General features: G+C 52.7%; 32 protein-coding genes. 5 read left to right on the top strand and 27 right to left on the bottom strand.

Going from position 1 to position 43960, the window contains the following annotated elements:
• Positions 1-68: 68 nt before the first annotated feature.
• The gene (locus U8U68_RS16340) at positions 69-3173 is read right to left on the bottom strand and encodes a UvrD-helicase domain-containing protein (protein WP_322202691.1); all 3105 of its coding nucleotides are present in this window, start codon (positions 3171-3173) and stop codon (positions 69-71) included.
• A 1022-nt stretch (positions 3174-4195) separates the two neighbouring features.
• Between U8U68_RS16340 and U8U68_RS16335 the strand changes: the two genes are divergently transcribed.
• Positions 4196-4414, top strand: coding sequence for a hypothetical protein (locus tag U8U68_RS16335; protein ID WP_322202690.1), 219 nt, complete (start codon positions 4196-4198; stop codon positions 4412-4414).
• A 458-nt stretch (positions 4415-4872) separates the two neighbouring features.
• On the opposite strand, the gene U8U68_RS16330 is transcribed toward U8U68_RS16335, so the two are convergent.
• Complete coding sequence (locus U8U68_RS16330) at positions 4873-5409, bottom strand: phage minor capsid protein (protein WP_322202688.1); 537 nt, start codon at positions 5407-5409, stop codon at positions 4873-4875.
• Between the two features lie 75 nt (positions 5410-5484).
• Between U8U68_RS16330 and U8U68_RS22470 the strand changes: the two genes are divergently transcribed.
• Together U8U68_RS22470 and U8U68_RS16325 are read left to right on the top strand one after the other, a co-directional pair.
• Positions 5485-5703, top strand: a complete 219-nt coding sequence (locus tag U8U68_RS22470) for a DUF5067 domain-containing protein (protein ID WP_367575842.1) — start codon at positions 5485-5487, stop codon at positions 5701-5703.
• Positions 5704-6198: 495 nt separating this feature from the next.
• Positions 6199-6807: a hypothetical protein gene (locus U8U68_RS16325; protein ID WP_322202686.1), complete on the top strand. Its 609-nt coding sequence runs from the start codon at positions 6199-6201 to the stop codon at positions 6805-6807.
• Positions 6808-8403: 1596 nt separating this feature from the next.
• Here U8U68_RS16325 and U8U68_RS16320 read toward each other — a convergent pair.
• The 6 genes from U8U68_RS16320 to U8U68_RS16295 all read right to left on the bottom strand — a co-directional run bounded on the left by U8U68_RS16320 (position 8404) and on the right by U8U68_RS16295 (position 15493).
• Positions 8404-8706, bottom strand: a complete 303-nt coding sequence (locus U8U68_RS16320) for a hypothetical protein (RefSeq protein WP_322202684.1) — start codon at positions 8704-8706, stop codon at positions 8404-8406.
• 391 nt (positions 8707-9097) lie between these two features.
• Positions 9098-11647 (bottom strand): ABC transporter permease, encoded by a 2550-nt coding sequence (locus U8U68_RS16315; protein ID WP_322202682.1) that lies wholly within the window; start codon positions 11645-11647, stop codon positions 9098-9100.
• Complete coding sequence (locus U8U68_RS16310; RefSeq protein ID WP_322202693.1) at positions 11644-12330, bottom strand: ABC transporter ATP-binding protein; 687 nt, start codon at positions 12328-12330, stop codon at positions 11644-11646. The genes U8U68_RS16315 and U8U68_RS16310 overlap by 4 nt, the downstream gene beginning before the upstream one ends.
• 90 nt (positions 12331-12420) lie before the next feature.
• On the bottom strand, positions 12421-13374 hold the full coding sequence (locus U8U68_RS16305; protein ID WP_322202680.1) for a sensor histidine kinase: 954 nt from the start codon (positions 13372-13374) through the stop codon (positions 12421-12423).
• Entirely contained in the window at positions 13371-14033 is a 663-nt protein-coding gene (locus U8U68_RS16300; RefSeq protein ID WP_322202678.1) for a response regulator transcription factor, read from the bottom strand. Before U8U68_RS16300 ends, U8U68_RS16305 begins: the two co-directional genes overlap by 4 nt.
• A gap of 557 nt (positions 14034-14590) precedes the next feature.
• Complete coding sequence (locus U8U68_RS16295; RefSeq protein ID WP_322202676.1) at positions 14591-15493, bottom strand: ribokinase; 903 nt, start codon at positions 15491-15493, stop codon at positions 14591-14593.
• Positions 15494-15848: 355 nt separating this feature from the next.
• On the opposite strand from U8U68_RS16295, the gene U8U68_RS16290 reads away from it, so the two are divergent.
• Complete coding sequence (locus U8U68_RS16290; RefSeq protein WP_322202674.1) at positions 15849-16970, top strand: aldo/keto reductase; 1122 nt, start codon at positions 15849-15851, stop codon at positions 16968-16970.
• A 114-nt stretch (positions 16971-17084) separates the two neighbouring features.
• Here U8U68_RS16290 and U8U68_RS16285 read toward each other — a convergent pair whose 3' ends face one another.
• Genes U8U68_RS16285 through U8U68_RS16270 form a run of 4 tightly spaced genes read right to left on the bottom strand, consistent with a single transcriptional unit; the run spans position 17085 to position 20019 of the window.
• Positions 17085-17591 (bottom strand): GNAT family N-acetyltransferase, encoded by a 507-nt coding sequence (locus U8U68_RS16285; protein WP_322202672.1) that lies wholly within the window; start codon positions 17589-17591, stop codon positions 17085-17087.
• Positions 17592-17632: 41 nt separating this feature from the next.
• Positions 17633-18412, bottom strand: coding sequence for an ABC transporter permease (locus U8U68_RS16280; RefSeq protein ID WP_322202670.1), 780 nt, complete (start codon positions 18410-18412; stop codon positions 17633-17635).
• Between the two features lie 4 nt (positions 18413-18416).
• Positions 18417-19220 (bottom strand): ABC transporter permease, encoded by an 804-nt coding sequence (locus U8U68_RS16275; protein ID WP_322202668.1) that lies wholly within the window; start codon positions 19218-19220, stop codon positions 18417-18419.
• Between the two features lie 10 nt (positions 19221-19230).
• Entirely contained in the window at positions 19231-20019 is a 789-nt protein-coding gene (locus tag U8U68_RS16270; RefSeq protein WP_322202666.1) for an ABC transporter ATP-binding protein, read from the bottom strand.
• Positions 20020-20383: 364 nt separating this feature from the next.
• Between U8U68_RS16270 and nhaC the strand changes: the two genes are divergently transcribed.
• Positions 20384-21784, top strand: coding sequence for a Na+/H+ antiporter NhaC (gene nhaC / locus U8U68_RS16265; protein ID WP_322202664.1), 1401 nt, complete (start codon positions 20384-20386; stop codon positions 21782-21784).
• Positions 21785-21858: 74 nt separating this feature from the next.
• Here nhaC and U8U68_RS16260 read toward each other — a convergent pair whose 3' ends face one another.
• The 15 genes from U8U68_RS16260 to U8U68_RS16190 all read right to left on the bottom strand — a co-directional run bounded on the left by U8U68_RS16260 (position 21859) and on the right by U8U68_RS16190 (position 43633).
• Positions 21859-22326, bottom strand: a complete 468-nt coding sequence (locus U8U68_RS16260) for a hypothetical protein (RefSeq protein WP_322202662.1) — start codon at positions 22324-22326, stop codon at positions 21859-21861.
• Between the two features lie 123 nt (positions 22327-22449).
• Positions 22450-23835 (bottom strand): MATE family efflux transporter, encoded by a 1386-nt coding sequence (locus U8U68_RS16255; RefSeq protein ID WP_322202660.1) that lies wholly within the window; start codon positions 23833-23835, stop codon positions 22450-22452.
• A gap of 19 nt (positions 23836-23854) precedes the next feature.
• A complete protein-coding gene (locus tag U8U68_RS16250; RefSeq protein WP_322202658.1) occupies positions 23855-25738 on the bottom strand; it encodes an ABC transporter ATP-binding protein in 1884 nt (627 codons plus the stop codon).
• On the bottom strand, positions 25731-27512 hold the full coding sequence (locus U8U68_RS16245) for an ABC transporter ATP-binding protein (RefSeq protein ID WP_322202656.1): 1782 nt from the start codon (positions 27510-27512) through the stop codon (positions 25731-25733). Before U8U68_RS16245 ends, U8U68_RS16250 begins: the two co-directional genes overlap by 8 nt.
• Before the next feature lie 877 nt (positions 27513-28389).
• Entirely contained in the window at positions 28390-29814 is a 1425-nt protein-coding gene (locus U8U68_RS16240) for a DUF4832 domain-containing protein (RefSeq protein ID WP_322202654.1), read from the bottom strand.
• The gene (locus U8U68_RS16235) at positions 29811-32102 is read right to left on the bottom strand and encodes a hypothetical protein (protein ID WP_322202652.1); all 2292 of its coding nucleotides are present in this window, start codon (positions 32100-32102) and stop codon (positions 29811-29813) included. Before U8U68_RS16235 ends, U8U68_RS16240 begins: the two co-directional genes overlap by 4 nt.
• Positions 32103-32138: 36 nt before the next feature.
• Positions 32139-33338 carry a DUF4874 domain-containing protein gene (locus U8U68_RS16230; protein ID WP_322202650.1) on the bottom strand — a complete coding sequence of 400 codons (1200 nt, stop codon included), beginning with the start codon at positions 33336-33338 and terminating at the stop codon, positions 32139-32141.
• Entirely contained in the window at positions 33325-34098 is a 774-nt protein-coding gene (locus tag U8U68_RS16225; protein ID WP_322202648.1) for a glycosyltransferase family 2 protein, read from the bottom strand. Before U8U68_RS16225 ends, U8U68_RS16230 begins: the two co-directional genes overlap by 14 nt.
• A complete protein-coding gene (locus U8U68_RS16220) occupies positions 34061-35317 on the bottom strand; it encodes a glycosyltransferase (RefSeq protein ID WP_322202646.1) in 1257 nt (418 codons plus the stop codon). The genes U8U68_RS16225 and U8U68_RS16220 overlap by 38 nt, the downstream gene beginning before the upstream one ends.
• Positions 35220-35684 (bottom strand): DUF2304 domain-containing protein, encoded by a 465-nt coding sequence (locus U8U68_RS16215; protein WP_322202644.1) that lies wholly within the window; start codon positions 35682-35684, stop codon positions 35220-35222. Before U8U68_RS16215 ends, U8U68_RS16220 begins: the two co-directional genes overlap by 98 nt.
• Before the next feature lie 13 nt (positions 35685-35697).
• On the bottom strand, positions 35698-37176 hold the full coding sequence (gene pelG, locus U8U68_RS16210; RefSeq protein ID WP_322202642.1) for an exopolysaccharide Pel transporter PelG: 1479 nt from the start codon (positions 37174-37176) through the stop codon (positions 35698-35700).
• A complete protein-coding gene (pelF, locus tag U8U68_RS16205; protein ID WP_322202640.1) occupies positions 37177-38640 on the bottom strand; it encodes a GT4 family glycosyltransferase PelF in 1464 nt (487 codons plus the stop codon).
• Between the two features lie 18 nt (positions 38641-38658).
• Positions 38659-40485, bottom strand: a complete 1827-nt coding sequence (locus U8U68_RS16200) for a DUF2194 domain-containing protein (protein ID WP_322202638.1) — start codon at positions 40483-40485, stop codon at positions 38659-38661.
• A gap of 14 nt (positions 40486-40499) precedes the next feature.
• On the bottom strand, positions 40500-41456 hold the full coding sequence (locus U8U68_RS16195; RefSeq protein ID WP_322202636.1) for a hypothetical protein: 957 nt from the start codon (positions 41454-41456) through the stop codon (positions 40500-40502).
• On the bottom strand, positions 41453-43633 hold the full coding sequence (locus U8U68_RS16190; RefSeq protein ID WP_322202634.1) for an NAD-dependent epimerase/dehydratase family protein: 2181 nt from the start codon (positions 43631-43633) through the stop codon (positions 41453-41455). Before U8U68_RS16190 ends, U8U68_RS16195 begins: the two co-directional genes overlap by 4 nt.
• Positions 43634-43960: the final 327 nt, after the last annotated feature.

Genomic DNA, 43960 nt, shown 5'->3' with positions numbered 1-43960 from the left:
CTTCAAATTGTTTCCGACTGATGTCACTTGGATAGCTTTTCCTCACCTGTCTTCCCCCCTCATCCCCTCTATTTTATCACTGGACCGGATGGTTGGCTAGATACTAAACAGGTTCTAAGGCCCACATAAAACAAGCGGCGCTCTTCCTCCTCATCTGCAAGGTCTTTACCTCCGCTAAAGGGGACCAGCCCTTTCTTCGCCCCATAGAGCATCACCACCGGGAATTCCAGCCCCTTTGCGCCGTGAAGCGTCATTAAAGTAACCGCCCCTGCTTTATACTGTTTTCCTCCACAGCGTTTTAGGTCGCCCTCTGTTCCAGTCTCCAGAGCTTCCAAAAGCTCCGGCATCTTCTGATAAAAAATCGCGGTTTGATGCAGCTTTTCCATTTCCTTTTTCTGTTCCAGCTTCATCTCTTTCATCCATTCCTCCAAAAGCTTTTGGGGCTTTTTCCGGTTTAGCTGTGGTTTATACTTTTCTGCCAGCGCCCCATAAAAGTCCATTGCCGCGTTTTCCTGCTCTCCTTTCCACAAAAGCCTCTGGGCCGTCTGGACGGCCAGCCTATCCTCTGGCTGTAACAGGGCCTTGAAAAAACAGATGGTCCCCCGCACGGTCTCTTCTTCCAAAAAGGAGTCCCGACCCGCCACCACGTAGGGAATCCCCTCTCTGGTCAGGCATTCTTCCAGCAGCCCGGCCTGGCGGTGGGTCCGGTACAGCACGGCAATGTCCTCAAATCCCCAAGCGTTCCCCTCTCTTGCAGGGAACAGCTCTTGGGCCTCCAGCATCCCAATTCCTCCAGCAAGACGGTTGATCTCCTTTGCCACAAAAATGGCCTCCGCTTTTTCGCTATCCGCCTCTATCACCCGGACTGCCGCGCCCTTGGGCCGGTGGGGGCGCAGGCTCCTTTTCCCGCCCGGATTGTGAGAGATTACCTGGGCGGCCGCTGCCAGAATTTGTGGTGTAGAGCGGTAATTTTCCTCCAGGACAACCTGGAACGCCTCTGGAAAATCTTCTATAAGCTTCTGAAAACACCTAGCGTCCGCCCCTCGAAACCCATAAATTGCTTGGTCCTGGTCGCCAATGACAAATAGCTCTCTGCCACCTTGGTTCCATGCTTGGAGCAGTTGGTATTGCAAGGGACTAATGTCCTGAAACTCGTCCACCAGGAGATAAGAAAACGAATTAAGCCCCTTGCTTCCCCTTTGAAGATTTTCTTTTTTAGCCATATCCAGCGCTTTTAGCAAAATGTCGTCAAAATCCAAAACGCCCCACTCTCTCATGCTGTTTTCATACGCCTCCCATATCTTTTCATCCAAAGCGGCCGTCTGCTGGTACATTTCATTTTTATAATTCGATATTTGGGTAAGAAGCTGGGTTGCGGACTGTTTCAGCTTATATTCCTTTCGTATTTTTTCGGCAAGTTCTCTCGTCTCCATCTCTCCTGCCAGAGAAAACTCTATACACTGGTCTTTTAAGAGCTTCCATGCAATAGAGTGGAAACTTCCCACCTGTAGCCTTTTCGCCGCTGCCCCTCCCAGCTGCTTCTGAATCCGTTCCCGCAGTTCTTTAGCCGCTTGGTTGGTAAAAGTTACCGCCGTGATGCAGGAGGGTTTTACCCGCCTAGTCTCTATCAAATGGAGAATGTGTCCAGCCAATGTTCCCGTCTTTCCAGTACCAGGCCCGGCCTTTACCACAGTAACCCGCTGGATAGACTCAATGGCCTGCCGTTGCTTTTCATTCCAAACAGGTTCTTTTCCCATGCTCTTTTCAGGCGAAACCGCTAAAACGCCGCTGAGATTCTTGGCATTTCTCATAGACAGCGCGGGGGCCTTTACGTTTTGCGGCTCGTCTGCTCTCTCCAAATTCCCACTATGCTTTGACGGAGTTTCCTCCGGCATATCCGCTTGTCCTTCAAACAAGCTTATCTGCCCATCCAGCCGCTGGATTTCCCCGGGCGCAAAAAGGCGGAGGCTCCCGTATTCACCGTCAAAGCCGGGCCGCCATGTCACCTTGCCTTTCCTTAAGCGCCCCACCCCTTCTGCAATCCGCTTTTCAGATACTCCAGAGATTTCTTCCAAGGGAATCTCCCTCAGGATGGAAAACTCAGACCCCAGTTTTCGAAGCATGGTCTGATATATTTTCCCCACTTTAACACTGGCTGGGGAATACCCTAAAGACGCGCCGATCAGCTCTGGCAACGGAACCAGGCTTTCAAACCCCACTGCCTGTGATCTCTGGTACCCCTCCGGACGGTCCGCCAGCTGCTCAATACGGTGGGAGACTCCTATGGTCAGCTTTCGGCCGCATACCGGACAAATCCCTCCATATTTTATCGTCTCAGAGGGCGAAAGACAGAGTCCGCATTTTCGGTGTCCATCGTAGTGATATTTCCCTTCCTCAGGAAAAAACTCAATCGTTCCCACCAGGCCTTGCCCGGTCTGAATGGCTTTTCTTAGGGCCTCATAGGACAGATTTATATCCAAAAGATTTGCCTCTCTGCCCAGCTTTGCTGGTGAGTGGGCGTCCGAGTTGGAAAGGAGCTGGTAATGGTCCAAGGCCGAAACCCGCCAGTTCATAGGAGGATCTGAGGAAAGCCCTGTTTCCATGGCACAGATATAACGCGACAGATCGCCAAAGCATTCCTCCACGGAATCAAAACCGGAAAACGCCCCAAACAAAGAAAAATGCGGGGTCCAGATATGAGCTGGAACATAAACAGCATCTGGGCAGATCTCTAAAAGGATCTCCAGCAGATCGTGGCAATCCAGTCCTAGTATAGGCCTGCCGTCAGAATGAATATTCCCTATGGTCTCCAGCTTGCAAGCAACCTGTTCCGCCTCCTCCAGCCCAGGCAGCAGAATCAGGCTATGTACTTTCCGGACCCGACCATTCTTTTTATAGATGGAACTGATTTCTCCTGTAATGACAAAGCGCGGCTGTATGCCCCCCATATCCGTATGAATCCGATGCTCTTTTTTCAGCACATAAAGTCCGTCTTCCGCTGGCTCCAGCTTTTCTGCTAGCTCCTGCCGCCATGCCGGGTGCGTGAAGTCCCCGCTTCCGACAATACCAATTCCTTTACGCTGGGCCCACAGGTCTAAATATTCCGGTGCGCAGTCCTTACTGGTTGCGCGGGAATAGTGGGAATGAATGTGTAAGTCCGCAATATAATTCATTGAATTCCTCTTTCACTCTATCATGCGCTTCTGAAGAAAGACTTTTGAATAACTATTTTCTTCATGGCCACACCGATACGATGTGTTCGAACATGAATCTTCTGAAAAGAATTCTGTTCTACGCATAGCACGAATATTGCATTTGGAAAAAACGAGCGGTGCGGGGACACCTTCCCTGCACCGCTTTTCTGTACCTTTAAATAATAGCAGATTGAGATGTAAAAGTCAATATAATGAGAAAATTTTGTGTTTGTAGCCAAGGCGGTTTTTATTCGCATCTACAGCATCTACCTTTTTCGCTATAGATGCGGCTCTAGCTGCCATAGCTCCACAGCACTCCCCCTCTGTGGAGTGAGTTGGCGTGTACCACAGGGCTCCCGCGCAAATTCATGGGCAGATGACAGCAAGTTCCATAATCCCCCGCACGGTCATCGAGTCTGGCTTGCCAGGGCCGGGTCAAAGGTCATGTTGGTTGCTTCGCCTGCTTTCCTCACCTCTCTGTTCACGCGGGTTTTATGCCTGGAATATTATGCTGTCATTTTCCAACACTCTTTATAGAGAGCTCAAAGGGACAGATATAAAAATAACGTTACTTTGCCCCGGAGCAACAGAAACAGAATTTCCAGCAAATGCAAATAATCAAGACGCCATTGCTATTCAAATATGCAGTTATGAAGCCGGAAGGGGTAGTAGAAATCGCTTAGTCAACGTTGATGAAAGGGAAAAGATTCGTTATTCTATGCATATATTTTAAGAACCTTTTCTATTGGCGCAACCAATATCCTAACTTTATTTATAAAAATGAGATCGCGAAACTGGACGGATAATCAAGGGGCAATAGACAAAATGCTACCGCCTCTTTGAAATATCATTGTAACCGTAAACCAAACACCGCCCCATGTAGGAGAAAGAAGGATAATGGCATGAAAAAGGAATATATCATCCTCATCTGTTTTATTCTCGTTGTGGCAGTAGGAATTATCAGCTTTTAATCTGCTGACCCGGCCTAAGAATTAGGTAATATGAGCAATGAGTATTCAAAGCCAGTCCCCACAACATCTGATATTTCTTTCATGGAAAAATCTGGCAACCGGATAAAGTTTGCTTTTGAATCGAATGGTATCAGCAGAAATTTGGACACGACCTTATACGATTTAGAGGGTAATGCTGTTTATACCTTGGATAATGCAAAAGAGTTGGTAACCTACTTTATCCTTGAACGTTCCACCACATATACATAGGTTGCTAGATGCGATCAGTTTGTCGGAACATATAAAACCTTTGTATATTTAGACCAAGCAAACACATCAACAGATTCCAGTTTATCGGTCTGATCAAAGTCCAAAACAGGGCGGCGGGGCAGATGTTGACCATCCTACCGCCCTGTCTGTTATTGCTCCATATCCTGCTTTCTGTGGGGCTGCCGTTCCTGCCGCAAAATATTGTAAACGCTCTTTCTGATTTTCTCGACTTCTTTTACTTCCTCTCTTAACGCAAGATATCTCTGACTGAATGTTTTCCTCTTGGCGGTCAGTTCGTTTGACATACTTGGTTTTCCATGCCTTTGTCAGGATTGTGGACTTGCCTTTCATCACGCCTTTAAGCTAATGGCAACACCGCACAATTCGCGGCTGGCGTCTTAAGCACCGTATTGCCTAATCTTTCGCCGCCGTAAGCAGGATTTGCTCTGCCATCCTCGCTACGAGAGGTGGGTCAACGGACTTTTCCTTGCCTCCACATGCATGGCAACAAGATCATTGCTCTCGACACCCAGCAAAATTTCCACCTGATGGAATATTTCCTTGTACTGCTCTATCTGCCCCTGGGGCAAGGAAATGAAGTCGTCCAGGCCCGCCTGGCTGAACGCCTTATACTCTTCATCCAGCCACCGGATCCGCGCCGAAACTGCCGTTTCCTCTTCCTTCAGCTCCGCCGCCCGCTCCCGCTTCAGCCTGCGGATAGTCCGCTCAATCTGTCGTTGCTTCTGGGTGACCTTGTACTGGGTGTAGGTCTTGCCCTCAAACGCAAAAGGCGGCGGGTCGATCTCTTCCAGCTCTTCATCCGTGTAGGAGCGCTGCATGACGCCCTCCACAAACGCGAAAAAATTATGGCGGTAGTTGGCCCTGCCGATGCCCGTGACAGAACCATAACCACAGGGCTCTACAAAGGCGGGGTAGCTTGGTTTCGCGATGTCTCCGAAAAGCCCCCTTGACCTTCTCTCGTTTTTCGAGTACAATCATACTAGAATATAGTAAAGTCGATTTTCTGATTTTCATCTGATTCCTTTAAGGTTACGCCTCCTCCGCAAAAAATGAAATCTCAATCCGTCCCTCAAAGCTCTCCCCGGCCCAGCAAACAAAACACTGATCAGCCATCTCGAGACGCAGACACAGGTCCTTTTGGCGATTATGGGGTGGCTATCTTAGGTGCCCGTAGCGCTACTGACTATGAGAGCAAGCCAGCCCTCATTGCAAGTTATAAGTCTACCAATCATAGCGGAGAAAATAAAATGTTTATGGCCGCCATTTAGCGACAAGGTATTTCAAAACGGCTCCCAGCATGAAACCGCCATCATTTCCGGTTCAGACGAAACCTATAATGCTCAAAATTCTATAAAAAAGATCCGGTCAGAAGGGGCTTGGAGGTAGAACAGGCCTATCTTTTGCAGGATGTGACCAGCAATGTTACCATAAAAGTCACGGAGTCTTTTAATGAGTGAAAAACTGACAAAAGCATTATGCTCTCCTCATTAACAGCGGGATCAACCTGTTCGTCTTAGCTACTCCCCGGGCGGGCTTTGTTATAAAAAAATATGCCAGGCAATTCTATGCGCAGCAGGAAAATAAGCAAGCCGTCCCCGCTGCGAAAACACCAAGAGCGGCAAAAGAAACAGACTTTCCCAAAGTGGATCCTCTCCCCAGAGAATTCACATCATTTGGCTTACAAACCCCGCCCCATAACAAAAGACATTCGCTGTCAGGGGCTGGGGACGTTGGAATAAAATAACCTAGAAAGGGACATAGCAATGAATAACGAAGAGAAAATTTTGAGCATATTGGAAAAGATGGATACGCAGTTTAACCAGATCGATGGGCGGTTTAACCAAATAGACGAGCACTTCAACCAAATAGACGAGCACTTCAACCAAATAGACGAGCGCTTCAACCAATTAGACGAGCGCTTCAACCAAATAGACGAGCGCTTCAACCAAATAGACGAGCAGTTCGGACAAATTGACGAACACTTCAACCAAATAGACGAGCAGTTCGGCCAAGTAGACGAGCGCTTCAACCAAATAGACGAGCAGTTCAACCAAATTGACAAGCGCTTCAACCAAACAGACGAACGCTTCAACCAAACAGACGAACGCTTCAACCAAATAGACGAACGCTTCAACCAAATAGACGAGCAGTTCAGCCAAATAGACGAGCAGTTTAACCAGATGGACGTACGGCTTAGCAATCTGGAACAAGGGCAGGGGGAAACTAACGCCAGGCTATCTCACATGGAAGAGGAGGTAGATATCATTAAAGAGGATACTGCCATTACTCGCACGGCAACCAATACTCTGTTGGATTGGGCAGAGCAGGCAGAAGTGCAGATCAAGATACCTCTTTATCGCAAAGCAGAATAATCCCCCGGAATAGGAAGGGGAATATATTCATGGGACGCTAACATGAGGCTTTGTTTAGAAGTCGTTCCAGAAAATGAGTTTAATCCTGTGAAATTCAGCACGAGTTAGACAGGGAGAGACCTAAAGCCCTGGCTGCGAGAAATAGCCAAGATTTTAGTACCAATCACAATCAGAATAACGCAATTAATGAATTTGTAAAATTAAGGCAATACCGCAGAATTCTAAGTACCGTATTGCGCAGTCAGATTTTTCGTCAGAGGCTACAGATTGAGCGCCGCAATCTCACGATTGACAAGCGAAAGCTGTGCGCTATCACGGAAAATCTGCAAGCAAGACGGTGGTTAAGGCGCCAGCCGCGAATTGTACGGTGTTGCCTTAATTATACCAATAACAGTCATAACCGGGTAACTCTTTGGGGGATAGCCGCTATTTATATGTACCCAAAACTACGTCCCCTCTTAGAGAGGCGGCCGTTATCATTAAAAACCCCAATGGCTTTGACATGGTAGTCAAACTGTCTTGCAACCGGCGTAATCCTTATGCGGTCAGAAAGTAGAACTAATATGGTTAAACACATACCACTCCTGTACAATTCAAACCACTATCAAAGTAAGTGGTATTATTTACGGTATACAAACTGGGATGTATACTCCTTTCGTTAAATAGAAAAATGGATTTGCGCCGAAAGAGGAAAGCCGCCCATTTATGGGGCGGCTTTTGATGCTCTTATCCATAGACTTGGCAACAACCGCGCCAAAAAATCTTTCAGCTACTTCAAGTAATTCATTCGTATCTGCGCCACTTCACAGCGCTCAGCGACGCCCGGTGGATCCAGCAGTCCACCGCCCTTGCTGTTTATGATGCCGTTTTCCGTTGCCCAGCACGCTGCTCGCAAAATACAAATGCGCAGGCCCCAATACCTGTTACACCACTGCCAATTTCCAGCTTTTTGATTTCGCTGCGTCGCACAAACCAAGGAGCGGTAGAAGCGCCTTTAGAGTTAGAAGGAAGAATATTCATAATCTATCATATCCCCGTCCCCGATATTGTAAGCGTCTCCCCCTCATCTAACGTCCATCTCAGATTATCTCCACAAGTACCTGAAATAGGTAAACCCTCCGCCCCTGCGGGCAGCGGCAAACATCCTGCCAGACAGCACAGTACCAGAACCAACGACAAAAACCGCTTGAACATCTTAAACCCTTCCTAGGGCTGGTTTGAAAATAGAGAAAGTGCCGTCTTTTTGCCCTGGCCGGTGCGGTTTGACGAAGAAAACCGCAAGGAATCCTTTCGTATTACGAGAATTTTCCACACACAAATCCGCCCGGACCGGGCAAAAAACGGTGTTTGCGATTTATCAAACAAGCCCTAATACTCTTTCGCCCGCTTCCATTTGAAGTGAAAGCAAGACCCTCTGCTTATTCCTGCCGTGCAACCGGGCAGCTTCCCGCCGCATTTGGGGACCCCCTACTCGCTGCTGGGCTACCCAATCCTAATATTCATGGGCTTCCGATATGTCAAAAGGCAGTACATTCTGACAGCTGGTTTATTTGCATTCACTATCCCCTATAGTAGATGGCGGTTTGCAACGATTATTTATGAGCCAAAAGCGGCTACAAGCATGATCAAAAGAACGTTTTGCGGCACGACCAGGAAAAGAGGGAAAACGCTGCTCCTGCTTTTAACCCTGTTCGTGACCTCTATGTTTGGTCTGCCAGGGCTTTCCATTCTTGCGGCAGCAGCGTCTTTGCAGTAGATTTCTACTTTACTAGCGGTTTCGGACTGGGGAGCAATTACAGCCGCCTCCCCTCCGTTTCCAATTCCAAGTATTTCAACTACTTCCGAGGAAGCGGGTTTAAGTTGGTGGAGGGACTGCATATTCCCCCGGTGGACGGTCACTCCGTCCTAATCCGCAGGTCACTGGCTAAAAGAAACGGTTTAAAGTTGGGCGGCACAATCATCGTTCAACGCTACTATAACACGGGCGGTTATCCTAATATGTCGCTGCAAGTCATATAAAACGGGTATCCTGCTTTCTATCGGCGTGAACAACGTCAAAATCCTCAGTATATTCTTGAAACGCTGATAATTGCCGTAATTGCTTTCCCCCTTCTATATTTTCCAGCGGGGCGATAACACAGGGGACGAGCAATCTGCTATTCAGTCCAGTAGCAGAAACTTATCCCATCCCGGAAATCGAATCCCCTGACGATGGACAGAGTATCTGGACATCGCGGACCAGTACATCCCCTACGACACCTCTAAATATGAATTGAATCTATTTTTTCCGCTATTCTTCACACTTTACCCGCTCGGTCAGTGACGCTCTGGTGGCGAGCCGGTATGAAAATTCTGCCGCCACACCACCGATGGCAAATAGGAGAAGCAGTATCCCCACCGCGGGCAGGGATATGGCGGAAACTTTCACGTCAAATACCCGCGCCAGCAGCGCGTTGGATAAAGCTGACCCAACTACAAATGCCGCAAGCCCGAACACCCCGCCCGCGCTGTTCTCATACACCATCATCCGGCGCAGCTGCCCGCGGGTCATGCCCACGGTCTCCAGCATGGCGAACTCCCTCCGCCGCAGCACCGTGGAGGTGAGGGCGCTGTTCACCATGTTCATGAGCCCAATTAGGAAGATGATTCCGCAAAGGCTGTAGCCGGTAAGCTGGATGGCCCCCAGCCGTTCCTGCAATGCTTTCATGTTGGTGAGCTTGCCGCCCACAAGATACTCGAACCTGGTGTCGCCGGAGCCCACGCCGCGCCCTTCCGTCAGGGCCTGAACTTCTTTCAGTAGCGCATCTTCCATGCCCTCTTTCGCGTTCACGAGTACCGTGAACGCCGGGGCGTCCGGGAACTCCCTCTCAAAGACGCTCTCGGGCAGCAGGAAAAACATTTCCTCCACGCCGGCGGAGTTCGCCGTGAGCCTTCCGCAAATCTTTCCCAGCGCCGTCCAGAGGCCCGAGGGCAGCTCAAGGTGAATGACACTGTAATCCCTGCTAAGGCTGAGCGGGTCCCCGGAGGAAAGCCGCAGATTCAGATAGACCTCCTGCCCGTCGCTTTCCGTGGAAATACACAGTATGTGCCGGCCGTCGTACAGTTCCTCTCCGTCATAGCAAACTGGCTTGATCCTGTCCTCCTGGGACACCACAATCTCCCGGCAGAGCTCGTCGGGGATGCCCAGCACGGCGGCTTTTACACTGCCGCAGTCAAGAATATCCTGGTATTCCTTCCGCACAAAGTCATATTCCGACCCCGCCATAAAGTCCCTGATTTCCTCCGCCAGCCCGGGGGTGATGTCCGCGTCAATCTGCTGGAAGCGCAGGAGCCGCGTTTCCTCCACGTTGTCAGAGGTGGCAAGGCTATCGAGGATATCCGGCTCCACCGCCGCGAATTTTGAGATTTTTGTCAGCTCCTCGGGGATAAGACCATTGCGGTCCCCGTCCCACAGCCCCAGCTCCACGTCAAACATCCCCAACTGTTTTCCGCCAACCATTGTGTCAATTTCCGTGAACGCACCCACTAATATAAACAGCAGCACAGACACCATTGCTGAGAGGGAAGTGACAAGCATCCGCCCCCGGCTGCGTCGCAGCCCGGCCATAGCCAGACTTCTGGGGGAGGCTCCTGCCTCCCGGCGCTTTTCCTTTTTGGGAGCTTTGCTCTCCGGCTCGGGAGAGACCGACTGTATGGGGGTCATTTTCTTGATGCGCGCAAGGGGCCGCAGCGCCGAGAAGAACAGGGTAAACAGCGTCAGTCCGGCGCTAGTCAGAGCGATCATCGGGCTGAACCGGTTGGGCAGCACCTCCCCGCTCATGCTTATAAATATAGGGGAGAGGAGCTTAAACCCGATGAAATACCCCAGTAGCAGACCCACCGGCAGCGCCCCGCAAGCAATGAGCCCGGTCTGCATCAGCGTCAGCTTTTTCATCTGCCGGTGGGTCATGCCGATGACCTTCAAGAGCCCGAAGGAGCGCATGTCCTGGGTCAGGGCGATGGAGTACACGTTGTAGATGAGCAGGAACGCCGCGAAGAACAGCACCCCGATCACCAAGAGCATCAGCAGGACAGTGCCCGGCTGGAGGAGGCTACCCAAATCCGCGGCGACAAAGGCGTAGTTGATTTGGCTGCGCCGCTCCTCACCGGGGGTCTCCCACTGTGACAGCCGCTCCACCACTGCGTCCAGCCGCCGGTCTATTCCGAAGCTGCTGTGAAACTGCACTATGACGCTCAGTTCCAATTCCTCCGCCACGTGCTCCCCATACAGCGCTACCGCCGGGGGCGGCACGTCCGCGTCGCTGTGGTAGAAGCCGGAAACGGTGTAGGTTCTCTCCATCGGTTCCGCAACCTTTACGCTCTTAATGAAAAACCGGACCTGGTCGCCAATGGAAAGCGTGGGGAACACCTCCCGGCAGAGCAGAGTCTCATCCGCCCCTTGGGGGAACCGACCCTCGGTCAGTGTCATGAAGAGGTGGGGGAGAATCTTCTCCCGGTCCACAAAAAGCATGCCAAACCCTTGCTCTACGCTGTTCGCCTCGGCCGGTTCCACCCAGCGCACAGGCTCAAAGGACATCAGAAATGTCTCCGAAACCTCGGGGGCTCTTTGAATTTCCTCCCGCAAGGCTTCCCCGGAGATAGAATATCCCATATCAAAAATGGAGGCGTGGATGTCGGAGCCAGACGCCAACATTTTGGAGAGCTGTACGGAATCCAAAGAGCAGTAGGCGAAGCTGATCACCGTCATGTATAGCACCGTGGTGAGCACCACCGCCACGGCAACGAATGTGGTGCGCAGCCGGTGAGAGCTTATCTGCAAGCGTGCAAGCCGGAAAATCATTTTGAGCCCTCCCTGCTATCGGAAATAATGCGCCCGTCCTCGATGCGTATGCGCCGGGAGGTCATCTGGGCCAGCTCCTCGTTATGGGTGATCATCAAAATAGTCTGGGAAAATTCCCGGTTCAGCTTCTCCAGAAGCAGCATGACTTCCAGGCTGGTCTTGCTGTCCAGGTTCCCTGTGGGCTCGTCCGCCAGGACGATGTGGGGCTTTGTGGCCAACGCCCGGGCAATCGCCACCCGCTGCTGCTGTCCGCCGGAGAGCTGGGAGGGCATGGAATAGCGTTTTTCATAAATTCCAAGGGTGGAGAGCAGCTGTTCTATTTCTTCCCGGTCGGCTTTCAGCTTGTCCAGCCCCAAGGGCAGAACGACATTCTCCCAGACGTTCAAGCCGGGGATTAGGTTGTAGCTTTGGAATACGAAACCGATATAGCGCCGCCGGAAAACCGTCAGCGAGTCGGGGGCCAGGGAGTAGAGGTCTGTGCCATCGATGGTTACCGTGCCCTTGGTAGGGACGTCAATCCCCCCTAGCAAGTGCAAAAGGGTGCTCTTGCCGCTGCCACTGGAGCCCACCACAGAGACAAATGCCCCCCGCTCCACAGACAGAGTTAATCCGTCCAACGCCCGCAGCGCGTTCTCTCCGCTTCCAAAAATCTTTGTCAGTTGATTCGTTTGTATGAGCATAATTACGCTCCTTTCCGGTTAATGTGCTTATTATAACAAACGAATCTTTCCAGACCGCAACGAAGTCTTTCACTTTTGAAAGAATCATAATTTTTATTTGGTTGGCAGAAAGATACTGAACTGACACCCCGCGCCCTCGCGATTCTGACAGAATACCCGCCCGTTCTGGGCCTGCACGATCATCCGGCAGAGGGTGAGGCCAATCCCCACGCCGGAAGCGTTCCGGGTGGTTTTACCGCGATAGAACCGCTTCCAGATCTCGGGCAGCTCCTCCTCTGAGATTCCTGGGCCTTCGTCCAAAATGTCCAGCCGGATGTAGGCGTCATATCTCTGGGCCGTGACCACGATTCTCGAATTTCCCGGCGCGTATTTCACGGCATTATCCAATATGGTCCCCACCGCCTCCGCAGTCCAACGCAGGTCAAATAGCGCGATCAGTCCTTTAGGGATTTCCGCAGAAAGAACCAGGCCTTTTCTCTCGGCTTCAGGCACAACGGCCGACAGCGCCTGGGCTGCCAATGTTTCCACCAATTCTTGGACCGGGTGCACATTTTCTGCAATCAGCCCTCCCTCACACCGGGAGAGCTTCACCAAAGCCTCCAAAAGAAACCGTAGCTTTTCTATCTGTTGTCCGATCGCCGCCGATTCTGGAGAGGCCGGCAGTAATTCGGCGTACATGGCGGCAGCGGTTAGCGGCGTCTTGCATTGGTGTGCAATGTCGGAAACCAGCGCGGCAAGATTACGGTAACTCTCTGTAACACGCTGGTCCCGGGCTTCTTCTTCGCTGCGCTTTAGCTTCAGCTGCCGTGCAATAGGCGCAAGCTCACTCTCCTTCACCGCAAAATCGTCTTTGCCCTCCAGCGCTTTTTGCACATCGTCAAGTAGCTTTTTCCGATGGTTTTTCTCATGCAGAACACCCCCCGCGGCAACAAGCCCTGTGAATATTCCATAGCAGACGGTCGGCCATATGCTGCCTATATAAAGGCTGTTCACAAAACAGAACGCCAGGGTGAGAAGGATCCAAAACACCAGAAAAAGCAGCGTCATCCCCTATCACCTACCCACATATATCCCAGCCCGTAAATAGTACTGATGCTTTTCTCACCTAACCGCCCCCGCAACCGGCTAACCGCAACAGACAACGCGTTTTCGTTCAGTTCCTCGCCGCCCTCCCAGAGAGCGTCCGTTAGTACCGCCCGAGACAACACATTGCCCGCATTTTTCACCAGTACCGCCAGCAGCTTGTATTCCGTGGAACCGAGATACACCTTTATACCGTCTACAAAAAAATCCAACGATGTAAAATCGAACCGATACCGTCGGTCCACATACAGATCACTTCGCTTTTCCGTGCGTTCCAGCAGGGCGGCGATCCGCTCCCGCAGCACCATCAGGGAGAAGGGCTTCTTTACGTAATCGCAGGCTCCGGCGCGAAAGGCGGCCACCTCGTCGATTTCTGAATCCCGCACGGTGAGGAAAATTACCGGGATCGTCATTTTGCTCATGAGCTCCCGGCAGAAGTCGATGCCGTTGCCGTCGGGGAGGTTGCAGTCGAGAAGCAATAGATTGAACCGCTCGTTCTCCAGCCGCCGCCTGGCAGAGGCTAAGTCCTTCGAACCCACCGTGTCCAACATGTCAGAAGAAAGCGACTGACAAAGGCCTATGCGAATGGCCTCGTCATCTTCAACGATTAGGATTTTTTTCATGTGTTTTCTCCTTGCTTTGTAACATCATTTCGCCCTGCGCTGATCAAGCTGATCAATGGATTTAAACTTTTACGTCTTTTGTCCATTTTCTTAAGGCAATACCGCAGAATTCTAAGTACCGTATTGGGCAGTCAGATTTTTCTTCAGAGGGTACAGATTGAGCGCCGTCAATATCACCATTGACCAGCGAAAGCTGTGCGCTATCACGGAAAATCTGCAAGCAAGACGGTGCTTAAGGCACCAGCCGCGAATGGTGCGGTGTTGCCTTAAATTCGCGCTACTAGCAATTATGCCGCTATTCAGTGGAAAATCCAGGTGGGAGTTTGGGTCTTAAGACTTGTTCGAAGATGGAACCAACGATATGCCTTTTCCTTGCAGAAGAAGCATTGGGCGAACACAATCTTTCCTTGTTCGGGATTAGGCTCTGTTTGAAAAATCGAAAACGCCGCCTTTTGCCCAGAAGAGGCCACTTTCTACGCATTCAAAATCCTTTGGGACCGACAAAAACATAGTAAATCCGCCGACCGTTCTCTATACTCTTAGCTTTTAGTAAACCCTCAAGAATCCCTTTCCTCTAGAAAGGCCTCTACCGCCTGAGCAGTAGGGATGGACGGCAGTGCGCCGGGAACGGAGATGGCTAACGACGACGCGTGAGAAGCCCGCTTTAGCGCAGCTTCTGGCTGCTCGCCGGCTAAAACCGCTGCCAAAAAATACCCCAAAAAGGTATCTCCCGCAGCAGTAGTGTCTACCACCGAAATAGGAACCGCTATGCACCGGCAGCATTGCTCTTTGTCCGCATAAACCGACCCCTCTCCACCTAAGGTCAGTACCACCTTCATATGGGGGTACCGGGCCAGCAGTGCGCTGGCCACCTCTTGGGGATCCGTCTTTCCGGTAAAGCCCTCCCCCTCGATCTCATTGAGGATAAGCCAGGTCACGCCGGACAGGTCGCAAGCCAAAAGCTCTGGATCAATGGGCGATGGGTTTAGGGCCACCCGCATCCCCCGGCGGCTGGCAGCTTTCAACAAATAAGGAAGGTGAGAAATTTCGTTCTGGCAGACTAGCACGTCCTCTGGGAAAAAGTGTTCCAAAACCGCGTCTATCTCCTCTTGGGTAATCTCTTGATTAGCCCCTCCGTCCAGAACAATGCAGTTCTCGCCAGAGTCTGCCCGCTGAATCACAGCGCTGCCGGTCCTGCCCAAAGAGGACAATAAATAGCGGCAGTCGGCCCCGTTCTCTTCCAGAGCAGCCCGAAGGGGTTCGCCGCCGGTTCCCAACTTCCCGGCATGGTACACCTGGCAGCCTGCCCGAATCAGGGCAATGGTCTGGTTGAACCCCTTTCCCCCACAAAAGCTCTCTACCTTTTGGGCAGAGATGGTTTCTCCCGGCCGGGCAATATGAGGCACGCTGAGAACGGTATCTAGGTTTAACGAGCCAAAGTTAATAATTTGGGCCGACATAAAAACGCCTCCTGAATTTTGATCGGGTTTTATTAAGGCAACACCGCACAAAGATTGTGCGCGAGATGCGCAGTCAATTTTTTCGTCAGAGTGTACCGATTTGAGCGCCGCCAAATCTGGCGGTTGGCAGGCGAAAGCCGTGCGCTCTGACAGGAAAAGCGCTAGCAAATCGTGTGCAGAATCCGCAGGCCGGTCCTTGTGCGGTGTTGCCTTAATAATTATGAGTTTATCTCTTCACTAAGGCTTTGTCAAGAGGCGGAAATCCCCTTTTCACTGCCCCAGTCGGAAAAAGGACTTGACTTGAGCTTACTCTAAATCATATAATTTATAAAAAAGTACAGAGAGGAGTTCTGTTATGAAAAAATTAGGATTTGGTTTAATGCGGCTGCCTACCAACAGCCCCGCTAATGCCGGGGACATTGACCTAGAACAGGTAAAGCAGATGGTGGACCTTTTTATAGAAAGGGGCTTTACTTACTTTGACACTGCCTGGATGTACTGTGGCTTTCAGAGCGAGCCCACTGTTAAAAAAGCACTGGTGGAGCGCTACCCCCGGGATAGCTTTACCCTAACCACCAAGCTGCACTCCGGCTTCTTCAACTCTTTGGAGGAACGGGACAAGGTGCTGGAAGAACAATTAGAAAAAACTGGCGCCGGGTATTTTGACTACTATATGCTCCACGGCATTGAGCCGAGCAGCTATCCAAAATATGAGCAGTTCGATTGCTTTCGCTGGCTACAGGAAAAGAAAGCCCAGGGGGTGGTCCGGTCCATTGGCATTTCCTTCCATGGTCCGGCGGAGCTGCTGGACGAAATTCTTACCAAATACCCCTTCCTGGAGTTTGCCCAGCTGCAAATTAACTACCTAGACTGGGAAAGCCAGTGGGTACAGTCCCGGCTATGCTATGAAGTGGCTGTAAAACATAACACGCCCATTATTGTGATGGAGCCTGTAAAGGGTGGTACCCTGGCAAAGGTACCCGCCCAGGTGGAGCAGTTGTTCCAGACCTACAATCCTAAGGCTTCCCCCGCCTCCTGGGCCATTCGCTTTGCCGCTGGTCTGCCGGGGGTCAAGATGGTGCTCTCTGGCATGAGCCGCCTAGACCAGATGGAGGACAACCTAAGCTATATGGAGGATTTTCAGCCTCTCAACGACCAGGAGAAAGCCCTGGTGGCCAAAGCAGCGGAGATTATCAACAGCCAAATTGCCGTGCCTTGCACCGGTTGCTCTTACTGTACCGAGGGCTGCCCCCAGAAGATTGCTATTCCCCAATATTTTTCTCTTTATAATGAGGATATGCGGGAACATCTGGAGGAAAAAGGCTGGACCGCAAACTTTAATGTTTATAAGAATTTGGCCAGAACCTTTGGAAAGGCCGCGGACTGCATTGCATGTGGCCAGTGCCAGGAGATGTGCCCCCAGCATCTGCCTATTATCGACTACTTAAAGGATGTCTCAGCGCATTTTGACCGCTAATTCTTACCGGATAAACTAAGGAACGGCATCGCCCGCAGGCCACGCCGTTTCTGAAACAGTTCTATAGGGGGCCAGGCCTTCCAAGGTCCGGCCCTCTTTTATGTTCTCTCACCCTCACAATGCCAGCTTGAATTTCAAAAGGGTGTAGGCCTGGCCATCATGAGGCCGGGTCATGGGCTCTTGGCTGACCAACGTAAAGCCCGCGGCCTTTGCAAGGGCAATGGATGCAGTGTTCTCCTCCCAGGTGGAGTAGAGGAATTCCCGAGCACCCAGCCTCTTAGCATATGCCAAGAGGCATTGTACGATCTGTTTTCCAAAGCCCCGGCCTACAAAGTCTGGCCCCAGGCAGATACCCACCTCCTGCCAGGTATCTGGGCCCACCTGTTCTACTCCGGCAAACCCAATGGCCTGGTGGGTAGAACGTAAATACACAATATAGGTGTCGTGGCTCTTTTGGAACTCGATAGTCCGGCGCATTCGCTCCTTTGCTTCTGCCTCATTGAGACTAAGCTGGGGCAGCATATAGCGGAAGCTCTCCGGGCGGCTCCAAACATTGCTGTACATGGCCTGCCAGTCCTCCTGCCGGCCTTTGTCCAAAATCAGGTCTTTGGTTTCTAACATGACGATTTCTCCTTTCAGCAATATTGTGCGGTCCCCCATTCTTAAGACCCTGTAGATTTATAACGCCGTACGCCGATGCGCCACACCACCCAGCAGGGCACGACAAACAGGCAGGCAATCAGCGGCAAAAAAATGCACCAGGAGTCCTCCCTTCGCCCTAAAAGGTACAGCAGCGGATAGTACTGCACCAGGGCGTAGGGCACCACAAAAGTACAGAACAGCAGCATCCCCCGGCCGTAAATGCCCCAGGGGTACTTGCCGTGCTCCACGGCCCCATAGGTAAACACGTTCATAAACTCCAGCCCTTGCAGGGTGAAAAAGGCAATGGCCCCGTCCAGCAGGAACAGCGCCGAGAACAGCACTACACCCCCAATCACCATGAAAACGGCTGTCAGCACCCGGGGGAAGTTCCAGTCCACATGGCAGCTGCAAAGGCCGTAAATCAGCATAACAACACCCTGCAACAGCATACCAACACGCACAAAGTCGATGCGATAGGCCAGTACCTGGAAGATCTCATTGCGGGGGCGGCAGAGAATGCGGTCGAACTCTCCGTTGGCAATCATGCTGTCGAACACCTTGAACCCCGAGGCGAACATCTGAGCTATGGAAAAGCCCATGAGCGTGAAACCGTAGCAGAGCATTACTTGCTCATACGTAAAGTTCTTTACTGTGTGAAAGCGCTGGAACATGAAGAGAATCCCCAAAAACACCGTGAAGTTGGTGAGAAAGGACCCGACCACTGTGGCGAAAAAGGAACCCTTGTACTGCATAACGCTCTTTAAATGAATGGAAAAATATTTTCTATACAGCCGAAGCATTCTCTTATCCCCCCTGTACCACTACGCGTTTGAGTTCTATTTGCTCTAAGAACTTGCCCGCTGCCACCAGGGCCACAATCCAAAAGGCTTGCAGGGCCACCAGCCGCAGCATTTCCTCTCCCCATAGGTCCCCGCTGTAGATGCGCAGGGGCACATTCACCATAGCCGAGAAGGGCAGCAGCTCCACCACCCGGCGGACCGCGTCCGGGAAAAAAGGCAGGGGGACAATGTCTCCGCTGAGGAAGTCCGCCACGCCTATGGCCATCAGCCGTACCCCCCGGGGGGAAATGGTGTGGAAGGTAATCATGTACACGATCATGCAAAAGGCCGTGACCACCCCTGTAGCCAGGGACAGGGAGAGAACAAACCACAAAAATGCCCCCAACCCCGCCGGGGCCCCCAGGCCGTAGGGCGCGGGAATCAGCAGGGCCACTAGAAGGGGCGGTACGCACCGCAGCATGGCGTTGGAGAGCCGGGTGGCCGCCTGGCGGGTGAACCACATGCCATACACATCCACCGGACGGCACAGCTCGTAGGCCACATTGCCGCTTTGTATCACGTTAAAGAATTCGCCGTCCATGCCGTTGAGAGTTAAAAGCAGCAAAAAGGCCTGTTGCAGCCATATGTAGCTAGAAACGGCTTGCATACTCATAGGAAACGCCGCCGGGTCGCTCTCGTAAAAAGCCTTAAAGGCCAGAATGGCCATGGCGCCCCAAAAAAATTGGCACACCAGGCCGCCCAGGGCCGCGGCCCGGTATTGCAGGCCCATGATGAAGCGCAGCCGAAAAAAAGACAGATATTTTTTCATGGTGCCCACCTCACACGTCGAACTTTTTGTACAGCTGGGCCACGGTCTCGTCGATCTGCTCCCCGCCCCGGCGGATGTCCTCCAGGCCGCCGTCCAGCAGGATCTTTCCTTTGCCGATGAGCAGAATGCGGCTGGCCAGAGCCTCGATGTCCTGCATGTCGTGGGTAGTCAGCAGTACGGTGGTGCGGCGCTCTTGGTTCAGCCGCCGGATAAACTCCCGCACCGCCAGCTTGGAGACCGCGTCCAGGCCAATGGTGGGCTCGTCCAAAAACAGCAGCTTGGGGCTGTGGAGCAGGGACCCGGCTATCTCGCAGCGCATCCGCTGGCCCAGGGACAGCATCCGTGCCGGGGTGCGCAGCAGGTCGCCCAAGTCTAAAAGCTGGGTGAGCTCGTCCACGTTTATCCGGTAGGTCTCGGGAGGAATGGCGTAGATATCCTTCAGCAGCTCGAAGGAGTCGATGACAGGCACATCCCACCACAGCTGGGTCCGCTGGCCAAACACTACGCCGATCTCCCGCACATGGCGAGTGCGCTCCTTCCAGGGGACCCGGCCGTTTACCAGGCACTGGCCGCTGTCCGGGGTAAGGATGCCGCTGAGAATTTTGATGGTGCTGCTCTTCCCCGCGCCGTTAGGGCCTATGTACCCCACCATCTCTCCATCCCGGATGGAAAAGCTGATGCCGTCTAAGGCATGGATCAGGTCGTACTCCCGGTGGAACAGCGCCTTTGCCGCCTGGGCAAAGCCCGCGTCCCGCCGGGCCACCCGAAAGGTTTTTCGCAGGTCCTTTACTTCAATCATGCAGAACACTCCCTTCTTGTTACAATTTATAGTTATTTTCTTAATCACCCCTCGCGAAGGGCAGGACATAAATTTTACAACAGATTTTCTCTTAAGTCAACAAATTTTTTTCACAAATTTTCCAGAATAATTCTGTGGAAAGTTACGGTATCGCCGCCAGGCAGAGCGGCCTTCGGCGGCCAGGGCCTTTGCCCCCTGAACCCCTACCACTTTTGGAAAAGTGGACGAAACTTTTATTGCGTTCCTCTCCTTTTCCTTACTGTGGCCCCCTTAGCCTCTGCCACTTATGTCCATTCCTCTATTGACTCTCCTTAACCAAGATGGTATACTAAATCGGTATACTTTTACTGGGAGGAATTACCTCATGGAAACTCAAAAGCAAACGTCCCGTTCAGTGGGCTTCTGGCCGGCAGTGACTATGTTTGCCCTGCTGATTACCCTAGTGGTCACCTTTACCGCCCTGCTGGGCAGTGCGCCCCATGTGCCGCTTTTGATCGCGGCGGTTCTGGCTGCCCTGCTGGGCGCCCTGCACCGCTTCTCTTGGCAGGACATGCTGGAGGGCATTACCAGCGCCATTACCCCCGCGCTGCCCGCCCTGCTGATCATCATGTCCATCGGCGTCCTTATCGCTGCCTGGATGGATGGGGGCATCATCCCTACCATGGTCTACTATGGCTTGCAGATTATCTCGCCCCGGTTTTTTCTGGTAACAGCCCTTTTGCTCTGCTCTCTGGTCTCTCTTTCCATCGGCAGCTCCCTATCCACCATTGGCACGGTAGGGGTTGCTCTGTTCGGCATTGGGGAGGCCATTGGCATTCCTGGGCCTATTACTGTAGGAGCCGTGGTCTCCGGAGCCTACTTTGGCGATAAAATGTCTCCCCTCTCCGATACGACCAACCTAGCCCCCTCTGTATCCGACACCAATGTGTTCGACCATATCCGCCATATGATGGTGACCACCACCCCCACCTATGTGCTCTGTATCATGATCTATGGGGTCTTGGGCTTTGTGTTTGGGGGCGGTGCAGCGAATACCGCTCAGGTCCAGATCACCCTAGATACCCTGCGGGAGCAGTTCTTTATCCATCCCCTATTACTTTTGCCCCCAGCCCTGGTATTGGTCATGGTAATTTTCCGGGTTCCCGCCCTGCCCGGGCTGTTGGGGGCGGCATTGCTGGGGGTTCTTTCCGCGCTATTGGTCCAGGGGGCGGCCTTTCGCTCCCTTATGGGCAACATGATGAACGGCTTTTCCGCCAGTACCGGAGTGGAAGCCGTAGACACCCTGCTGAACCGGGGCGGCATGCTCAGCATGATGCGCACCGTGGCCCTTATGCTAATTGCCCTAAGCTTTGCCGGTATCTTCGAGCGTACCGGCATGGCCGGGTCTATTCTGGAAAAGGTGGTAAGCCACATTAAGTCAGACCGAGGGCTGGTAATTGCCACCATTCTCACCGCCTGGGGGGTACTTCTGGGTACCGGGCAGCAGTATGTAGCCATTATCATGACAGGCCGGCTGTTCCGCCCTCTTTACCAGAAACACGGCCTAAAGCCCCAAAACCTTAGCCGCGCCCTGGAGGATGCTGGCACGGTCTTTGGCGGCATTGTTCCCTACAGCACCGGAGCAGGATTCACCGAGAATATGCTGGGCATCTCCGCTTGGCAGTACGGGCCCTTTACCTTTTTTGGCTGGCTCAATCCCCTAGTGGCCATTGCCATTGCGGCTATGGGCAAGAGTATGCCGAAAGTAAAGAGACAGGATAACTAAGAGAACAAAAAGAAGCCTGGCGTCTACAAAAGATGCCAGGCCTTTTTTATACGCTTTGCCACAGAATAGGAGAATTAGAATAACGGTATTTCTCCCTGATAATTTCTTGCCCTCTCCATCAGCGGTCCCCGGGCCCCCATGGTAAAGGCAATATTACTACTGCGAATGGCCAGGAGCCACTGGCCAGGAGCCAGCTCCAGCTTTTTCAGCATGGCGGGAGTTAGCTGGATGACACCTTCTGCCGAGACCTCCAGCCAGCAATAAGCCCGGCCCTTATAGGGGACGAACTCCCCTTGGGGCAGAGTGTACTCCCGTAAGCCCGGCAGTTCCGCTAATATTTTTCCCAGAAGAGAGGGTAAGAGCAGCCCCTTTCTGGTGACACAAAAGCCACCGGTGGCCTTTGCCCCTGTAAACAGATAGACCCTGCCCTCACGGCAGATGCCGTACTCCTCCATTGCCTGGGGAGGAACACGCAGACTGAGTTCCTCCCGAATTAGGGACTTTCCGAACACAAACTTTCCGCCCTTATTTAACTGCGGCATAAAATGATTCCTTTCCTATAATCTATGTACCACTTCCACATGAAATTCCACATACGATAGGCGGGCAAACGATCTCATTGCGCGTCCAAAATACAAACAGTCCTGTAACCAACCTACACGCCTCTATTTATTATACAAACTTTTTTCCTTTCTAGACTTTCCAAATGTCTCCGGGGCTTGGAACCAGCACAGCAGAAAAATGATAGAGGGGACCAGTCCCAGCATCCAGCCAATGGGCGCCGCCAGCCAAATGCCCGTATAACCAATGGCCAAGGGCAAAAGTACGGAGATACCAATTTTTGAAGCCAACTCTACAATACTGGAGACCAGGGTGATCTTTACCGCGCCAATGCCCCGCAGGGCGGAATTCACGGTCCAGATTGCTCCCAAGGCCACATACAGCGCCGCCTCAATACGAATCATGCTCACCGCAGCCTCCAACACATAGGCGCTGGGCTCCTCCATAAAAATCAACGCCAGCGGACGGGCAAAAATCATCATTATAGCCGTGGAGACCAAAGCCAGGCTTCCCACAATTAACACGCCCTTCTTTAGGCCCTCTGCAATGCGTCCATATTTCTTGGCTCCAAAATTCTGCCCAGCATACACGGAAAAGGAAAACGCCACATTGGAGAAGGATACGGTAGCCAGCTGCTCCACCTTTCCACCCACAGTATAAGCGGCCACAATGTCGGAGCCAAAGGAATTGATCACTGCCGTAATGACGAACATTCCCACGCACAGCACCAGGCTTTGGGCGCACATGGGCAGACCAATGCGCAGGTACTGGCGGATCATCTCCCCGTCAAACTTCCAGGAATCCCCGTCCGGCTTTAGGCGCGGGTGCCGCCGCAGCATGTACCAGGCGCACAACACCGCCGAAACCAGCTGGGAGATTACCGTGGCCCAGGCCACCCCAGCCACGCCGCCTTGAACAGCCAGTACAAACAGCAGGTCCAGGGCCACATTTAAGAGAGAGCTGAAAATCAGGAAATACAGGGGGGTTTTCGAGTCCCCCACCGCACGCAGCACAGAGGACACGCCGTTATAGGCAAACAGGGCCGCGCTAAGCCCGCCAGTGATCTGAATATACGCCACAGACTGGCCAATGATGTTGTCCGGTGTACCCAGCAGCTCCATCATGGGCCGGGCCCCAAAGAAGGACGCCAGCCCCAAGACCAGGCTTCCGGCCAGCACCAAGTACACCGCATGGGTTACCGCCCGCTTCAGCAGGTCCTGGCGCTTGGCGCCCTCGGCCTGAGAGATAATCACCGAAATACCGTTGGTCAAGCCGTTGCCCATCAGCATGATAAACATACTGGTAGACCCCGCCGCGCCAATAGCGGCTAGGGCGTCGATACTTACAAAGCGTCCCACTACAATGGTATCTACCATGTTGTACATCAGCTGGAATACCGCACCAATCCACATGGGGATTGCGAATAAAATCAGTAGTTTTGCCGGAGAACCCTGGGTCATATCCAAAGTCGCGTCCCGATTTTTTTGCACATCAATTCCTCCTGGCAGATTATCCTTTTTGAAGCTGTTCCTTATTGTACTGCAGGGTATACAGTTGATAGTACCGGCCCTTCCGGTGCAGTAGCTCCTGGTGGGTACCCTGCTCTAAAATCTTCCCGTGCGAGAGCAGAATAATATTGTCCGAGTGCTGAATGGTGGAGAGCCGGTGAGCCACAATCAGCATAGTGCCAATGTTCTTCATCTTCTCCAGCGAGTCTTGAATCAGCAGCTCGGTTTCCGTGTCAATATTGGCAGTGGCCTCGTCCAGAATCATCACAGCGGGCTTGTGGATAATAGTCCGGGCAAAGGACAAAAGCTGCCGCTGTCCAGCGGAAAAGTTGTTGCCCCTCTCCCGTACCACTTCGTCCAAGCCGTTTTCCAGCCGGTAGATAAAGCTATCGGCGTTTACATACTCGCAGGCCTTGCGGATGTCCTGGTTGGGAAATTCGTCCCGCAAAACGATATTGCTGCGGATGGTGCCGGAAAACAGGAACACATCCTGAAGCATCTGACCAAAGTGCCGGCGCAGAGAGGACAGGGTGATATTTCTAATATCCACCCCGTCAATGAGGATTTGTCCCTTCTGGATGTCGTAGTTCCGGCAGATCAAGGAAAGGATGGTGGACTTGCCCGAACCGGTAGAGCCTACAAAAGCCACGGTCTGCCGGGGCATAATATGGAAGCTGACGCCCTTTAGCACCCACTCGCCGGGATTATAGGCAAACCACACGTCCCGAAACTCGATCTCGCCCTTGACACTGTCTATGTCCTTGGCCCCAGGCAGGTCCACCACCTTGGGCTCCATATCCATAATGGTGAAAATCTTCTCGGCCGCTGCAAAGGACCTTTGCAGCATGTCGAACTGTTCTGCCAGCTGTTGAATGGGGTTAAAGAACTTTGACACATACATATAAAAGGAAACCACCACGCCGCTGGTCACGGTCTGGCCAAAGACGGTAAGGTTTTGGATATATCCCTTGCCCCCCAGATACAAAAGACAGAGCACAGAGGAGATGTACAACATATACACCATGGGCTGGAAGATGCCGAACACAAACATCCGGCTACGCTTGGCACTTTGCAGCATCCTGCTTTTTTGCAGGAAGTCCCGCATCTTTCGGTCCTCCTGGTTGAAGATTTGGGTGATCTTGATCCCCGACAGGTTCTCGGAAAGATAAGTGTTCACATCTGTAGTTGCGTCGTTTACCTTTAGATGTACCCGGCGGGAGAAACGGCGGAAAATCACCGTGAACAGAATGACGAAGGGTACAAAGCACAGCACCATCAGGGTGAGCATGTAGTTGAGCATCAGCATGGCCGCCAGCACGGCGAACACGATCATCACATTCTGAATCAGCGTGACCAGGATATTGGTGAACATAAAGGAGATGGCGTTGGGGTCGTTGCTGACTCGGGTGACCAGCTTACCCACGGGAATATCGTTCAGCTGCTCATGAGAGAGGCTCTCAATATGGGTAAACACGTCTTGGCGCATGGCGGAGAGGATCTTCTGCCCCACCCTTTGCAGCACCATGGCCTGGATGTAGGTGCAGGCCAAAGACACCAGCAGAATTGCCACATAGCCCGCTATGATCTTGAGCAAATAGGACATTTCAAACTGCCCTACCACCGTCTCTTCGATGTGGCCGATAATCAGCGGCGACACCACGGAGTAAATATTTGCTAGGAACATAACCAAAAGCACGATAATGAACTGCCACTTATAGGGCTTGGCGTACTCCATCAGCCGGCGCACAATCTCCCGGTCCGGCATGTTCCGGTGGTCATCTACCATCTGGTTCTTCTTTTTGGCCGTGAAAAAGGCCACTGTAAAAATCAATGCAAAGGTTCCGATAATGGCTCCTACAATCAGAATCGGCAGGTACTCACGCATTGTGCTCGCCCCCTTCCTCGTCCAGCTTTTGCAGGTCTACCATCCGCTGGTATTCCGGGCAGGTATTATATAGCTCCGTATGGGTCCCTACGGCTATCAACCTGCCCTGGTCAATAAACAAGACCTTGTCCATTTGTTCGATAGTGGAAATGCGGTGAGCGATCAAAATGGTGGTCTTACCCGCCCGGGTGGCCCGGAGGTTTGCCAAAATGGTCCGCTCGGTCTTGGTGTCCACCGCCGAGACCGAGTCATCCAGAATCAGAATAGGCGCGTCCTTCATCAGCGCCCGGGCAATAGAGATGCGCTGCTTCTGCCCGCCGGAGACCGTTACGCCCCGCTCGCCCAGCACTGTCTCATACCCCTGCTGAAACTGCTCGACATCTCCCGCCACATCAGCCAGCCTGGCGTACTCCGCCACCGGTTCCTGGTGGTCCTCTGCCACGCCGAAAGCAATGTTATGCTCTATGGTGTCTGAGAACAGAAAGTTATCCTGGGGCACATAGGCGCAGCCCGCCCGCAGGGACTGGATGGTTACATCATTAACATCGTGGCCGTCTACAAAAATCGTGCCGTCGGGCACATTGTAGGTACGTAGGATCAGATCCACCAGAGTGGTCTTACCCGAGCCGGTTTTGCCCACTAGACCCACATTCTCCCCTGCCTGAATGTTAAAGGAGACATCCTCCAGGGCATTGAACTCGCCATCTGGATACCGAAAGTTTAGGTTTTTAAACACAATGTCTCCTCGGATGGCCTCCAGGGGCTTGGCTCCGTCCCGGTCCTTGACTGTCACCTTGGCGTCCAGCAGCTCGCTGACCCGGTTCATAGAGGCCTGGCCCCGGGAGGTCATGTCAATGAGCTCACTAACAGCCATGATGGGCCAGATTACCGCGTTAAAATAGCCGATGAATTCCACCAGCTGACCAGCGTTAAACACCCCCTGGTACACCAAAAAGCCGCCGTAACCCAAGATGACGCAGATGACGCTCTCAATAAACAGTGAAACAAAAATGCGGAACAGCACCACGGTCTTGGTGTGGTCCACATTGGCCACCTCGTTTTCCTGGTTCAGCTTTTTAAAGGCCAACAGCTCTTTAGATTCTTTCACAAAAGCCTTGATCACCGCGATGCCGGAAAAACTTTCCTGGGCAAAATCCGATAGTTTCGAGAAAGCCTCTTGGCGGATGTCCCATTTTTTCATCATGCGCTTGCCCACCATGGTGGCCATAGCCAGCAGAATGGCCATGGGGATCATAGAGAGCACGGTAAGCAGGCCGTTCATCTGCCACATTTTAATGACCGCCAGGCTGCCCATAAAAAGGGCATCGAAAAACATCAGAACGCCCCAGCCAAAGCAGTCCTGCACGGTATCCAGGTCGTTGGTAAACAGGCTCATCAGGTTGCCCACCTTATTGACCTGATAATACTCCCGGCTCAGGTTTTTGGCGTTGTCAAACATGCGGTTGCGCAGGTCGGCCTCCAGCCGGATGGCCGAGCCCATAAAGGCCAGCCGCCACACAAAGCGCCCCGTCACAATGGCTAAAATAACCCCTACCATAGGCATACAAATACGGTCCAGCAGAAAGTCCATGTCAAAGGGCAGGGTTTGGCCCTCGACCACCACATACCCCTGGTTTAGGCCGTTAATGACCAGCTGATACAAATTGGGGATTTCCAGCTGGAAATAGTCCACCACTACCAGGGATAGCAGCCCCAAAAGCAGTACCCCGCCGTAGCGTATGTAGTAGCGGTTAATATGTCTGCCAAAGATCACAGGCATTCCCTCCTTTTCTTTTTGCTAATTTTTTCCATGAGTTTAAATTATAACAGAAAACCTTCAGGTTTTCCAGACTCTTTTTTCACAAATTTTATCCCTATCGTTTCGTGCCTTCTCCACAAAACCGGTCGCTAGCCGCGGGATATATCTCCGCACCCTTTACTTTTCATATTAATTATTCATATTTTTTCTCACTAGAACATTGGACCCAGGCCAGCTACTATTTGCTATAGTTGCCCTTGTGTTCTTCAAAAGATTTTTTCCCCTTGGTGGAACACCAAACTCTCGCCACGGAACCGACACACGGTGAGCCGATGGCTGATGTAGATGGCAGTCTTGTCTCTGACAATCCTAAATTTCCTTCTCGGCAATAGGGTCCAAGAGGCTGTGGGCTCATCGGGTCAAATAAAAGGCGCCTCCTTATACAGAGCCCGAGGTACGGGCAATCATCACCACAATTTTCTCCTGACACCCGCCAAGCCAGCGCCGCCATAAAGACTGCGCACGATCACACATTCTACTATGCCTTGCTCTTCCCTAGCAACTCATCCTTTTCAGAAGAAATTTTCTGCCCGTTTTCCAAGATTACATCACAAAAAAACGCCCCCAGCGGATTCTGGGGACGAATTGTTCGTTTTTGGGGGATGAACTATGCCTTTCCTGCCGCTTTGCATTAGAGTCTGTTTTTAAATCGGAGAAATGCTGGATTTTTGCTCAGAAATAAGTGGGTTCCAGGGAAAAAACGCAAGAAATGCTGGCGCCTTTCCAGGATTTTTAACGCCGAAGCCACCATTTCTGGGCAAAACTGACCCTGTTTCGGAGTTTTCTAACTGACTCTACGCCTGGTTTGAAAATAGAAGAAATAATTCCGCTTTTATTTCACCTGGATGGTCCCAACAAACCAGCCCAGTTCCTCCGGGGCCCCTTCGTTGGCCAACTCCACGGCCTTTCCTGTCAAGGGGTCCGTCATACTGAAATAAACTCTGTACTCTCCCTGTGCCAAGGCGCTGGAGAGTATGTCCGCGTGAACAGCCACAGTATCCTGCTCGCGGTTTCCGCCTGTAAGAGCTTGCAGCGACTGATCAACCCGGCAGACAAATTGCCGACCCTCCTCTTGGTTCCAAAGGTTCAAAAGCAGGTCCGGTTTAGAATAAATTGGGGCAAATCCCGCATTGCGCAGGTTTACATCAATAGAGACCCATTTTGTCCCTGGGTCATATCCCATTTCCACATAGTCAATCAGCAGCCGATAGCCCAGATGCCGCTCGATATAGGTCCTGCCGTCCATACCGGCAAAGCAGCCGTCTCCTTGGTAAGAGGTCCTGGCCCACTTATCTAACACCGCCTGGTCATAATTCCGGTTAAGGTACGTGATATGCATGGTTTTCAACTGTCCAAGGGCCCTCTCAAAGTCATTGCGGGGGCTATCAATAATGACCTCTCCGCCATTGAGGACATAGCCACATAGACTCTCTTGAAACCTTAGTTCCAGGTCGCTGGTCCAGGCTGCGGTAAGGTCCGATCCATCATTACTCCCATAGGTGCCATAGTCGCTCTCATTGCCCATAATCCCGTCGTTAAACAACCCCAGCTTGGCCCACTGGCTGTCTTTTTGTAGAGGACTGCGGCTTTTAGTAATGCTTCGCCACTGGGCTGGAGTGCGCACTGCCAGGGGCACCCTTCCTTCGGTCACCTGGCATAGCTTCTCCATCAGCTGGCTCATATTCTCGTTAGAACTATACCGGGTACCGTTTCCCTCGCCCCAGTTTCCTACAAACGCGCCCTGCAAGGTGAATATATATTCCTGGTACTGTAGAATAACAGGCCCCAGTTGCTCCATATGGCCCAGGACGACGTTTATACTCTCGGGTTCATGCTCCAGATTTTCTCCATCCCAGTCATATAGAAACCGCACGATCAGCCTTTTGCCTGTCTCTATTAGGCTGCGGAACAAGACGTGGATGTTATCTATTCCCATTGGGCTAATCTCTCCGTCCCGGTAGTCTTGCAGGCAGATCTCCACCAAAACCAAAGCGTCTCGCTCTTCTTTAGTGATCTCCTGAATCTGTTGCGCATACTCTCCCGGCTGGTCGCTGATCCAAAAGGTGGAAATCCTGTAAAATCCCCGGTCAGGGTTTTTCAACTCTTTGGCTGATTCCACAAATTTCTGGGGGAAGCAGATAATTTTATCCTCAGCCGTTCCACATAAATACCACACGGTCACTGCCACAGCGGCCATGCACAGCAGGATGGCCGCCAGTGCGGCTTCTGGATACCTTTTTCTCCCCCGGTCTCTCATGCGTATAAACTCAGCTGATAGGGTGCGCTGGCCTCCTGTTGGAAATGATAGCAGACAAAATTGTCATCCTCGTAGTATACATTCATATTATAGGGATATAATTTTTTAAACTCCTGACACCACTGATATGCCGCATTCTCCACTGCGGCCCGGGACTCCGCCTCAAGATATGCCTCGTCGCTTCCCCTTTTCAACTCCATAACCTTTACCGAATCCCCCTCTGATAGAGCTACTGTTTCATACTGGTCCCCGTGGCTCTCATTAACATTGGAACCGTCCGCTGCCAGCCATGCCGGGCCCTGATAAAAATGCCGCTGCCCATAGCGCAGGGGCTTTTTTTCCACAAAGATAAAGATGTTTTGGGTAGGTAAGACATAGTTGTCTCCCTGCACCTTTTGCACAAAATCCAGAAGTTCTTCGTGCCATCCCCGGTCAATTATATGGTACAGCTCATCCGTAGGCGACACCACTGTATAGGTATTCTCCGGCAGCGTCTGCAAAATCGACTCTGTCACCATCACAGCACCGTTATATCGGCTGCACTCGCCAAAAAGATAATCGTGGTAATAGCCCAGCTGTAAAGCCGCCAGCCATATACCAAAGCCGCATAAAGCCGAAACCGTTTTCAGCGCCGCCCGCTCTCCCCAGCAAGCTAAAAAGGAAAATGCCATATCGAACAGAATAAAACACACTGCAATAAGCAGCAAATGCTCTGTGGAGCAAAGGCGCACCCTTGCAATGAGCTCTGGAATGCCCAGGTACGGGGCTGTGTACAATATCATAAAGATAACAGATGCTAGGACAAAAATCAAGTGGTCCTGGAAACTATTTTGATTTAATTTTCCATTTTCTATCCGTTCTTTTGACTTTTTCCACCAAAACGGAAAACTTATGGCCCATATTCCCACAGCTACGGCAGCAGCCACTGTAAACCCTATAAAGATTGTTCCGCCCTTAGGATAGAGTTCCTGATACCCATACTGATTCAAAATATTCAGGCTTCTCGCTACTGGCCCCACCAGCCGCGCCAAGCCCTTGGCCTCCTCATTCCCGGCGAATTCCTCAAATTCCGGGTCTAGCTGTGCAAGAGATTCTGCATCCTGGCCGCTGATGATATTCATCGCCCAGCCCATAGAACCCTGCAAGGGCTTCCCCTGGGCCAAAGCCACCCCCATGGGCAGCACTGCCACAAAAATCCCGCAGAGAACCGCAGCAGACAGAGAAAGCAGCTTTTCCTTGGTAAATAGTTTTTTGATATGACAAAGCGCCACGGATATACCGATAAAAAACGCGATCATCGTGACGTAAAAATGAATGGCGCTAGAGGCGGCCAGCGCTGTGGTGAAAAGCAGCAGATTTTCATCTTTTGGCAGCTGGCGCAGGTCTTTCCAAGTAAACCCCGCCCGGCTGGCACTCTTAATGTATCGCAATAGGAATAATACGCACAAAAACAGAGACGGCCCGCCAAACTCCTGGGGCAGGGTCCATTGCAGCCGGGACATGCCGTATATTTCATTCACCGTGCTTACCCGCATGGTAAGGAAAAACATGAGTACAAAAAACCCTGTATATTTCCACCGGAAAATCTCCCGCATCAAACAGTAGGCCGCTATCAGTGTGGCCCCGATGTGGACATTTTGCAGCAGCAGGATTACACTGTACTGACGTATGCCAAATATAGTGGCTATACCGTAAATAAAGCAGTGCATGGCCTCGGGGTACACACCGGCGGAAAAGATATTGCCCTGGCTTAGTTCATGAACCCACTGGCTGTGCACATACTGGTCTCCACATCCATAACAGAAGTTTTGAAAGGAACCCCAGGAAAAATACAACATCCCGTATACCACCAGCACAGCCAGAGCTATATATTCCCTTAGCCGGCTTCCGTGGGCCTCCATTAGCCCTTGCCACAACTGCCTAAGCCGCTCTAAGAGAATTGCACAGACCCGCACTGCCAGCTGTTTGGCCCCCAGGGCGCCTTTGGAAAAACGGCTGACACGGTCCAGGTGTCTATCCTGTAAACGCAGCCGATGAAAAACCGCCCCTGCCAGCAGCCCATAAATCACAATATTTGTAGTCCAGGCGTTGAGGATATGCAGCAGCCCCAACCCCAGCACCACTGAACTGACCACCAGCGGCTGCACAGTGGTGCAAAAGGCAAACCGATACAGCAGTCCTTTTCCCCTGAGATGCTTAAAAAACACAATTTGCGGCCACAGGTACATCAGCGCTCCATACCCCAGCAGCACTTTTATATATTCAAATACCCAATAGGCAGTTGCCATGCTTTTCTCTCCATTTCTGCATGTTTTCGCGGCCGGTCACAACAATTCTCCAAAAAACACCTCTTCCTTTTCTCCCTGGTTGGCAAAGGGAACCAGCGCGCCGTCCCGCTTCAGCCGGACCCGCAGAAACAGCCTGGCCGGGGGAAGCGCCGCACTCAGCGGCGCCAAAAACCTGAAGGTCCCGCCCCCTGCCCAGTTGTTCGGGTTAGCGTCTACTGGAATATCCACCGGTAAGCCTCCTCCCACTACCGGCTCTACTCCCAGCGTACAGATGGCGGGTAGGTGCAGGCGGCTAAATCCGCAGTTCTCCACAGTAATTTCCAGGTTCTCCCTGCACAGTCGAGCCCTTCGCACCACAAACCGGCATCCCAGCCGCCGTCCAATATAGTCTAGACCCGAGAGGCCCCGCCAGGGCCCTTTTTCCACAGTTTCTCTCTGCCAAAGCCCCAGCTGGCGGGAATCATAAGCGCTGTTTAGACAGGTCAGCCGCATTCGGGCCAGGTCCAGGGCCGCTTGGCGGTAACCCACCTTTTCCTCTCCCAGCACCGCCTCGCCGCAAACCGGCGCGAGTCCCATATTTTCTTCCTGCCAGCAGAGCTCTGCCTCCCGGTCCATATAAGTGCCCAGGTCTGTGGGAGATCCAAAGATGCCATCATTAAAGAGCCCCAGCCGCTGGCCCAGGTCTTTGTTACACAAGACCATTTCCCGCCACTGGGCCGGAGTACGCACTGCCAAAAAGAGCTGTCTGCCGGTGGCTTGGTCTAGGGCGGCCAGCAGCTGTGCCTGCCGCCCTAAAAACTTTGACTGATGCATTTCGCCCCAGCTTCCCACAAAAATCCCCTGAAGCTGAAAAATTTTCTCCCGGCACCGGTTAATGACCGGCCCCAGCTGCTCCATATGGCGCAGAATCTGGGCCAGGGTGGCGGGCTCATGCTCCAGTCCCCTGCCTTTGGTATCATACACTACCCGAAGAATCAGATCCTTATCCGGGAACCCGCGCAAAAGCGCCTCTGCCCGCTCTAAAGCCCCAGGTGGGATGTCCTGGTTCTGATACGCCCCAATGTCCATCATCAGTAAAGCTACCCGCTGGCCCTGGGCCGGAAAGATCTCCTGCTCCAAAGGCGTGGTTGAATCCAGCCGCAGGGTATGAACCTGGTACCATCCACACCCCGGAATATCCAGAGGCTCTATGCTTTCCGCCAGCCGTGCCGGCCGGAACCTTCTAAATTTCCACATCTTGCAGCCCCGCCCCTGCGTCGATCTTCAACACCTTGATACGGAACACCACTGCCAGCACACTAACCCACATACGGAACATGTACCACACCGGCCGCAGCCCTGAGTGCATACTCTTTCCCGCCACTCTGGGCCGCATCACTGCCGGAATTTCTTCTATACGGAACTGGAGCAGCAGCATTTGCATAATCATGTTGGCATCCGGGTACTTATCGTCGAAGTGGCCGTATTGGGCATAAAAGTGAAAAGCCTTACGGTTTAATCCCTGTAGGCCGGTCGTCGGGTCTGCAATATACCGTCCGGTAACCAATTTAATGCCGCCTCGGAACATCCGCAAGGCCATCCGCTTCCCCAGGCCAACGGCGTCTACCTCTTTCCGCTGTATAAACCGGGACCCCAGTACAATATCCGGTCCCTGCCCGTCTGGATCTCGGAACCGCAGTCTCTCCAGAATAGGCGGGATATTGCAGGCCGGGTGCTGACCGTCTCCGTCCATTTGGATTACATACCGATACCCCTGCCGCACCGCAAAGTGGTAGCCGGTCTGCAATCCCTCGCCATAGCCAAGATTAAAAACATGCGTGACCACCTGGCGTCCCTTTTCCCGGACCACCTGCTGGGTTCCATCCGTAGAGGCGTCATTAACCACCAGCACATCGGCCACACTGTCCATGCCTAGCTGGTCCAACTCGTCCAGCACCCCGCCAATGTTGGCCTCCTCATTATAGGCTGGAATAATGATCAGCAATTCCTTCGCCATCTTTTCTATCCTCCAACAGCCGTAAAATTCTCCGCTCCTGTCCATCGCCGGTCTGCCGCCCGGCAGCGGCTGCCCCCAGAGCCCGCCGCCTCTCTTCATCCGCCAGCAGATCCCGCAGGGTCTTGGCAATGGCATGTGGCTCCAGAGGGCATAGCAAACCGTCCACCCCTGGCTCCAACTGCTCCCGGTTTCCGCTGCGGTCCGAGGCCACCACAGGCAGCCCCAGGGTCATCGCTTCCTGTATGGCAATGCTCCTGCCCTCAAACCGGGTAGCGTGCACATACACCTGGGCCTGGGCGTAATAGGGGTACGGATTTTCCACTGCCCCCAGCAGTACAAAGTCGTTCTGAAGGCCCAAGGCGGCGATCTTTGCTTCCAGAGCCCGGCGGCGGTCTCCCTCGCCCAGCACGTACCATCGGGCGGCCACACCCCAGTCTTTTAAAAGTCCCATGGCCTCCACCGAGACCTCCAGCCCTTTCTGGTGGGTGAGCCGTCCCACGGTCAGCAGCCGGAGGCCTTTGTAGCCGTCCGAAAACCCACCGGGCTCCCGGCTGCGGACCCGTATCAGCTGCTGGTCCACAAAGTTTGGAAATACCTCTACCCGGTCCGCGTACTCTGGGTAAAACTGAATGAAAGCCTGAGCGGTTTCTTCTGATACCGCGAAAATTTTTTGAAAGCCAGCCCAGCAGCCCTGGTCCATGTCTCTTGTGTACCCAGCACTGGGGTAGTCAATATGGACAAAAGTCGCCTTGGTCTTGGCTTTAACATGGTCCGCTGTATAGTAGGCCGAGCCTCCCTCTATGTAGGCCACCGCCAGGTCGAACTCCATATCTAGGCGGGGGGCACTGTCCGAAATCACCCGCCACAGCAGCTTATCCGTCTGCACCCGGCCCCGGCGGAGCATTCCCGCCAGGGTTCGAACTGTATAAGCCATTTTGCGGAAGAAGCCCCCACCCCGGAAAAAACCTGAAAGGGAGGTTCTGGCCAGGGCCCGCCTACCTTTTTTTGTCAATACGGACTCTTTACAAAAACTCTTGTTCAGCAGCTGGACCCCCAAGGGGAGCTGACTGGCCAGCTCCCCTTGCCCTAAAAGCACAAAAAGATACAGCTGAAGCTCTTCCTTAGCCCGCGTTTCGCTCAGCTTCCTCAGCAAGGCCAACAGGGCCGTCTCCGCCCCGGCCCTGCTCAGGGTATTGATTACGAATAGAATCTTCTTCATGTTTTTTCAGCTCCTCAAGCTTTAAGGCCAGCTGGCGGTTTTCTTCCAGCAACAGGGATACCTGTACGGCCAGCTCGTCGCTGCGCATTAAAAGCTTGGAAATCAGCAGAGCAAACTGAAAGGCCCCCAGCACGCCCACCGTACAGATGCCAATGACTGCAATGCCAGTGCCGGCGGACAGCATCGCGGTCCAGCGGGAGAACACTGGCACAGCCCCTACAATGATCATGGCCGCGCCCAGAAACTCCCACACTACGGTCAGATTGGCGGTCATTTTCCGTTTGGATAAGCACCAAAACGCAGCCCCCAGCACAAGAATACCCACCACCACCATAGTGACCCGTAGAGTAATCGGAATTGTCATCATTTCCTCTCCTTTCTCAAGGCGCCTGTACCGCTTCCTCTTCCCCTTCTTTTTGGGCGTCCCGGTCATAAACCAGGCCGGTGGGCTCGTCGCCAATAACCCGTTTAAGCAGCACGCCGGTGCAGAAAATTGTTTTGTCCAGATTCTTTTCGCAGCTCCGCAGCCGGATATATCCAATGGTCCAGCCTGTAAACGCCCCGGCCACCAGCCCCACGCCATACCATAGCTCTGGCAGATGGGTAGCCAGGACGCTGCCCAAAAAGGTGACCATGCAAAACCCCACTGTCGCAAACACGGCACCCAGCAAATCGTTATAATAATACAGGAAAAGGATCACCGCATACATAATGAACACAATAAAGTATCCAGCGGCCAGACAAGGATAAATACGCAGAGTCAGGCCGGAATATCCCGCCCCCGGCAGCACCACAATGGCGATGAGGTAGATTACCGTGGAGACAATAAACTGGATGCGCGCCAGGCTCATCAGCTCGCTGGAGATTTGCCGGAACATCCTGCTCTTGGCAATTTCAATATCCGCCAGCTTGGCCCCAATGACCGCCTCGGAATAGATCTTGTACTTGGCATGGAAATTCATTTCCACCCGGGCAATAAAGATCACCGTGGCAGAGATATTGGTAAACATAGCCAAACACGAGGCCATGTCATAGGGCTGGTTGCACACAAAAGTATCCACCAGCACCAGACGCATGTCAGTGGTCCAGAACACGAAATTGTGAATATACAGACCCAAAATATACATAAAGTTGGTGACCACCAGGGCCCAGTATTTCTTGAAGTACTGGAACACTGGCCGGAAGCGGTTGCTGTTTTTCAAAAAGTACCGTTTCACCACCCCAAATTCCAAGATGCCGGTAAGAAAAAAGCCAGTCATCAGCCCAAAGAGCATACTCTCGGTAATGTTCCAGTGCAGCAGATAACGCAAAAACAGGGTGCATAGAAAAGCTTCTAGCATTCCAATAAGAAAATCCAAGGAAATACGCCCGTAATCCTTACAAATTGAGAGGTACAGCATGGAATAGAACGTGAACACCAACCCAATATACCCACAGAACCCCGTGAAAACATAGAACACCCGCACACCGCCTACAAAGTGCTCCCACAGACAAAAAGGCACCCCTAACAGGCAGCTAAGGCCAATGTTCATGGCAAGGCCCAAATAATAGCAAGGCAGGATGTCTTGAAAGCGCTCCTCATAGATGCAGTCCTCCATATACTTAGAGAGCACCGCGTTAAAAGGGGCTGCTGTAAGCAGGGAGAAAATGAATATGTACAGCACTGTGCAGGAGAACAACTCTCGGGTAACAAAGCCCAGCTGATTGAACCCCAGTACCCACCCAGCAATAACAATTTCTAAAATCACCAGGAACATGGGGGCCACAGTAATGGCCGAACTGTACACAAAGCCCACCAGGTTGGTGGCAATGGTATGCTTGCCAAACAGCTTATTCAGTTTTACACCAACACCGGCCATCTACCCCGCCCCCTTTCTTTTTTTGCCGGCCTTTACCGGGGGCGCTTCTTCCGGCTCCTGACAAAGGTCGTTGTACAGCTTTTCATAGGCCCTCCGCAGATCCTCAATTTTATAGCGGCTCACTACCCGCCGGTAGCCGTTCTCGCCCATCTCTTTACGCAGCGCCTCCCGGTGGGCCAAAAAGATGATAGCCTGGGCAATCTCCTCCACATTCATCACATGGGTCACCACCCCCGCAGGGCCAAAGTCGTCGCTTTCTCCCAAGATAAGCCCCTTGCAGTTTCCCACATCTGTGGCAATGGCGGGCTTTTTGGCAGCGAAGCCCTCTAAAATAGTCAGGGGCTGGCCCTCGCTAATGCTGGTAAGAATGGTCATGTCCATGCGGCCCAGATACTCGGCCACGTCGATACGGCCTGTGAAAATAACGCTCTCTGATATTCCCATGATCTCCACCAGTTCCCGGCACTGCTGAGCATACTCTGGGTCCTCGTCCCAAGGGCCCATAATCCACAGCTTAAGCTTCGGCTCCCGCTCGTAAGCAAAGCCAAAAGCCTGTATCATGGTTTTTACATCCTTAATGGGCGTTACCCGCAGCACCGCGCCCACATTGATAAAGCCCGCATCCTCTGGCTTTTTCCCAGGGATATTTTGGTAACGCTCTACATTGATACCGTTGGGGATAACCATCGTCTTTTCTTCTGGGCATTCTAGATCAATTTGCAGGCTTTGGGCGCGCTCATACAGGCTGGTGACCAGGTCCGCCCGATTATACGCCAGACGGGACATCTTGCGAAACTGCTCAATCCAGATATTTTTATAGATGCCCTGTACCCATTTTGCTTTAATCAGCTCCTCCTCCCGTTCCCGGGTGTAGATGCCGTGCTCGGAAATCAGCAGCCGCCCGCCGTGCAGATACTTGGCCATACTGCCCAGCACCCCCGCGTAGCCAGTGCATACGCAGTGGTACAGGTCCGCCTTTGGCACCTTCATTTTCAGCGTAAAGAAGAAGGGCAGGTAGATGGAGCGCATCATCCACAAAAAGTCTGTAAAGACCATCTGGCTGTAGTTCAGCCGGTAGCAGTCTTTTACCGCGTTCAGAAAGTCCTCCCCCATCAGCAGGGCGTTCAGGGAGAAGCCCGGGGCCTGGGCCATATTGATAAGGGTCTCCCAGTCCACATTCTGATCTAGCAACAGGCCCCGCAGGGCCCGGAACTGGGTTTTATCCATACGCAGAGGCCGCAGGCGGCGCTTGGTATAGTCCGCATCGTCCAAATAGACCTCGTGCACCTGCTTTACGTTTTCGGGTAGTTCATATACAAAGCGCCCCCGCAGGGCCCGGCTGGCCACCACGGCCAAAATGACGAACTCTCTGTCTGGAAAAGCCCGTATCATACTGTGCACCCAACTGGACACACCTCCCACCACATAAGGGTAACTCCCCTCTACCACTAAACAGATCCGCATAGGTTTCCCCCCTTTCCCTTAAAATTGATACCGCCGCTCTGCCGCTGCCTTGAGAGTCACCGTCAGCTCCGAGCTCTGAGTTCGGATCAGAAAAGCGTCCTCTTCCAACTTTTCAAAGCTGCCGCCCTCTAGGCCGGCAATCTCCTCATGGTGGGTGCGCAGGATGAACCAGGCGCCCTCTCCGCCGCCGTCCACTTTCAAGTGGATGACGTCTCCCTGGCGTTCTTCCTGATAGCTCAGGTTGAGAAAATTTCGCAGCCGGCTGTCTGTCTGGGCGGTAGTGAGTCCATCGAAAGCGTCGTACGCCCTCCAGTAATGCCGCAGGTCCCGGCCTAAGCCTCTCACCCGCTGGGTCCACCGGGGGTTGCTTTGGTCCTCTGGGTAAACGCTTTCGCCTACGTCCGCCAAAACGCTGGTATAGGCCAGAGCCGTTTCTAGGCAGCGCACCCGGAAATCTCCCAGGTAGGTGTGGTCCATGCCGTCGGCTACCACCCGCTGCCAGGTAACTTGACTGTTTAAATAGCCAAAAATATCACTGCCACCAGTATATTCGGCCACCACGGTGCGCACACACCCCAGCATCTCCTGCTGATCACAAGTGGCCAGCAGGCTCTCTAGCCCGACACTGCCGGCGAAAAGACTGGTAAACCGGTAGTCAGGCGCCTGAAAGCCCATAAATTCCTGATCAGCCTCCCACTTTTCCATCAGGTCCGTACCAGAAAAATTCACGGTAGAAAGACCCGCCTCGCCATGCTGCTCGTTAATCTGCCGCATATAATAGGTGAAGCTCTCGGCCTGGGGCAAACTGTCGTCCGTATAGTCATACTGGGGAGACATCATATAGGTAACGCCCAGATGATTTTGTTCATATACTGCGCCCAGGTCTGGCCAAACTAGGTCCCGCAAAAATCCCGTCATGTTCTGGCTGTAGAGAGCGTCTATCACCTCTGGGTTCTCGTCAGAGAGTCCCGGGTAGTTGGCCACCACCAGGGTCTGGGCATTTACCACTGGGTACAACATATAGGGCGAGGCTTGGGCTGAAAAGGCCGAGAGCAGTCCAATCCCCACGGCATCCTCCATATAGCCCCCATTGACCACAAATACATAGCCGCTGCCAGTACTTTTGCTCCAAAGGATGGCGGGGTTCTGCTCCGCCTCATCTTCCGGCTCCTCTGCGGGAATGCCCTGCATGTACACGGCAGTGCCCGCCCCCAGGCCGTACCAGGGAACTTCTAGCTCCAGGTCCTGCTTTTTCTCCTCTTCGGGAGTCCCGGCCTGGTAAACCGCCTCTCCCCCCAACAAAAAGCCCTTATAAATCCGGATCCCCTTCAGAGCGACACCTTCCTCCACCACCCGCCGGATTCCCAGTAAGCGGCGTAAGGCTTGATCAGCGGCAATGACCTCTGGCTCTGGCAGACCACAAAAGACTAGGTCCACCCCCCGTTCCACCAGGGATGAAAGCGCCTCGACCTCACCGAACTCTGTCCAATTCACTTGTTTTGAATCGATCACTACCATATGGCCGTCCGCTTCCTGGCAGGACGCCGCGTCCTGATAAAAGGCTACCCCCTGCTTGCTATACTGGGCCCAGGCATATGCCGTGCGCCCCACAGGGCTCTCTCTATCTCCTATACACAAAACATAGTCCCTTTGGCTTTGCGTACCAACAGACCCAACTTCTGGATTAAAGGCCTCGCTGCCGCTGGGCAGCTCACCGGCCTCTATCGCAAAACGGTTGGTCTGATAATCATTCAAGGCGTCCCTGGCGGCATAGGTAAACTGGAACATAAACAGCACCACAAGCATCAGTATAGAGATGGAAAAATAGTTTCTTTTAGAAATCACTGGCGCTTCACCTCCTAACTGAATGTGCGCACAAGCTCCAGGGTCTCGCTGTCCAGCACCACGTCAGAGTGCCGCAGGGCCTGTAGGGTACTAAAAAAGGCCTCTCGATTTTTCATCGTAAAGTACAGCTTTAACCGAACTGTATAGGCTGAAAGCTCCCCTGGGTACTGCTCCCACAGACGGGCAGACCACTTTTCGGCGCCTTCCAGCTCGCCGCACTCCATAAGCCGCAGGCAAAGGCACTCGTACTGCCAAGCTGGAAATCCTTCCTTGTCCTTCACAAAAAAGCTGGCCGCCACCCGCTCCATGATTTGGACATAGCGGCGCTGCTCCAGACTGGTAAACACCTGCTGGCACAGTACGCTGTTCATATAGCCTATTAAGTCTTTCTCGCCGCGAATGTCTCCGGTCTCCTCTTCCTCCAGTTCCTTTAGCTTCTTCTGGCAGGTGGTACGAAACTCGTCTAGCTTATCGCTTAAAACCGCCGCAGCGTAATGAGAGGACTCCGAGTCCTCCACGTTCAGTACCAGAGCAATCGCCGCCAAAGAACCGTCCACATTTCCCTTAATGGTGTTTAGCATCACCTGGCGCAGATCTCTCTTGTCACTGACCAAAGCCGCCTCTTCTAGGGGAACAATGCCGCGCTGGCGGTTTTCGTCCGCTTTCAAGTAGCTTCTCACCCGCTTTTTATCAAACTCCACGTCCTCCAGGTCCGGCTCCACCCCATAAAACAGCAGGCAAAATAAATGCGACCCTAAAAAGAATAGGGGCCCAATGACAGGACATAGCAACATGACGAAAAAGCGCAGGAAATAATTCATGCGCTTATCATGGATCACTTCTACACCCTCTCGCCTTTCCCGAGAGGTGCGTACAGGCACCATCACCAGGCAGCCCAACAGCAGATAGCCCAGAGCCACCAAGGTGTTTAAGAACACCACCCCCAGAAACACCATCTCTTCCCAGGTCATACTGCCGCCTCCCTTACAATATGGGTCTTATAGCCCGCCTCTTTGAACCGCCAGATCACCCTCATGGCTCCGTCCTCATCGGTATTGCATAAAAGAGCGTACAGCTTGCCGTCCTGCATTTGGCCTATGTAGTCCGAACGGCGGATATTTTTTTCTACCAGCCCGGCAATCTCCAGATGACTCTTCCCCTTGGTGGGAATCTCCAGCAGAACGCACTCGGTCAGGCCTTTGTCCCTGGCTTCGAAAAACGCCTTTACCAAATGCTCAAAGGCCTCCGCGGCCATAAGGCCCGAATCACCCACATAGCGCTTTTCCCGCATGGCATCCAGATACCGGTTGGCCCGCACCAGAGCATCCTGAATCAGCCGGCCAGTAATGTCCAGCCGGTTGGCCTCGGCCAAGGTCATGCGCTGCCAAGGGATCCCCCACACCATCAGGATGAGCTGAAGGGAATCTTCCGCATACACGCCGCAGGCAAACAGGGGATAATCTCCCTCCATGTTTCTATTGATATAGATCCGGTGGGCCTTCAGGTCGTCATACATCATCCCCATGGCCGTGTACTTAATGGAGCCCCCCAATTTTCGAGCGTCCTGGGAAGTAGAAGAAAACAACCGGGCGTAGTCCCCGTTGGAGACGGTGTAAATGGCGGCGTCCCGACTGTTCATCAGCCGGCCCAGCACCTGAGCCGCATAGAACAGCACTTCCTCTGGGGCGTACTGTTCCAGGCCCGAGGTGATCTGATACACCTTCCCCAAGCTATCTTTCTGGTTCACCACCTGTGCTTCGAAGCTCTGCACCGTACGCACGTTACTGTCATTTATTTCCGAAATGTCCTCCAGCTTGCCCATTAGGTAGTCGATTTCCTCCAGGTCCTCTGCCCTCACCGCCTTCAGCCGGTCGTGCATATAACCCACCACCATGCCTAAAATGAACAGTTGGGCCACCCACACATACGTGTTGGGGTCCAAAAGCACCTCAAAGCCGGAGCGGGAATATATTTGCCCTAAAAAGTACCCTACTACCGCCAAAAGCGCCGCGAAGATAGCCTGCTGCTGCCCATGGACCACTGCGAAAAGCAGGACGTACAGCAGAAGAAAGTCCAGCTTACTAAAGTACTCGCTGCCAGCCGCCTGGTTGTTTAAAATCATAAAGGGAAAGAAACAGATTAAGGCCTCAATAAAGGGCAACAGCCGCAAAAACCCTGCTTTTATGCTGTGGAGCAGTCGCCCCATCGCGCCTCCGCCCGTATCCCCCACACCAATAAAAGAATCCCGGTGACGACACATAAACTTGGCCACTTTTTCGCCGCCGGACTTATAGTCTGTAAAAATCTTCTGCTCATAATCCCGCTGAAAGCGGCCGCTGTCTAGGACAATCCGCCTGTGCTCACCCACGGAATTGTTGGCAATATCCACACCCCCGTCTATTTTTTCCGCCAGCTCCGCGGCCAGCTGCATCTCGCTGATCACCTCCATAGAGGAGATATTATAGACCTGCCGGGAAGGGGTGGGATCAGACATTACCTTATAGGCCAACTCCACACCATCGTTTAAATACAGCATAGAAAAAACATTGCGGTCGTTAGCAGAAATGGCGCCGGTCTTTAGAGCCTCCAGGCACATGCGAAACACGGGGTCTCGCTGGAGCACCCCCTTTTGCGGCACATAGTACAAATGGTCCAGGCGCAGGGTAAGAATATCCAGCCCTTGGTTTTTTCGGTAATTCTCGCAGATCTCCTCTCCCTGGGCCAGGGCCAGGGCCCGAAAGCCCCGGGGTGTAGCGGCCTCCTCCTCCCGGATAAACCCGCCATAAGAGCCGCTGTAAATCTCCTGAGAGGAGAGATAGACAAAACGCCCCTTTTGGGTCATAGCGTGGGCTGAAAGCAAATTCACCAGCGCCGCGGTATAGCGCACCGACTCTTGGCGGGGGTTTGCCCAGTCAAAGTTACTGTCATACGCGCCCAAAAACACCACTAGGTCCGGCTTAACACTTTCAAAAACGTCCTTTACGCTGTCATCTTCATAGGTGAAATTATAGCGCTCAAATACCCGCTTGTAATTTCGGGCTCGTTCCCGGCTACCGGTCAGTAGGTAAATCCGGTCGCCGCTTTTGGTCATACGGTCAATCATGGCGTCCATCAGCCGGCCGCCGCCGCCAATCAAAAGTGTGTTCAAAAGACTTTCCTCCCTTCAGCGGTTTACCGTAGCGCATTCAAGCTGGCCTCGGCAGCTTGAGAAAAATACGCGCGTATTTTTCTTTTTCTAGGGCCCGTAAAAACCCAGAAGCTCCTCTGTACAAACAGTCGGAAAGATGCTATAATTATAAGCAGCTTAGCCTGTGCCGCTGCCGCCGCGCGAAAAGGACCCTATTCACCGGCTTTTTATGTAAGTTGTAATATTAAATGCGAAAGGACACGAACCCGCCCGAAGGGGCGCGGAACGATCCGGACGCATTTATTTTTTTACCATAAACAGGCCGGAAAATCAAGGGAGGGCGCAAAA

The sequence above is a fragment of the Acutalibacter intestini genome (genome assembly GCF_034334985.1).
GTDB classification, from domain to species: domain Bacteria; phylum Bacillota; class Clostridia; order Oscillospirales; family Acutalibacteraceae; genus Acutalibacter; species Acutalibacter intestini.
The sequence above is the reverse complement of the archived record's forward strand: the minus strand, read 5'-3'. Positions and strand labels throughout refer to the sequence as shown.

What these genes read in the sequence shown, in the direction of transcription:
- U8U68_RS16340 (WP_322202691.1), bottom strand. Translation starts at nt 3,173, where the DNA reads ATGAATTATATTGCGGACTTACACATTCATTCCCACTATTCCCGCGCA.
- U8U68_RS16335 (WP_322202690.1), top strand. Translation starts at nt 4,196, where the DNA reads ATGAGCAATGAGTATTCAAAGCCAGTCCCCACAACATCTGATATTTCT.
- U8U68_RS22470 (WP_367575842.1), top strand. Translation starts at nt 5,485, where the DNA reads ATGAAATCTCAATCCGTCCCTCAAAGCTCTCCCCGGCCCAGCAAACAA.
- U8U68_RS16325 (WP_322202686.1), top strand. Translation starts at nt 6,199, where the DNA reads ATGAATAACGAAGAGAAAATTTTGAGCATATTGGAAAAGATGGATACG.
- U8U68_RS16315 (WP_322202682.1), bottom strand. Translation starts at nt 11,647, where the DNA reads ATGATTTTCCGGCTTGCACGCTTGCAGATAAGCTCTCACCGGCTGCGC.
- U8U68_RS16305 (WP_322202680.1), bottom strand. Translation starts at nt 13,374, where the DNA reads ATGACGCTGCTTTTTCTGGTGTTTTGGATCCTTCTCACCCTGGCGTTC.
- U8U68_RS16300 (WP_322202678.1), bottom strand. Translation starts at nt 14,033, where the DNA reads ATGAAAAAAATCCTAATCGTTGAAGATGACGAGGCCATTCGCATAGGC.
- U8U68_RS16295 (WP_322202676.1), bottom strand. Translation starts at nt 15,493, where the DNA reads ATGTCGGCCCAAATTATTAACTTTGGCTCGTTAAACCTAGATACCGTT.
- U8U68_RS16290 (WP_322202674.1), top strand. Translation starts at nt 15,849, where the DNA reads ATGAAAAAATTAGGATTTGGTTTAATGCGGCTGCCTACCAACAGCCCC.
- U8U68_RS16285 (WP_322202672.1), bottom strand. Translation starts at nt 17,591, where the DNA reads ATGTTAGAAACCAAAGACCTGATTTTGGACAAAGGCCGGCAGGAGGAC.
- U8U68_RS16280 (WP_322202670.1), bottom strand. Translation starts at nt 18,412, where the DNA reads ATGCTTCGGCTGTATAGAAAATATTTTTCCATTCATTTAAAGAGCGTT.
- U8U68_RS16275 (WP_322202668.1), bottom strand. Translation starts at nt 19,220, where the DNA reads ATGAAAAAATATCTGTCTTTTTTTCGGCTGCGCTTCATCATGGGCCTG.
- U8U68_RS16270 (WP_322202666.1), bottom strand. Translation starts at nt 20,019, where the DNA reads ATGATTGAAGTAAAGGACCTGCGAAAAACCTTTCGGGTGGCCCGGCGG.
- nhaC (WP_322202664.1), top strand. Translation starts at nt 20,384, where the DNA reads ATGGAAACTCAAAAGCAAACGTCCCGTTCAGTGGGCTTCTGGCCGGCA.
- U8U68_RS16260 (WP_322202662.1), bottom strand. Translation starts at nt 22,326, where the DNA reads ATGCCGCAGTTAAATAAGGGCGGAAAGTTTGTGTTCGGAAAGTCCCTA.
- U8U68_RS16250 (WP_322202658.1), bottom strand. Translation starts at nt 25,738, where the DNA reads ATGCGTGAGTACCTGCCGATTCTGATTGTAGGAGCCATTATCGGAACC.
- U8U68_RS16240 (WP_322202654.1), bottom strand. Translation starts at nt 29,814, where the DNA reads ATGAGAGACCGGGGGAGAAAAAGGTATCCAGAAGCCGCACTGGCGGCC.
- U8U68_RS16235 (WP_322202652.1), bottom strand. Translation starts at nt 32,102, where the DNA reads ATGGCAACTGCCTATTGGGTATTTGAATATATAAAAGTGCTGCTGGGG.
- U8U68_RS16230 (WP_322202650.1), bottom strand. Translation starts at nt 33,338, where the DNA reads ATGTGGAAATTTAGAAGGTTCCGGCCGGCACGGCTGGCGGAAAGCATA.
- U8U68_RS16225 (WP_322202648.1), bottom strand. Translation starts at nt 34,098, where the DNA reads ATGGCGAAGGAATTGCTGATCATTATTCCAGCCTATAATGAGGAGGCC.
- U8U68_RS16220 (WP_322202646.1), bottom strand. Translation starts at nt 35,317, where the DNA reads ATGAAGAAGATTCTATTCGTAATCAATACCCTGAGCAGGGCCGGGGCG.
- U8U68_RS16215 (WP_322202644.1), bottom strand. Translation starts at nt 35,684, where the DNA reads ATGATGACAATTCCGATTACTCTACGGGTCACTATGGTGGTGGTGGGT.
- pelG (WP_322202642.1), bottom strand. Translation starts at nt 37,176, where the DNA reads ATGGCCGGTGTTGGTGTAAAACTGAATAAGCTGTTTGGCAAGCATACC.
- pelF (WP_322202640.1), bottom strand. Translation starts at nt 38,640, where the DNA reads ATGCGGATCTGTTTAGTGGTAGAGGGGAGTTACCCTTATGTGGTGGGA.
- U8U68_RS16195 (WP_322202636.1), bottom strand. Translation starts at nt 41,456, where the DNA reads ATGACCTGGGAAGAGATGGTGTTTCTGGGGGTGGTGTTCTTAAACACC.